A 50,042-nucleotide genomic window follows, 5' to 3' on the forward strand; every position below is an offset into this window, starting at 1 on the left:
AACCCGCTCGGCGGGAAGAACATCCACCGGATGTTCTTCTCCTTCCGCCTCGCCCATGGCAATAACCCTCGCTACGCCTTGTCCCCGGCGCTCATCTCGTCGCGCAGGCCGAGTCAAAGGGAGGTGAAGATGCTCAGGCCGCCGGGGCCACGAAGCGCCGGCAGCGCGGATCCTGGCTCTCCTCGAAGACCCGGCGCGGCGTGCCGGCCTCGCCGACGAAGCCGCGGTCGAGGAACACCACCTGGTCGGAGACCTCGCGGGCGAAAGCCATCTCGTGGGTGACCAGCACCATGGTGCGGCCCTCGTCGGCCAGGTCGCGGATGACGCCGAGCACCTCGCTGACGCGTTCCGGGTCGAGCGCCGAGGTGGGCTCGTCGAACAGCAGCAGGCGCGGCTCCATGGCCAGCGCGCGGGCGATGGCCACGCGCTGCTGCTGCCCGCCGGACAGGAAGGCCGGATAGCCGTCGCGCTTGTCGGCCATGCCGACGCGCTCCAGGTAGTGCTCGGCGCGCTCGATGGCCCGGCGCCTGGACAGGCCCTGGACGCGCATCGGCGCCTCACAGACGTTGCCCAGCACCGTGAAGTGGGGCCAGAGGTTGAACTGCTGGAAGACCATGCTGACCTTGGCGCGCAGCCGACGTAGCTGGCGCCGGTCGAGGCCGACGATGTCGCCCTGGGGATTGCGGTCGAAGCGAATCGCTTCATCCGCAATCGCCAGGTCGCCCTGGTCGGGGCGTTCCAGCAGGTTGAGACAGCGCAGCAGCGTGCTCTTGCCGGAGCCGCTGGCGCCGATGATCGAGGTGACGCTGCCCTCGGGAACCTCGAGGGAGACGTCGCGCAGCACCTCGAGCTCGCCGTAGCGCTTGACGAGGTGCTGGACCTCCACCGCCAGGCGGTCGGAGGCGTCGGGGGAGGGGGCTTGGCTCGATGATGTCATAGGCGACTCATGCGATGGTGGAAAGGGAATCGGCGCGGGCGCGCTCGGCGACCCGTGCCAGGCGCCGGCAGGCATCGCGCAGGCGGGCCTCGTCGACGGTCAGGCTCAGGCGCACGAAGCCGGCGGCGGAGGGGCCGAAGGCCTCGCCGGACAGCACCGAGACGCCCTGCTCGTCGAGCAGGCGGTCGGCGAAGGCCTGGGAGGAGAGCCCGGTGGCGCGGATATCGATCATCAGGAACATCCCGGCCGCGGGCTTGACGACCTTCACCCCCGGGCAGTCGGCGAGCGCGGTAACCACGGCGTCGCGGCGGCCGCGGTAGGTCTCGCGCATGGCGTCGAGCTCGGGCAGCGAAAGGCGCAGGGCGTCACGAGCGGCGTCCTGGACGAAGTCCGGGCAGCCGTAGAGCATGCACAGCGCCAGGTTGCCGAGATGCTCGATCAACGCCTCTGGGCCGAGCACCCAGCCCAGCCGCCAGCCGGTCATGGCGTGGGACTTGGAGAGGCTGTCGACCACCACGGTGCGCTCGGCCATGTCGGGCAGCCCGGCGGCGCAGACGTGCTCGCCCTCGAAGATCAGCTCGGCGTAGACCTCGTCGGAGATCAGCCACAGGTCGTGACGCTGGCACAGCGCGGCGATGGCGGCCCAGGCCTTGGCGTCGATCAGCTGGCCGGTGGGATTGTGAGGGCTGTTGAGCATGATCGCCCGAGTGCGCGGGGTGATCGCCGCCTCGAGGTCGGCCACGTCCAGGCGGAAGCCGGCGTCGCCGCGCAGCGGTATGCGCACCATGTCGGCGCCGGTGGACTGCAACACCGCCTCGTAGGTGACGTAGCTCGGCTCGGGGACGATCACCTCGTCGCCCGGGTCGAGCAGGCACTGGGCCGCGGCGTAGAGGCCGCACTGGGCGCCGGCCATGACGATCAGCCGCTCCGGCGTGACCTCAAGACCGCGAGCCCGGTAGCGATCGGCGATGGCCTCGCGCAGGGCGCGCTTGCCTTGGACGTCGGGGTAGTGGGTGGCGCCGCCGCGCAGGCTGGCCACGGCCCCCTCGACGATCGGCGCCGGGGTGTCGAAGTCCGGATCGCCCACCGACAGCACGGTGATGTCCTCGCCGGCGGCCTGGCGCGCCAGGGCGCGGTTGTGGATGTCCCAGGCCGCGGCGCCCTCGCCGGCGATGCGCTCGGTCAGTTTGGAGAATCGCATTTAGCTCTCGCTCTGTCAGGGAAGTAGGGGCATCAGCACAGGTCGGGGCCGTCGGGCAGTCGGCGACGCTCGGCCTGCCAGGCCCGCTCGGTGCCCGCCGGGCTCTCGGCCCAGGCCTCGTACTGGCGCGCCACGTGCTCGGCCATCGCCGGGGATGCCAGACGCAGCGGGCGGCCGGTGGCCTGGGCGGCCAGCTGTGCCTGGCAGCTGCGTTCCAGATCGCGCATGTGCAGGAAGGCCTCGCCGACGCTGCGCCCACAGGTCAAGAGGCCGTGCTGGCGCAGGATCATCGCCGAGTGCTCGCCGAGGTCGACGGCAAGCCGCGCCCGCTCATCGTGGTCCAGGGCGATGCCTTCGTAGTCGTGGTAGGCCAGCCGCTCGTGGAACTGCAGCGCCCACTGGTTGAGCGGCAGCAGGCCTTCCTCGAGGCAGGACAGCGCGACGCCGGCCACGGTGTGGGTGTGCAGCACGCAGGCCACCTCGGGGCGCGCGGCGTGCAGCGCGCTGTGGATGGTGAAGCCCGCCGGGTTGATGCCGAGCCCCGTGGGGTCGTCGAGCACCTCGCCGTCGGCGTCCACGGTCACCAGATTGTCGGCCCTGACCTCCTCGAAGCGCAGCCCGAAGGCGTTGAGCAGGAAACGCTCGCCGGGCAGGCGCGCGGAAATATGGGTGGAGACGCCGTCGTCCATGCCGTCCAGGGCGATCAGCCGATAGGCGGCAGCCAGGTCGCGACGGATCTCATTCTCGCTATCCTCGCAAACGGCATCGCTCACAGGCTGGCCTCCACGGCGACTCGGGCGTCATCGCCGTCGCGGGTCTCGACGCCCTCGAGGAACTCGGCGACGCGCTCGGGGTGCGCGGCCAGCCAGTCGTGGGCGACCTCCTCGAGGTCACGCTCCTTGAGGCTGTATTCGAGGATGAATTCGCTCTGTTCGTCGGCGGATAGCACGAACTGGTCGAGCAGCCGGGTCAGGTTGGGGTTGGCCTCGGCATAGTCCTTGGCGACGATGGTCTTGACGTCGCTGTGGCCGCTGTCGGCGCCGAAGACATCGGCCGAGTCCTCGAGGATGTGCACGTCGTATTCCGGCACCATCCAGTGCGGGGTCCAGCCGTAGAAGAGGATCCAACGCTCCTGCTCGACGGCGCCGTCCACTTCGCTGAGCATGCCGGGCGTCGAGGAGGCCATGAGCTCCCAGTCCCCGAGGCCGTGGGTATCGGCCTCGATGGCGCCGTTGATCATGTCGGTGACCGTGGAGCCGCTCTCGATGCTGTAGATGGTCCGCTCGAAGCGTTCGGCGATCTCCGGGTCGGCGAGCTGCTCGGCGCGGGTGATGCCAGCGTCATAGACGTAGTCGGGGACCGCGAAGCCCATGCGGGCGCCGTTGACGTTGTTGCCCAGGTCGACGATGGCATCGGCTTCGATGGCGGCGTCGTAGCTTTCCTGCTGGGCGGGCATCCAGCCGGCGAGGAAGGCGTCGCTGTCACCACTCTGCAGGGTGCTGTAGCCCACCGTGGAGCTTACCTCCAGGGTCTCGGCGGTATAGCCCAGCGGCTCGATGAGCTGGGAGAAGATCTCGCTCTTCACGGTCACTCCGGGCCAGGGCGGCACCACCAGGCGCAGGCGGTCGTCGCGGTCGGCGGCAAGGGCCGGGCCGGCCAGGGTCAGGCCGGCGATCAGGGTCAGGGTCGTATAGTGCGTCCTCATTCAGACGTCTCCTTATCGAAGCCGGTCCAGGCCGGCTCGTGTTGGTGTGTGGAGGCTTTTCCGATGCTGCGGCAACTTGCCTCGGCGTACTTCTCCTTCTGCGGCCGGGGCAGAAGGCCGATCTTCAGAGCGAGGCGGCCCAGGCGGCGGCATCGACCTCGATGATCAGCGGGGAATCCGCATCAGAGAGGCGGCCCAGGGCGTCGTGCAGGCTCGCCGGGTCGCTCACGCCGAGGTGGCGGCAGGCGTAGGCCTTGGCCAAGGCGCCGAAGTCCGGGGCGTCCAGGTCGACGCCCAGGTGCGGCACCTCGCTCATCGACATGTAGCGGCGGATCTCGTCGTAGCCATCGTTGTTCCAGATCACCAGTGCCACCGGCCGGCCCAGGTCGCGGGCGGTGCCGAGCTCGCCGAGCACGAACTGCAGGCCGCCATCGCCGACCAGGGCGACCACCGGCTGCTCGGGTCGGGCAAGCGCAGCGCCCAGGGCGGCGGGCAGGCCGTAGCCGAGGGTGCCGAAGCCGGTGGCGGCGTTGAACCAGCGCTGCGGGGCCGGCATCGCGGCCAGGAAGTTGCCGGCGTAGACCGGCCCGGTGGAGTCGCCGACCACGATGGCCTCGGGCAGTGCCTCGCGCAGGGTGGCGTAGAGCGGCACATAGGGGGCGAGCTCCGGGTCGGCGGCCAGCGCGAGCTCGCCGCGTACCTCGGCGGCGCGGTCTGCGCCGCCGCGTTCGGACGCGTTGGGCAACTGTTGGAGCAGGCCCTGCATGGCCTGGCCGGCCTCGGCGAGGATGGCGAGATCCGCAGCCTGGTTGCGGCCCAACTGCTGGGGGTCGATGTCCACGCGGATCAGCCGACCGTCGAGCCGGAAGCCCTCGTCGAACACCAGGTCATAGTCGGTTTCGCCGAGTTCGGTGCCGAGCGCGAGCACCACGTCGGCCTCGGCGGCCAGCCGGCGCGCGGCGGGCAGGCTCTGGGTGGCGCCGAGATCCAGCGGGTGGTCGAGGCCCAGCACGCCCTTGGCGTTGATGGTGGTGAAGGCCGGGGCGTCCAGGCGTTCGACCAGCGCTCGGGCGGCGTCCGGGGCGGCGGCGGTGCCGCCGCCGAGCAGCACCAGCGGGCGTTCGGCTTGGATAAGCCATTCGCCGGCCAGGGCCAGCGCCTCGGGGGCCGGGGCCGGCGGAAAGACCCGCGCCGGGGCGACGGCCGGCGCCTCGGGCGCCGGCGCGGCCATCACGTCCAGCGGAATCTCGATGTGCACCGGGCCGGGACGAGCGCTGGAGAACACCGCGAAGGCGCGAGCCAGCACCTCGGGCAGCGCCGCCGGGTCCTGCAGGGTGTGGTTGAACACGCTGACGCCGGCGAGCGTCTCGCCCTGGTGGGGCATCTCGTGCAGCCGGCCCTGGCCGCGGCCGAGGGTGGCGCGCTGGTTGACGCTGGAGATCACCAGCATCGGCACCGAGTCGGCCAGCGCCTGGCCCATCGCAGTGGCGATGTTGGTCATGCCGGGGCCGGAGATGATGAAGCAGGCCGCGGGCTTGCCGCTGGCCCGGGCGTAGCCGTCGGCCATGAAGCCGGCGCCCTGCTCATGGCGCGGCGTGACGTGGGTCAGGCGGCTGTCGCCCAGGGCGCGATACAGCTCGATGGTATGCACGCCGGGAATGCCGAAGGCGGTGTCGACGCCGTGGGCCTCGAGCAGGGCGATGAGATGCTGGGCGCAGTTCATGAGCGGGATTCCTCTTCGACGATGGGCGGCAGGCCGCCGTAGGGGGCGCGACCCAGTACGCGTTCCACCATGGGCACGAAGTGCTGGAGCGGGAGGGTGTCGTAGTCGGGGTCGAAGCTGGCCTGGTCCCAGTCGTCGCAGAAGCGCACCGTGCGTTCATAGGCCGGATGGTCGCGGAACTGCTCCCGGGCGTGGGGGTCCAGGCCGAAATAGTGGCGGTAGTGGTAGCCCTGGAACAGTTCGTGGTGGCGGATCATCCAGGCGTTGAGCGGATCGATGAACGGCTCGAGGATGCCCGCGGCGATCTCGGCATGGTTGGCCGGAGACAGATCGTCGCCGATGTCGTGGAGCAGGGCGCAGACCACCATCTCCTCGTCGGCGCCGTCGCGCAGCGCCCGGGTGGCGGTTTGCAGGCAGTGTTCGAAGCGATCCACCGGATAGCCGTGGGTGTCGCCGGCCAGCCGGTGCAGGTGTTCGAGCACGCGGCGTGGGGCGTCGGCGACGTAGTCGCGGAAGCGCTGGTCGATCAGCGCCCATTCATCGCGCCGGGCCTCGCCGAAGTGGCGGAAGCGAGCCTGGTTCATGCCGTCTCCTCCATGCGCGATGCGGCCTGCTGGTGGCGCAGCTCTCGGCGCAGGACCAGGCGGCGGCTGGCGGTGCTGTCGCGATCGACGTAACCCTGGCGCAGGTGGCGCACGCCCCCGGCCAGCTCATAGGCGCGACGGCCGTGGAACAGGCGGTAGTTGTCCATGATCAGCATTTGGCCCGGCTCGAGCTTGAGATGCACGGTGAGCTCGTCTGAGGTGATCAGCGCATAGAAGGCGCGGCGGGCGGCGTAGTAGCGGGCCAGTTCCTCGGGAGGCAGGGCGTCGACCCGTTCGGTGCGGTTGTTGTAGCGCACCCGGCTCACCCGGCCCTGGCTGTCCAGCTCGATCAGCGGCCCCTCGCTCTCCAGCCAGGTGGTTTCGTCGCGGTAGCGGAACCCCGGCGAGACCCGGGTCAGGCAATCGAAGGCCGCCGGGTCGCGCTCGCGCAGCACTTCGGCGGCGTGATAGCCGTCGACCAGGGTGTTGTCGCCGCCGTCGGCGGCGTTGGTCAGGCAGTGCAGCCAGATGTAGCCGGGGATCGGGTCACGATAGGGATTGTCGGTGTGCGGCTCCAGGCCGCGCTGGGTCATGGTCAGGTCGTAGGCGTTGGCCACCGACTTGACGTCGGCGATGCCGCCCCAGTTGGTGCGACGCAGCGGCCCGATGCGCTCGATCAGTGCCTGCATGCCGTCTTCGTTGGCGGGCACGCCGGAGACCAGCACGAAGCCGACGCGGTGCAGCCCTTCCAGCATTGCCAGCAGGGCCGCATCGTCCTCGAGGGCGGCGGCGAAATCGGCGCGGGGCGGCTCGGTCAGGCCGGCGTCCCACAGCTCACGCTCCGGGGCGACCGACTCGCGGGGCTTGTCTTCGGCGAGCAGGTCGGCCACCGGGAAGCGCACGGCATGACCGTCGCTGAAGCGCAGCGCCAGCGATTCACCGTCGAGCTCGGCGTGTTCCACGGCCAGGTCCAGGGGCAGCTCGGCGGCCTCGATCAGGCGCTGGCCGGTGCGTGGGTCCAGGGTTTCGGCGTCGGGCGCCCGCTCGCGCAGCCACAGGGCCGCGAACTCGCGGGGCCGGGCATCGAGGTCGAGGGTCAGGCGCTGCCCGTCGGGGGACAGCGTTACCTTGGCGCTTGCGGTCATGGCGATGAATCTCCGGTGATGCAGGGGCGGTGTGTCGGTCGTGGTCAGCGGCGCCGATGACCCGACCGGCTTTACCCTAGCGTCACCTCGCCGTTAGGATTTGTATAAATTCGCCATAAACTTGATCTTTTTTGCCATGATCGATACCTATCCCGAGGCCTGGCCCTATCCACGACCGGATTCGCCGCCGCTGCTGTCCCCCGAGCAGGCAGAGCACACCCTGGACGTGTGGCTGGTCCCCAAGTTCTCGATGCTGACGCTGTTCTGCATGCTCGAGCCGCTACGGGTCGCCAACCGCTTCGGGCGCGACCTGTTCGCGTGGCGGCTGCGCTCGGCACATGGCGATGACGTGGTCGCCAGCAACGGTGTGCGCATCGAGGTGGATGGCGACCTGGTCTCGGTGCCGGATGCCGCCCACCTGATGGTGGTGTCGTCCTACGAGGCGGAGGCCACGGTCACCGCCCAGGAGCGTGCGGTGCTACGACGCGTGGCGGCGCATGGGGGCTGGCTTGGGGGCCTGGACACCGCGCCTTTCATCCTGGCTCGGGCCGGGGTGCTGGAGGGGCATCGGGTGGCGTTGCACTGGGAGAGCGTGCCTGCCTTCCGTCGCGAGTTTCCTGGCCTGCGGGTCAGCCGCGAGCGCTTCGAGGCCGACGCCACGCGCCAGACTGGCGCTGGGGGGATCACCGGCATCGACATGATGCTGGATCGCATCGAGCGCGACTATGGTCCGGCGCTGGCCGACGCGGTGGGTCGTCAGCTGGTCCACGACCGCCACGACGAGCCTTCCCGGGAGGTACCGGAGGTGCGTTATCCGGGACTGCCGCGCAGCGTGGTCAGGAGCCTGGCGGTGATGGAGGCCAACCTGACCCAGGCGCTGCCGATTCCCGAGATCTGCCGGCTGGTGGGCCAGTCGCAGCGCCAGTTGACCCGGCTGTTCCTGGCGCACTTCGGCGAGACGCCCAAGCAGTGTTATCTGGGCATGCGCCTGGATCGGGCCCAGCGGCTGCTCGCCGGCAGTCACTGCCGGGTCACCGAGGCGGCTCTGGCCACCGGCTTCGCGCACCTGGCGCACTTCTCCCGGGCCTATCGAGCGCGCTTCTCGGAGTCGCCCCGCGAGACCGCGGCGCGCGGCCCGGGGTGAATGCTCAGCAAGTCGAGTGCTCTGGGTCGGGAGAGGTGTCGCTCAGCTCCAGTTCGAGCTGGGCCGGCTCGCTGGCCGCCTCCTCGACCCAGGTGGTACCCAGCGGCGCAGTGCCGGCGGGCACCGCCACGTAGTGGCCATGCTCCTCGAGATCGGTGGCGGGGTGGCGAATCAGGCAATAGCCACCGAAGGCGACCATAGCGGCATGGATCAGCGCCAGGTCCCACAGGAAACCGTCGGGCCCGATGGCATCCATCAGCAGCCCGGTGGTCAGCGGGCCAAGGATGGCACCGATGCCGAGTGCCAGCACCAGGCTGCTGCTCGCGGCCACGGTCTGCGACGGGGTGAGGGCGTCGTTGGCACAGGCCAGCAGCAGGGAATAGAGGGTCAGGGTGGTGCCGCCAAGCAGCACCCCGAGCAACGTCAATGGCAGGGTGTCGCCCTGTTCCAGCAGCAGGCCAGCCAGCGACAGGGCCGTGGCCAGGGTGGCCACCGCCACGATCACCCGCCGACGGTCGGTCTTGTCGGAGAGCTTGCCCAGCGGCCACTGCAGCAGGGCGCCACCGAGGATGAAGGCGCCCATGAAGGCGGCGACCTGTTCCACCGCCATGCCGCTGCCGGTGGCGAAGACCGCCCCCATACCCAAGACGCTGCCGTTGGCGATGCCGGTCAGCAGGCAGCCCAGGGTGCCCAGCGGTGCCAGGCGGTACAGGCGACGCAGGCTCATGGCCTCTGGCGTGCCGGTGTCCGGTTGCGGCGTGTAGCTGAGCAGGATCGGCACCAGCGCCAGCGACATCAGGATCGAGACGATCAGGAACAGCACCACGCCGCTCGGATCGGCAACGTTGAGCAGCAGCTGACCGCCGCCCATCCCCAAGTAGCTGATCACCATGTAGAAGGCCAGCAGTCGCCCGCGCAGGTGGTTGCCGGCGTGGCCGTTGAGCCAGCTCTCGGTGACCACGTAGAGCCCGGCATAGGCGAAACCGGTGACCAGGCGCATCGCCGCCCAGACCCAGGGGTCGATGAACATCACATGCACCAGGATGGCGACAGAGGTGATCGAGGCGAGTGCCGCGAAGACCCGCACATGGCCGACCTGGCGCAGCTTGCGCGGCGTCAGGGTTGAACCGACCAGAAAGCCGACGAAGTAGGCCGACATCACCAGGCCGGTCACGGTGTTGCCGAAGGCCTCCTCGGCGGCGCGCACGCCCAGCAGGCTGCCCTGCAGGCCATTGCCCAGCATCAGCAGGCCGACCCCGAGCAGCAGCGCCCAGAGGCTCCAGGCCGCCGAGATGGTGGTGGTGGTGGTGGGCGTCGGCTCGCGGGCGCTCATGTCGGTCTCCTGCGGCGAGGGGGGAGCTTAGGGAAGCGCTGATTTATGTCGCGAGCGAAGAGAGGCTGGCCGTCGCCGGAACGCAGAAACCGCAGTTTACACGACAGTAAATGAGGATTTTGAGTACCGCCGACGGCCAGGATATCGAGCGCAGCAATAAATCAGTGTTTACTCATGCCTCGGTGGCGAGTCTGCGCTGTCGCCGCGCCCGCTGGACCATGCGGTAGCGCGAGCGGATCTCGTCGCGTTCCATGTAGCAGCCCTGCAGCCAGCGATGGCCGCTGGCGCCTTCGAAGGCGTCACGGGCGTGCAGCAGGCGACGGTTGTCGAAGATCACCAGGTCGCCGGGCTCGTAGGTGAAGCGGATGGCGAAGGCCGGATCGCGCAGCAGCCGCTGCAGCGTCATCAGTGCCTCATAGGCCGGCTCGACGTCCTCGAAGGCGGTCTGGAGCGGGCCGCGAAGGAAGTCGGCGATGCGCACTTCGAGCAGTTCGCCCCGGGCGTCGAGGCGGATCATCGGCTCGAACCACACGTAGTCGGTGGTCCTGGCGGTGTTGGCGTAGCACCAGCGCACCCGGGTCAGGGTCGCCCAGGCCGCGGGATGGTGGTCGCGCAGCGCCTCGGCAACGGCAAAGCCGTCGAGCATCACCGCCTGGCCGCCTGCCACGCTGTTTTCCAGGCAGTGCAGCATCTGCAGGCCGGGGTGGTACTCGCGGGTCGGCAGGTCGACGTGGGGCGGCAGGGCGATAGAGGTGTAGGCGTTGGAGTCCGGGTCCGGCTTGGCCTTGACGTCGAACAGCTGCCCGAAGTTGGTGGGTCGCACCGGGCCGATGCGTCGGGCGATGGCGTCCAGAGAGCCGGGCTCGGTGGGCAGGTTGCGCAGCCGCACCAGTCCCTTGCCGAGCACACTTTCCAGGGCCGGGGCGAGGATTGCCTCCTCGTCCTTGCCATCGGGCGTGGTGTGGAGCAGGCCCGCGGCGTCGAGGGTATCGGGGCCGGCCTCCGGGCCGCCCTGCCAGGTCGTCACCGGCACCAGCGGTGCTTCGGGATCGACGGCGTTGTCGTAGTCGTGGGCGCGCAGCCAGCCGGGATGAAAGCGCAGGCGGCGATCCTCGGGGGCGAAGTCCACGCATAGCGCACCGCTGGCGTCGATCTCGGCGCCCTCGATCTCCGGCCAGGCGGGCAGGGTGGAGAGGTCCAGGATGCGCTCGCGGGTCGCCGGGTTGATGGTGGTGTCGTCGGCGGCGTTCTCGCGCAGCCAGATGCCGTGGTAGCGGCTGACCCGGCCGTCGCTCCAGCGTACCGTCACCAGCCTGGCGGTGAAGGAGACGGCGTCGAGATCGGCGTCGATCGGCCAGGCGTCGTAATCCGGGGTGCGCGGCAGTTCGGTGTCGGTCATGGGGCATCTCCTGAGATGAGCAGCGTGAGGATGCGGCTCAGGATGCCAGCGCATGGCGGCGGGCTCGCGGCAGGATTCGACGCCGACTGTGCACGATTCGACAGTCAGGGCTTCATTTGTCGATGATCAGCCAGCCGTCTTCCAGTCGAACGGGGACGGCGTCCAGGGCGCAGCCCAGCCCCAGGCCGCTCACCCCCTCGCCGCTGCGCGTGGCGAAGGCGGCGTCGTGGTTGGTGCAGCGCAGCGTCTCGCCGTCCTCGCTCAGCAGGCGGTCGCCGCGCTGGTCGAGGGGCAGGAACTGGTGGGGGCAGGCGTTGACGTAGGCCAGCGGCGCACCGTCCGCGAGGCATACCACCAACAGCGGGAAGCGGCCGCGCTCGCTCTCCAGGGTCAGGCTCAGATGGCCGCGTTCGGGAACGGCGTCGGCCGCCACCACGCGGGTGCCGGGGTCGGGGGCGCTGCGGTATTGCTGCCAGGCCGCGGTCATGGGGACTCCTGTCGGCGGTTATTTGGTTTCAAATGAAACCAGTTGGCCGAGGGGCTGTCAACGCGCGCCGTGTCGGACGGGGCCTGGCTCAGTGGCGTTGTCGCAGTTCGCTCGGGGTCATGCCATGGCGGCGGCGGAAGGCGCGGGTGAAGCTCGAGGCCGAGGCGAAGCCGCAGGCCAGGGCGATGTCCATGATGCTGTGGCGGGTCTCGCGGAGCAGGCGATAGGCGTGGTCCAGGCGTCGCGCCAGATAGGCGCGCTGTGGCGAGGTGCCGAGATGGCGAGCGAACAGTCGGTCCAGGCGTCGCCAGGTGAGCCCCAGCTCGTCGGCCAGCTCGCGGATCCCCAGCGGTGCCTCCAGATTGGCCTCCATCAGGGCGATGGCGCGATTCAGCGTCGGGTCGTCGGGGGCGGCCGGGTCGCGCTGGCGGCTGGCCGGTCGGCGCCCCTGGTCATGGAGGAGCTGGTCGCGCACCCGGCCGGCCAGGTCATCGCCGTGCCGGCGGCGAATCAGGTCGAGGCTCATGTCGATGGCCGAGCTGCCGCCGGCGCAGGAGAAGCCCTCGGGCGTCACCTCATAGAGCGACTCCACCGCGTCGACCCGCGGGTAGCGGGCGCGGAACTCGGGCAGCGATTCCCAGTGCAGGGTCACCGTCTGGTCGTCGAGCAGGCCGGCCGCGGCCAGCGCGAAGCAGCCGGTGTCCATGCCGCCCAGCAGACAGCCCTGTGCCGCGAGCTCGCGAAGCCAGGCGATCAGCGTCGCGTCGACGGCGGCCTCGGGCTCGAAGCTGGCGCAGACCGCCAGGCTGGGGGAGGATGGCGCCTCGGCCAGGGCATGGTCGACGGCCAGCGTCATGCCGTTGGAGGCGACCACCGGCTCGCCGTCGCGGCTGATCAGGTGCCAGGCGAACAGCGTCTCGCCGCTGATGCGGTTGGCGATGCGCAGCGGCTCGATGGCCGAGAAGAAGGCGACCATGGCGAAGCGGGGCAGTAACAGGAAGCCGATGCACTCCGGGGCGGGCACGGGGGGCGTTAGTCTCATGGGCCTCGGGTCGGCAGCGGGGGAAGCGCGACGGCGCGTGTCGAGGTCCCGATTGTAGAGGCTGTGGGGCCCGTTGCAACGTCGCCCACTTTGCCTGCTCATCGAGAGAGGCGGCCAAGAAGTGGCTCCTTCGAGGATGCCTTGGTGAGGACGGCTTGCTCCACTCACACGGGCCGGTCATCATGGCGGCCCGCAGCTTTTCCATCACCAGGTGCCATGCGTCTCGACTACACCGGACCCACTCCCGAGCCGATCGGTTTCTTGCTGCTGCCGCGCTTCTCGATGATGGCGTTCTTCTCGGCGGTGGAGCCGCTGCGCATTGCCAACCGCATCAGCGGTCGCCCGCTCTTCGAGTGGACCCTGATCAGCGAGGACGGTGGCCCGGTGACGGCCTCCAACGGCATGACCCTGCTCGCCGACCAGGCCATCGAGGCGGTGCACCATCTGCCGTCGCTGGCGGTGTGCAGCGGCTTCGATCCCGAACGTCACCTGAGCCGCGCGCTGAAGCGCTGGCTGCACCGGCTGGACGCCGCCGGCTGCGTGCTGGGCGGGCTCGACACCGGCTGTTTCCTGCTGGCCGCGGCGGGGCTGCTGAAGGGCGAGCGGGTCACCCTGCACTGGGAGAGCCTGCCGGCCTTCCAGGAACGGTTTCCGGCCATCGCCACCTCCGACGAGCTGTTCGAGCTCGGGGCGCGGCGCTTCTCCTGTGCGGGAGGTGCGGCGGCCATGGACATGGCGCTGGACGTGATCGCCCGCCGCCACGGACAGCGCCTGGCCATCGACGTCTCCGAGCAGCTTGTCCACGAGCGCATGCGCACCCGCCACGACCAGCAGCGCATGAGCCTGGCGCGTCGGCTCGATACCCACAATGCCCGGCTGGTGGGGGCCGTTGACCTGATGGAGCGCCACCTGGAGGCCCCGTTGGCGCTGGCCGAGGTGGCCCGGCGCAGCGGCGTCTCGCTGCGCCAGCTGCAGCGCCTGTTCGAGCGCGAGCTGGGCCGCTCGCCCCGGGACTGGTACCTGGCGCTGCGCCTGGAGCGGGCGCGTCACCTGCTCGAGGAGACCGATCTCGACGTGCTGGCGGTGGGCCTGGCCTGCGGCTTCGCCTCGAGTTCCAGCTTCTCCCGGGCCTTCCGCCAGCATCACGGGGCCTCCCCGCGGCAGATTCGCCAGGGCTGATTGCCCGCCCTCAGATATCGGCCCACATCCGCAGCAGATTCGCCAGGCTCTTCGACAGCATGTCGAAGGTGCGGGTCTTGCCGTTGGCGTCGAATTCCTGGCGCCGGGTGGTATCCAGGTCGAAGAGGATCTCGCGCTGCTGCGGGTCGCGGACCTGGCTCTGCACCCAGCCCACCGCCGCCAGACGCTCGCCGCGGGTGACCGGCTCGACCCGGTGCAGGGTCGAGGAAGGATAGAGGATCAGCGCGCCGGCGGGCAGCTTGTAGGTCTGCTCGCCGGCGGTGGAATCCACCAGCAGCTCGCCGCCGTCGTACTCCTCCGGGGCGTTGAGAAACAGCGTGAACGACAGGTCGGTGCGCATGGCGCCCTGGGGCGTGGCCATCACCGCGTCGTCGACATGGTTGCCGTAGCTCATGCCCTCCCGATAGCGGCTGAACATCAGGGGTTTCATACGCTTCGGCCGGGCGGCCATCTGGAACAGCGGGTTGGCCTGCAGGGCCTTGGCGAGTGCCTGGCGCCGCTCGGCGATCTCGGGCCGCCGGCCGTCGGCCTGCTCGTTCTGCTTGACCGTGCGGGCGTGCCAGCCGGCCGTCTCGCGGCCGTCGCGAAAATCGCTCTCGGCCAGGGTGGCGCGGACGCGGGTCAAGAGTTCGGGGGGGATGGCCTGGTCGATGCAGAGGATCACGAGCGGCACTCCTGGCGAGCGAGAATGAAGCGTCGATTATAGAGGACTGTGAATCGTTTGCATTGATCCGCCGGCGCCGGCAATCTACCCGGGCGAAGACAGCGGCCGAGCGGCCGCGTGTCCTGGTCATGGCTATCACAAGAAGGAAGTCAGCATGTCCCATTCCACTCGTACCAAGCTCTGGGTCGGCGTCGGTACCAGCGTGCTGCTGGGCACCGGCTCGGCCGCGTTCGCCGACGGCGAGACAACCGCCGAATTCACCCAGGGGCCCACCAGCCCGATGCTGGCTCACGCCGATCACGGCGGTGAGGGCGGCGAAGGCGCCCATCACCACGACGATGTCGGTGAAGGCGGTGAAGGTAGCGAGGGCGGCGAAGCCGGTCACCACCACGACGGCGGCGGCGAAGGCGGTGAAGGTAGCGAGGGTGGTGAAGCCGGTCACCACCACGACGGCGGCGGCGAAGGCGGTGAAGGTAGCGAGGGTGGTGAAGCCGGTCACCACCACGACGGCGGCGGCGAAGGTGGTGAAGGTGGTGAAGGTGGCGAGGGTGGTGAAGCCGGTCACCACCACGACGACGGCGGCGAAGGTGGTGAAGGTGGTGAAGGTGGTGAAGGTGGTGAAGGTGGCGAGGGTGGCGAGGGTGGTGAAGCCGGCGCCGCGGCAGATCCTTATGCCGTGTTCGCTTACCTGAATGCGTCGGCCGGTGGCGAAGGCGGTGAAGGCGGTGAAGGCGGTGAAGGCGGTGAAGGCGGTGAAGGTGGAGAAGGTGGAGAAGGTGGAGAAGGTGGAGAAGGTGGCGAAGGCGGCCATGGCGTCGATGCCAGCAACCCCGGCGTCTACACCACGAATCTGGCCATGATGCAGGGCCATCTGGTCGTTGCCCGTGCGCTCTACCAGGCCGGCGAACAGACTGCCGCCCAGCCGCACTTCGGTCACCCCATCCACGAGCACTACGAGGCCCTGGAACTGGCCTTCGAGGCGCGCGGTGTCGAGGACTTCGAGGGCATCCTGGAAGCGCTGATCGACGAGACCCGCGAGGGCGGCGATTGGGACGGCCATGCCGAGGCCTATGGTGCCGCCATGGCCGCCATCGACACCGCCATGCAGGATGTCGACGCCGAGCTGCGCGACGACGTGGCCTTCCAGAGCCGGGTGCAGCTGGCGCTGCTGCGTCAGGCGATGCACGAGTACGACGAATCGATCGACGACGGCCAGTTCGTCAACGTGGTCGAGTATCAGGACAGCCTGGGCTTCGTGATGACCGCCAAGGCCACCCTCGAACGCCATGCCGAACTGTACGACGACGAGAGCTACGGCGAGCTGCTGGCGGCCTACGAGTCGCTGCTCGAGGCCTGGCCTTCGCCGGTGGCGCCCGAGACCCCGGTGGCCACGCCGGGCGAGCTCTCCGCCGGGCTGTTCAAGCTCGAGGCCGGGCTCGGCCAGTACTGAGCGACGCCCACCGGGCGACGTTCTGCCCATGAAGAGGCCCGATCCGGCATGGCCGGATCGGGCCTCGTCGTGCGTGGGCCGGGACGGCGGGCTGTCAGCCCGGCCGTCCCCGCGCCGAGCGATGGCGCGTCGCCCCTATCATCCTCCGCGAGGAGCCGTCGACGTCGAGTGACGCGATTCCCGCAGCAGCGAGACCAGAACCCCGGCGGTCATGATCAGGATCACCCCGCTGAGCGGCAGGGCGGCGGCGATCAGCGCGGTCTGCAGAGCCTTGAGGCCACCGGCGACCAGCAGCACCGCGGCCACCAGGCCGATCACCACGCCCCAGAAAACCCGGAAGCGCTGCGGCGGCTCGTCGTTGCCCAGCGACAGGATGGTGGTCAGCACCAGGGTGCCGGAGTCCGAGGAGGTCACGAACCAGCTCATCAGCAGGAACACCATCATCGCCGACAGCAGCCAGCCCAGGGCCCCGGTGCCGGCGATGCCGTCGGCGCTGGCGAACAGCGCGGCCGGCAGGTTCCAGGCGTTGACCAGTTCGATGATGCCGGCGCTGCCGGGGCCGCCCGCGGCATGCAGCTCCTGGTAGAGGGCGCTGCCGCCGAAGATGACCAGCCACACGAAGATGATCAGCGTCGGCACCAGCAGCACGCCGAGCACGAACTCGCGCAGGGTACGGCCGCGGGAGATGCGGGCGATGAACAGCCCGACGAACGGCGCCCAGGCCAGCCACCAGCCCCAGTAGAAGATGGTCCAGGCCTGCTGCCAGGCGGCCGGCCCCGGTTCATCGGCGTACCACAGGCCCATGGGGATAAAGTTGGCTGCATAGTCGACCAGGGTCTCGCCGAAGGCGCTGATCAGCCATAGGGTAGGCCCGCCCAGCAGGAAGGCGCCGACCACCAGCACCGAGACCCAGATGTTGAGCTCGGAGATGAGCTTGATGCCGCGCTGAACGCCGGACACCACCGAGAGGATGGAGACCAGCGAGATCACGGCGATCAGCACCAGTTGGGTGTCGAGGCCGGCGCTGATGCCCGCCAGGCGCTCCAGGCCCACGGCCATCTGGCTGACGCCGAGCCCGAGCGAGGTGGCGACCCCGAATACGCAGCCGAGCACGCCGAGGATGTCGACCAGGTGGCCGATGGGCCCGTAGATGCGCTCGCCGATGAACGGATAAAGGGCGGAGCGCAGGGCCAGCGGTAGCCCCTTGCGATAGGCGAAGTAGGCCAGCGACATGCCGACGATCACGTAGATGGCCCAGCCGTGCAGGCCCCAGTGGAAGACCGAGACCCGCAAGGCATCGATGGCGCGCTCGTGGCCCAGGGCGGTGGCGCCGGCCATGTCCGCGTGTGGGTTGTTGGGGTAGCCGAAGGCCCCGCTGTTGTCCAGGTAGAACACCGGTTCGGCGACGCCGAAGAACAGGATGCCGATGCCGATGCCGGCGGAGAACAGCATCGAGAACCAGGCGAAGTTGCTGAACTCGGGGCGGCTGTCGTCGTCGCCGAGGCGGATGCTGCCGTGGCGGCTGACCACGATGAAGGCGCACACCGCGATCAGCAGCATCACGGTCACCAGGTAGTAGCCGCTGAAGGTGCTCTCGATCCAGGCGCGCACCGCGCCGAACAGCTCGCCGGCCAGGCCGGGGCCGAGGCCGGTGAACAGCACGAAGGCCAGCACCAGGCCGGCGGAGGTGAGGGTCATGCCCTTGTGCATGCCGCGGAAGAACCCGGCCTGGGACAGCTCGGTCACCGTGTAGTCGGTGCTTTCGGTGTCGCGGGCTGCGGTGTCGCCGGGTGGAGTGTCGGGGGGCGTGGGGGAAGCGATAAGCCGTATCCTCTTGGGCCGGTCCTCGGGCCGGCGATCCCGTGCCCGCCCGGCAACGGCCGGGCGGGATGGCGTGGCAGGGCGATGGCGCGTCAGCGCTTGGCGGGCAGGCCGATGCGGCGGCTGGCCAGTTCCGGCCAGGCCTCGTCGGCGACCCTCGGCAGCTCGCCGATGGCTGCCTCGACGGCCTCGGGGAAGGGCGCCGGCCGGCCGGCCTCGCTGTCGATGCCCATCAGCATCTGCTCGCTGGTGGCCAGCAGGGTGCCCTCGGCGTCATGCATCGCGAAGAACACGTGCAGGCGCTTGGCGTCGCGGTCGAGCAGCGTGACCTCTACCCGCAGCGGCTGCCCCTCGTGGGCCTCGCGGCGGTAGCAGAGGTGGGTCTCGAGGGTGTAGACCGTGTAGCCGTGGCGGCGCCGGCCGGCTTCGTCGAGGCCGATGGCGTCCATCAGCGCTTCCACGCCCAGCGAGAACACCCGGGCGTACTCGGCGTCATTCATGTGGCCGTTGTAGTCGACCCATTGGCTGTCGACGCGGAGCTCGAGCAGGGCCATCAGATGCGTCCTTCGAGGCCTTCGGCCTCGGGCCAGTACTTCTGCACCAGGTCGAGCAGCTCGACCAAGAAGTCATCGCGGCGACGGTCCAGCTCGGCGACCGGACGCTCGGCGGCCTGGAACTCGCAGCCTTCGACCACCTTGTCGATGAGCTCGTCGGTGAGCTCGGGAGCCTCCAGCTTGGTCCACGGCAGCTTCAGCGCCGGGCCGAACTGCTCCAGCATGTGGCGCATGCCCTGTTCGCCGCCGGCCAGGTGGAAGGTCAGGAAGGTGCCCATCAGCGACCAGCGCAGGCCGCAGCCGTAGACCACCGCGGCGTCGACTTCTTCGGTGGTCGCCACGCCGTCGTTGACCAGGTGCAGCGCCTCGCGCCACAGCGCCTCCATCAGGCGGTCGGCGATATGGCCCTCGATCTCGCGGCGCACGACCAGCGGGCGCATGGCCAGTTCCTGGTAGAGCGCCTGGGCCTGTTCGATCTGGCGGGGCTCGGTGGCCTCGCCGCCGACCAGTTCCACCAGCGGCAGCAGGTAGACCGGGTTGAAGGGGTGGGCGACGATCACCCGGCCCGGCACCCAGGCGCAGTCGCGCTGCAGGTCGCTGGGCTTGAAGCCCGAGGTGGAGGAGCCGACGATCGCGCCGGGCGCCGCCGCGGCGTCGATGGCGGCGAGGATCTCGCGCTTGAGCTCGAGGCGCTCGGGCACGTTCTCCTGGATCAAGTCGGCGCCTGCCACGGCCTCTTCGAGGCTGTCGACGAAGGTCAGCCGGGTAGGGGCAGCGCCCTCGGCCAGCCCCAGTTTCTCGAGCGACGGCCAGGCGTTGTCGACGAAGGCGCGGGTACGCTCGGCGGCGTCCGGGGCCGGATCGAAGGCAACTACGTCCCAGCCCTGTGCCAGGGCGCGGGCGATCCAGCCGTTGCCGATCACCCCGGTGCCGATGACGGAGAGTTGGCGGCTCATGCGTCACCTCCGGCGGTCACGGTCTGGCCGGTGCGCGGGTCGCGCAGTGACAGGTGCGCGCGGGTCTCGGCCGGGCTCATGACGCGGCCACCGAGGTTCTCGATGATGGTGCCGGCCTTCTCGACCAACTGGGCGTTGGTCGCCTTCACGCCCTTGCTCAGGTAGAGGTTGTCTTCCAGGCCGACCCGGGCGTGGCCGCCGAGCAGCATCGCCTGGGCGACCATGGGCATCTGCTGGCGGCCGATGCCGAAGGCCGCCCAGTTGGCGCCCGCCGGCAGCTTGTTGCGCATCGCCAGCATGGTCTCGGGGTCGGCCTCGGCGCCCCAGGGAATACCCAGGCACAGCTGGAACAGCGGGTCGCCGTCGAGCAGGCCTTCCTGCTGGAGCTGGCGGGCGAACCAGACGTGGCCCAGGTCGAAGCACTCGAGCTCGGGCTTGACGCCGGCGGCCTGTACCAGGCGGGCGTGCTCGCGCAGCCAGTCGGCGGTGTTGACGTAGACCATGTCGCCGAAGTTGAGGCTGCCGCAGTCCAGGGTGCACAGCTCGGGCAACAGTTCGCCCACCGGGGCGTGGCGCTCGGCCGGGGTCTGGATGTCGGTGCCCGGGCCGCCGCGGGTCGGGTCCTCGGCGTCGGGGATCCAGTCGCCGCCGCCGCCGGCGGTGATGTTCATGACGATGTCGGTGTCCGCCTCGCGGACGCGATCCATCACCTCGCGGAAGTGCTCGGTGGAGTGGCTGATGCCGCCGGTCTCCGGGTCGCGCACGTGAATGTGGGCGACGCTGGCGCCGGCCTTGGCGGCGGCGATGCAGTCGTCGGCGATCTGCTTGGGCGTGACCGGCACGTTGGGGTTCTTGCCGGCGGTGTCGCCAGCGCCGGTGATGGCACAGGTGAGAATGACGTTGCGGTTCATGGGGACCTCCTTGCAAAACCTGCAGGGAGTGTCCGTCATGGCGGCGGGGAGAAATGTGCCAAAGGCGACGTCGAGTTGACGCAAGTCGCCAGAATGGCGAAAGGGAAGGGCGCCGAGATCAGGCGATATCGGCGGCGCCCTCGCCAAACATCTCGAACAGCAGCTCGCGCCCCAGGTCGGTCAGCACGAAGCGTCGCTGGATGTTGTAGGTGGCGGCCTTGCTTTGCTCCAGGGTGCGCTGGTGGCCTGGCCAGTTGCGCTCGGCCTCGGCGAGTCGGCGCAGGGCGCCGGCGTCCAGGCCGCGGTGGGGGCTGGAGACGGTCTCCAGGACGTGGCCCTGGCGATAGAGCAGGGCGGCCATGTTGCACAGGCACTGGCGCAGGCTGCGCTGGGCGATGTTGCCGGGGTCCGGGGCGGTCATGGGCGGGCAGCCTTCCTCGCGGTGGCGGATGTTGCGCTGCATTATAGCGAGGACGGGGTGTTAGACCAAGGTCGTAGTGTGCGGGTGTAGGAGCTGTTTAGGGGGAAGGCGCCGCACAAGCGACGACGCCCCGCTCATGATGAGCGGGGCGTCGCGGAACTGGCCGTTGGTGCGGGGCGCTCAGCTCTCGACGCGGCCCAGCAGCAGGAACTCGATCAGCGCCTTCTGGGCGTGCAGGCGGTTGCCGGCTTCCTGCCAGACCACGGCGCGAGGATCGTCGAGCAGGGTCTCGCTGATCTCCTCGCCGCGATGGGCCGGCAGGCAGTGCAGGAACAGCACGTCGTCGGCGGCGCGGTCCAGCATCGCCTCGTTGACCTGGAAGCCGGCGAAGTCGGCCTCGCGCTTGGCCTGCTCCTCTTCCTGACCCATGGAGGCCCAGACGTCGGTGGTCACCAGGTCGGCGCCTTCCACGGCGGCCATGGGGTCGCGGTGAATGGTCACCCGGTCGCCGGCCGCGTCGAGAATGTCCTGGCGCGGCTCGTAGCCCTCGGGGCAGACCACGCGCAGCTGGAAGTCGAACTGGCGGGCGGCGTTGATCCAGGAGTGGCACATGTTGTTGCCGTCGCCGATCCACACCGCGGTGCGGCCGCGCACGCTGCCGCGCAGCTCGGTCCAGGTCATGACGTCGGCCAGCAGCTGGCAGGGGTGATAGTCGTCGGTCAGCGCGTTGATCACCGGCACCTCGCTGGCGGCGGCGAACTCCTCGAGCCCGGCGTGGGAGAAGGTGCGGATCATCACCGCATCGACCATCTCCGAGAGCACTCGGGCGGTGTCGCCGATCGGCTCGCCGCGGCCCAGCTGGGTGTCGCGGGGGGAGAGGAACAGGGCGTGGCCGCCGAACTGGGCCATGGCGGTCTCGAACGACACCCGGGTACGGGTCGATGACTTCTCGAAGATCATCGCCAGGGTCCGGTTGGCGAACGGCGTGTAGGTCGGGCCGTGGGTCTTCAGGCCGTTCTTGATCGAGATGCCGCGCTGGATCAGGTAGCGCAGCTCTTCCGGACTCAGGTCGAGCAGGGTCAGGAAATGGCGGGTGGCCATGGCGTCACTCCACGGGGAAAAAACGACCATCCTAGCCAGCCGGCGGGGGATGCGCAACGCGCCTGGCATCCGTACAATGTGCCCATCGAAGGCCGACCGGCGTGCTCGGGTATTGCCCGCGAGGCGGCGGCCACCACCGATCCAGAGGGAATGCAGATGAGTACCACCGTCGAGAACATTCAGCGCCAGATCAGCGAGAACCCGATCCTGATCTACATGAAGGGCACCCCCCAGCTGCCGCAGTGCGGCTTCTCCGCCCAGACCGTCCAGGCTCTGATGGCCTGCGGTGAGCGCTTCGCCTTCGTCAACGTGCTGGACAACCCGGACATCCGCGCCGAGCTGCCCAAGGTCGCCAACTGGCCGACGTTCCCGCAGCTGTGGGTCGAGGGCGAGCTGGTCGGCGGCTGCGACATCGTCGTCGAGATGTACCAGAACGGTGAGCTGGAGACCCTGATCAAGGAAACCGCCGCCAAGCACCAGGACGACGAGTCCCAAGCTTGAAGAGCGGCGCTTCGCGCCTGGAAGCTTGAAGCTGGAAGAATAACACCCCCGCAGCATGGCTGCGGGGGTGTTTGCTATAGGGCCTGGCAAGATTAGGCTGCTTTCCAGCTTCCAGCTTCCAGCTTCCAGCTTCCAGCTTCCAGCTTCCAGCTTCCAGCTTCCAGCTTACTGCGCGTCTTCCATTCCCTGCTCGCGCAGCGCCAGCTGCCAGCCGCCCAGGTCCTTGTAGCGATTGACCATGGCACAGAATAGTTCGGCGGTGCGTTCGGTATCGTAGCGTGCCGAGTGGGCCTCGCCGTTGTCGAACTCGATGCCGGCGGCGCGACAGGCGCGGGCCAGTACGGTCTGGCCGTAGACCAGGCCTGCCAGCGAGGCGGTGTCGAAGCTTGAGAAGGGGTGGAAGGGGTTGCGCTTGATCCCGCAGCGCTCCACGGCAGCATTCAGGAAACCATGGTCGAAGGCGGCGTTGTGGCCCACCAGCACGGCGCGGGTGCAGTTATTGGCCTTGATCGCCTTGCGCACGGGACGGAAGACCTCGCCCAGTGCCTCGGACTCGTTCACCGCCACCTGCTGGCGAAGCGGGTCGTCGAGGCGGATGCCGGTGAAGTCCAGGGCGGACTGCTCGACGTTGGCCCCCTCGAAGGGAGTGACGTGGCAGGCGTAGGTGGCGTCGGGCATCAGGTTGCCCTCGGGGTCCATGGTCAGGGTCACGGCGGCGATCTCCAGGATCGCGTCGGTCTTGGCATTGAAGCCGCCGGTCTCCAGGTCCACCACCACGGGCAGGAAACTGCGGAAGCGTTGTGCCATGAGTTCGCGGGCGGCCACCTCGCTCATGCACCTCTCCTTGATCGGGGTACGGGTTGTCTCGAAACGCGAGAGTCTAGCAGTTCAGGGCCGATGCGTCCCGTCGGGCCGGTATTCGTGCAAGGCTCGGCGCGCTATAATCCCCCTTTTACGTCGATCATCGAGAGGAGCCCCCAGCATGTCCGATGTCAAGAAGGTCGTACTCGCCTATTCCGGCGGCCTGGATACGTCTGTCATCGTCAAGTGGTTGCAGGAAACCTACGACTGCGAAGTGGTGACCTTCACTGCCGACATCGGCCAGGGCGAGGAGGTCGAGCCGGCCCGCGCCAAGGCGGAAGCGCTGGGCGTCAAGGAGATCTACATCGAGGACCTGCGTGAGGAATTCGCTCGCGACTACGTCTTCCCGATGTTCCGTGCCAACACCATCTACGAGGGTGAGTACCTGCTCGGCACCTCCATCGCGCGCCCGCTGATCGCCAAGCGCCTGATCGAGATCGCCAACCAGACCGGCGCCGACGCCATCTCCCACGGCGCCACCGGCAAGGGCAACGACCAGGTGCGCTTCGAGCTCGGCGCCTACGCGCTGAAGCCGGGCGTCAAGGTGATCGCTCCGTGGCGCGAGTGGGACCTCAACTCCCGCGAGAAGCTGATGGGCTACTGCCAGCAGCACGACATCCCGGTGGACTTCACCAGCCAGAAGAAGAAGTCGCCGTACTCCATGGATGCCAACCTGCTGCACATCTCCTATGAGGGCGGCAATCTCGAGGATCCGTGGACCGAGGCCGAGGAAGACATGTGGCGCTGGAGCGTTTCCCCGGAGGCCGCGCCGGACACCCCGACCTACGTCGAGCTGACCTATGAGAACGGCGACATCGTGGCCATCGACGGCGAGCCGATGCGTCCCCACGAGGTCATCTCCAAGCTCAACCAGTTGGGTGGCGACAACGGCATCGGCCGTCTCGACATCGTCGAGAACCGCTACGTGGGCATGAAGTCCCGCGGCTGCTACGAGACCCCGGGGGGCACCATCATGCTGCGCGCCCACCGTGCCATCGAGTCGCTGACCCTGGACCGCGAGGAAGCGCACCTCAAGGACCAATTGATGCCGAAGTACGCCGAGGTGATCTACAACGGCTACTGGTGGAGCCCGGAGCGTCGCGCCCTGCAGGCAGCCATCGACGAGACCCAGAAGAACGTCTCCGGCGTGGTGCGCATGAAGCTCTACAAGGGCAACGCCACTGTGGCCGGTCGCAAGTCCGACGCCTCGCTGTTCGACGAGTCCATCGCCACCTTCGAGGACGATGCCGGCGCCTACGATCAGAAGGATGCCGAAGGCTTCATCAAGCTCAACGCCCTGCGGCTGCGGATCGCCGCCGGTAAGGGCCGCCAGCAGGACTAAGACTTGTCTGAAAAGTGCCTGCGCTCGGCTATACGGCGTTAAAAATCCGGTCAAACTGCTCATTTACGACCAGTAAACTCCGCGTTTCCCGGATTTTTGCCTTGTCTAGCCTTCGCTCGTCTACTTTTCAAACAGTCTAAGGAAACGCTGATTTATTGCTGCGGATCGCGACATAAATCAGCCGTTTCCTGGAAATCTGCATGAGTCGGCGCTGGTCTGGCCGGCGCTCTTGATCCAGGAGGCTTCGATGCTGAAGAAACTGCTATCCGGCCTGTTCGGCCAAGGCGAGACGACGCCTGCCGCCGCCCCCGAGGGCGAGCCGGTGAACTACCAGGGTTACCTGATCGTGCCCCAGGCCGAGAACATGGGCGGCCAGTTTCGCGTCAGCGGCTGGATTCGCAAGCCCCGCGGTGAAGGCGAGGAGATGCTCGAGCATCGCTTTGAGCGCTCCGACGTGGTGCCCGGTCGCGAGGCCTGCGATGCGCTGATGGTCAGCAAGGCCGAGCGTCTGATCGACGAGCTGGGCGACGACCTGTTCGATCCGCGCTGAGCCACTGTTCGACGCCTCCAGAACGGCGCCTCCGGGCGCCGTTTTTTGTGCCTGGCTGTTCGATATCAAGTTCTCGGAATGCCGATATTGCTAGGCTGGAAGCGACCCAGCAAACGGAATGCCGATGCGCCTACTCCATCGTGCCTCGCCCTGGCGGACTCTGTTCGCCGACGGCGCCGTACCCGACCGGGAACGGCTGTCAACGCTGCTTGCCCCGCTATGCGAGGCCGTCGACCGGCTGGGCCAGTCGCCGAGCCTGGCCGAGCTCCATGCCTGGCAACGAGAACTGGTGGCGGTCCTGGCACGTCTCGAGCTGCCCGCCTGGCGCATCAGCCAGTTGATCAGCGATCACAACGACGCCCTTTATCGCCGTGCCATCGAGGCGTCGCTTGCCGAGATGCTCGGTCAGGGCTGGGGCGAACCTCCGGTGGCGTTCTGCGTGCTGACGCTGGGCTCGGCGGCCCGACACGAGAGCCTGCTGGCACCGGACCAGGACAATGCCATGATCATCGCCAACTATACGGATGCTCGACATGGCGAGATCGATGGTTTCTTCCAGGCCTTGGGCGAGCGCTTCACCGAGCGACTGGATGCCGCCGGCATCCCGTTGTGCCGTGGCCATGTCATGGCGCGTTGGCCGATGTGGCGCAAGCGTATCGGCGAGTGGCAGCGGCAGCTGGAGATCTGGACCGCCGAACGACGGGTCAAGCGGGCACAACAGGCCAGCATCCTGCTCGATTTTGCGCCGGTCTACGGCAGCGTCGACCTGGCCGAGGCCCTGCGGGCGCATGTCTCGGCGCTGCTGCCCCGCGCCGGACTGTTCGTCGACGAGCTGGCCGCCTTGCTGGAGGAGACGCCGGCGGCGGCGGAGCGCTTCGGTCGGCTGGTGGTGGCCCGGCGGGATGATCGTCCGCATCGGCGGGCCCTGAACCTCAAGCATCAGGGGCTCCTGCCGCTGGTCAATGCCGTGCGCCTGCTGGCCTGGTGCCATGGTGTCCAGAGCGTGGAAACCCGCACCCGGCTGGTCGAGCTGGTAGCGTCGGGAGTGCTGGATGGTGACCGAGCGGAGGCGTTACAGCGGGCCCACGGTCGTATGCAGGCGCTGTTGCTGGATGCTCAGCGGGCCGATCTCGAAGCGGGCAAGGCGGCGGGAGACTGGGTCGATCTGGCGGCCCTGGACGAGCCGGCATACTGGCTGTTGCGCCATGACATGCGCCTCGTGAGACGGCTGAGTGATTTCGCGGCCAGCGCCGCCCGGCAGGGGCGGCACTAGTGCTTCACCAGTGAGGATGGCCATCTCTCGGACCAGCGGTGACTCGGCCTTCGGGCTGAACCAGGCACGCGTGGTGCTTCAACGAGCCTCCGGGGCAGGACGCCAGCCCCGACATGGCGGTCGATGGTGGCATGCCGTAAAAGCCCAATGGCTTGGCGCCCAGGAGCGTGAAAACGCCGGGGTCAGAATGCCTCCCACTCGGGTTCGGGCTCCTCGCGGCGGGCAGGGCTACGGGATGCAGGGAGTGTCGTTGCGGGCCGGGAGGCGGGCAATGGCTCGTGGTGTGGCGCGGCCAAGGATGCGTCGGCGGCGTCGTCGCCGAGGATGAACTCGGCCATCAGGGCATCGAGGCGCTGGGCATTATCCCGCATGGTCTCGGCCAGGCCGGCGTTCTGGCTAACCATGCCGGCATTTCGCTGGGTGACGGTATCCATCTCCGCCACGGCGGTGTTGACCTGCTCGATACCGGTGGTCTGCTCGCGGGTGCCCGCAGTGATCTCGCCGATCACGTCGGCGACCTGGGTGATGCCTCGATGAATCGCCTGCATCTGCTCGGCGGCGTCCTTGACCAGGTGGTTTCCCTCTTGGGTGTGGCGCGCCGAGGTGTCGATCAATTCACGAATGTCGCGGGCGGCCTCGGCGGAACGGCTGGCCAGGTGACGGACCTCGCCGGCCACGACCGCGAATCCACGCCCCTGTTCGCCGGCCCGTGCCGCTTCCACCGAGGCATTGAGCGCCAGGATGTTGGTCTGGAAGGCGATGGAGTCGATCAGGCCGATGATCTCTCCGATCTTGGCGGCGGAGTCGGTGATGGCGGCCATCTTGGCCTCGACTTCGCTCATCGCTCGGCTGCCGCGCTCGGTGGTTTCGGCGGCGTTTCGCGTCAGGCCATTGGCCTGCTCGGCGGCCTGGGAGGTGTGGGCCACCGTGGAATGGATCTGCTCCATGGAAGCGGAGGTTTCCTGCAGGTTGGCGGCGGCCTGCTCGGTACGCGATGACAGCTCGTGGGTGCCTTCCGCCATTTCGTTGGCCCCGCCCAGCACCTGGCGGGCGTTGCCGCGCACCTGCCGCAGGGTGTTCTGCATGCGTTCCACGAAGGCATTGAACTGCACTGCCAGCTCGCCCACTTCATCGCGGCTACGTACGTCCAGGCGACGGGTCAGGTCGCCCTTGCCCTCGGCGATATCGGCCATGGCCAGGGCGGTCTGGCGGATCGGCGACAGGGCGCGGTGAGCGGTGAATCCGAGGATCGCCAGCAGCACCACCAGGATCACGATGCCGGCGAGCAGCAGCGAGCCGAGCAGTTCCCGGCTCACCGCGGTGAAGATGCGATCCGGCACCATCATCGCCAGGGTCCAGCCAGTGCCTGGCACGGCGGTCCAGAATACGGTGCTGGACTGACCATCCGGGGTGACGATGCTGCCGTTTCCGCTGGGCTCATCGAGCATGCTGCGGCCCACGATGTCGCCGTTCTCGAAGCCGTAGCGCCCCATGTCGGTCACCTTGACGTTCATGACAAGCTCCGGGTTGGGATGGGCCACGATAGTGCCGTCCCCATCCAGCAGGTAGCCATAGCTGCCGTCTCCCATGGAGATGCGCGAGGTGATGTCGGTCACCGACTTCATGGTCAAGGGCGCCCCCAGCACGCCCACCCGCTGGCCGTCCTCGTCGAACAGCGCCTGTGCGAAGATGGCGATCGGCTCTCCGCTGACCTTGGACATCATCGGCTCGGTGAGCACCTGGTCGGCGGTGCCGTCGGTGACCAGGGTGCGGAAGTAGTCACGCTGGCGAACGTTGACGGTATCGCCGTCGTTGGTCACGACGTTGCCTTCCCGGTCGGCCAGGAAGATGCTTTCCAGTCCCGCTTCTCCGGTGTGGCGGTTCGCCAGCCAGCGTTGCCTGTCGGCCAGGGACGTCATGTCCGGCAGCCGTTCGTCGCGCACCAGGCCATTGAGCCATTTGTGATAGCCGCCGATCCATTGGCCGATCTCGCTGGCGCGCGCTTCGAGCTGTCGGTCCCCGGCGCTCTTCATCAGCGCCGGCACCTGGGCGTTGAGCTGGGTACTGATGATCAGCCCCAAAGCCATGCAGGCCACCAGCAGCGGAATGATGAGAGCGACGAGGAGTTTCTGTGTCAGGGAGAGTCGGGAGAGCCAGTTCATAGTATGCCTTCGATAAGCCGACGATCGGGTGCCGTCGACACCCTTCCGATTCTCCTGGCGTCAGCGTGTCCTGGCAGGCGAGGGAAGGGCGCTTGGACCCTGATGGGAGAGGCGGAAGCCCATGCTGGTGGCTTCGGCCACAGTTTCCTATCGGCCGAGCCGGCAGGGACTTGAGCCGCGCTGGGTCAGGTAGCGGCGTGCGGGGCTTCCGGCAGCTCCATCACCAGGCAGGCGCCGCCCAGCGTCTGGGCGTCTTCGACCCACAGTCGGCCGCCCAGGTGGGCGACGATGCCGCGCGAGATCGGTAGTCCCAGCCCGCTGCCCCGAGGACGACCGCGTTGTGCGGCGTCATCCTGGCGCTGGATCTGGTGGAATTTCTCGAACACCCGCTCGCGCTCGTCCTCGGCAATGCCGGGACCGTTGTCCTCCACGGCCAGCCGATAGTTGTGCTTGTGACGCGCCAGCGTCAGGCGCACCCGGGGCGTGGTCGCGTCGGCGAACTTGCCGGCGTTGTCGAGCAGGTTGATGATGACCTGCTCCAGTCGGTCGGGATCGCCGATCACCGGCGCCTCGCCGACCTCGATGGCCACCTCCAGCACGATGCCGCGCTCTTCCAGTGGGTGCTGGATAGCCTCGACGCCGTGCCGGGCCAGGGTGGCAAGGTCGAGCCGCTCGGGATGCAGCGTGAGTCTGCCGCTCTCCAGGCGAGCCAGGTCCAGCATTTCCTCGATCAGTCGCGACAGCCGCTGGCTTTCGCGCACCACTACTTCGAGAAAGTGCTCGCGCTTGTCGTCGGGCAGATCGCGATGGTCGCGCAGGATCTCGGCGAAGGCACGGATCGAGGTCAGCGGCGTTCGTAGCTCGTGACTGACCATGGCCACGAACTCGTCCTTGAGTCGATCGAGTTCGCGAAGCCGCGTATTGGCCTGGCGCAGCTCCGAGCCGATGCGTTCGAGCTCGCGGGACTTCTGCGCCAGGCGTCGGTTCATCTCCAGGGTTTCGGAGGTGGTGTCGAGGATGCTCAGCAGCGCCGGCAGGTCCAGTGCCTCCCCGCGCACCACCGAGTCGATCAGCACCCGGGCCGAGGCGCTGCCCAGGGCCCCGGCCAGGGCCTGCTCGGCGCGGGCCACCAGCGCCGCTGGGGCCGGCTGATCGGCATCTTGTTCCGGTTCGCCAGCGAATACCCGGGCGCTGGTGGCGGCGCCCAGATAGCGATCGAGCAATGCGCGCAGCTCGCCGCGAGGAGTCTGCCCATGATGCAGCGAGGCCTGGTCGAGCCGCGGATGCAGCGCCTCGGTGAACAGTGCGGCCTGGGTCTGCTCCAGGGGCGACTGACGAGTGAAGAGCGAGACGCCGACCAGCAGTCCGACGTTGGCGACCAGGCTCCACAGCAGCGAGTGGGTGTAGATGTCCCAGTCTTCCAGCCCGAACAGCGCATAGGGTCTGAGCCAGTCGATGCCAAAGGGGCCGTGGGCCAGGAAGCCGGCGTCGAGCCAGCCGGACTGGGCGAAGCCCGGGATCAGCAGCGTCCAGGCCCAGACCACGAAGCCGCCGGCGAGCCCCAGGCCGGCGCCCAGCCGATTTGCGCCACGCCAGTAGAGGCCGATCAGCAGCGCCGGGGTGAATTGGGCGGCGGCGGCGAAGGACACCAGGCCGATGGTGACCAGGCTGTAGGCATCGCCAACGAGGGCGTGATAGCCGTAGCCCAGCAGCAGGATGGCCAGGATCGCCAGGCGCCTGACGCCGAGCACCCAGCCGGCCAGTGCTCCCTGGCCGCCGCGTGACAGCCGGCGCGAGCGCAGCAGCAGCGGCATGACCAGCTGATTGCTGACCATGGTGGACAGCGCGATGGTCTCGACGATCATCATGCCGGTCGCTGCGGACATGCCGCCGATGAACACCAGCAGCGGCAGACCTTCGGCGCCGGCGGCCAGCGGCAACGTCAGCACCACGCTGTCCGGATCGCCGCCAGCGTCGCCCAGTAAGCCGGCCAGCGCAATGGGAATCACGAACAGGTTGATGGCCAGCAGATAAAGCGGGAACAGCCAGGCCGCACGGGTGATGTGTCGCTCGTCGACGTTCTCCACCACCATTACCTGAAACTGGCGGGGTAACCCCAGGAAGGCCAGGAAGGCCAGCACCAGGGTTCCGACCCAGCCCAGCGCGCCTCCGGGTACTGCCGAGAGGCCCAGAATGTCGGTCAGCGCTGGGGTTTCGGCGACCCGCGCGAAAAGCTCGGCCGGACTGCGGTAGAGCACGAAGACGGTGAAAACGCCCACCGCCAGGAAGGCGGCCAGCTTGACCAGCGACTCGAAGGCGATGGCCGCGACCATGCCCTCGTGGCGCTCGCTGGCGTCCAGGTGCCGAGTGCCGAACAGGATGATGAATACCGCCAGCACCAGGGCGACCCACAGCGACTTGTCAGCCCAGAAAGGGGCGCTGTCGAGGCGCTCGCCGACGGCCAAGGGATAGTCGACCAGTACCGCATAGCTCAGGGTGATCGCCTTGAGCTGCAGCGCGATATAGGGCGTGACGCCGATCAGCGCGATCAGTGCCACCAAGGCGCCGAGTCCGGCGCTCTTGCCGTAGCGGGCGCTGATGAAGTCGGCGATCGAGGTAATGCGCTGGGCGGCGGCGATACGCACCATCTTGCGGGTCACGAACGGTGCCAGCAGCATGGCAAGCGTCGGTCCCAGATAGATCAGCAGGAAGCTGGGGCCGCTCTCGGCCGCCCGCCCGACGCTGCCGTAGAAGGTCCAGGCGGTGCAATAGACGGCGATCGACAGCGCGTAGATGGTGGGCGAGCCGATGACCGAACGGCCCTGTTCGGCGCGGCGGTCGCCCCAGGCGGCGATCACGAACAGCAGCGCCAGGTAGCCGAAGGCGACCGCCAGTATCGTGAGTTCGTTACGCATGATCGCTCACTCCCCGCGTCTGCCTTCCAGCAGCCAGCCGGCTAGCGCGATCACGCCGCCCCAGGCGAGGAAGACATACAGCGGCAGGGCGCCCGGCCCTATTCGTTCGGCCACCAGCAGCAGCGGCGGGGTGAACAGCACTACGGCCATCACGATCAGGGCGACCAGGCGTTCCTTGCGGCGTGGCGACATCATGAGGCGCTGGCGTCCTCCCGGTCGAAGGCGCTGGCCTGCAGGGCCAGTAGCTCGCCCAGGGTGGCGATGCCGCGAGCCTCTAGCCGCGGCAGCAGGGCCAACCACAGTTCGGCGGTGACGCGGGCATCGCCGAGCGCTGTGTGACGGCTGCCGGGAGGGAAGCGCAGCCCGTAGCGTTCGGCCAGCGAGTCCAGGTCGTGGCCGTCGAGGCTTGGGTCCAGCCCGCGCGAGATCAGCAGGGTATCGAGCACCGGCATATCGAAGCGCACTCCGCTGTCCAGCGGCTGCAGGGCCAGCAGGTCGAAGGCGGCGTTGTGGGCGAGCAGCATGGCGTCGCCCAGATAGTCGCGAAAGCGCGGCAGCACCACGCTGGCGGGTGGCGCACCGGCCACGTCGGCGTCGGTGAGGCCATGGATGGCGGTGCTGGATGGGGGAATCGAACGGCCGGGGTCGACGCGCAGGTCAAAGGTTTCGCTGGCCAGCAGCCTGGTATTGACGATGCGGCAGGCGCCGATGCTGATCAGCCTGTCGCCGCGGCGCAGCTCAAGGCCGGTGGTCTCGGTATCGCAGGCTACGACCTCGAGGGCGCGCAGCGGCCGGGCGGCGAGCTCGGCGTCCGGTGGTGGCAGCTCGGCGATGCCGAAGTCATGGAACTCCGGGCGTGGCGACGTGCGCGGACCGGGCGCTCCGACCCGCTCCAGCGCCGGCAGCGGCAGGCGCAGCCTCGCCTGGTGCCCGTCGACATCGGCCAGGCCCCAGGCGTCGCTGGCATGCTGGCGCAGCACCTCGCCGAGGGTCGGAGCGAGCGGCAGGGCCTCGAGGCGCTCGCCCCGCCAGGCCGACAGATCGCCTTCGGAGAGCGGGGCCCCTTGCCAGCAGAGATCGAGGTAGACCCGCTTGTTGCCGAGGCAGGCCTCGGCGTCGAACTGGTCGGCGCCGGTATGGGCGGCGAGGCGCTCCAGCAGACGCGCGAGCACCTCGAGCAGCGCAGGGGCGTCCCCCTTGAGCCAGGCCGGCATGCCGACCGGGGTCAGCTGCAGGCCGCCAGCGGATAGCCGCTCGGCGAGTGCCGCCCAGAGATCGTTGGACCACAGCGGGGTCAGCCGCTCGGCCTGGTGCTGCAGGGCGTCCAGCGTTTCTCCCAGTCGCTCCAGTCGCTCGGCGAGCCCGCGGCCTTCTTCCTCGACCACGTGTGCCAGGCGGCGACGCAGCTCGTCGTTGTCGGTGCCGGACAGATGGCTCAGTGCATCGGCGGCGCTGGTCAGGCCGGCGCCGTGACGACGCAGCGCGGGCAGCAGCCCGGTCAGGGTTGCGCCGGCACTCAGCTCGGTGGTCCAGGCGGCGGTGGCATCCACCAGCGTCAGCAGTGTCTCGCCCTGGCTGTCGGGGATGCGGCGCAGCGCGGCGCGCAGCCAGTGCTCGCCGCAGGGCACCAGCACCTCTCGCGGGCTGCCATCCTCGGGCAGCTGGCGCAGAGCGTCGTGCAGGCTGGCAGCGGGCAGCAGTGCTTCCAGCCGCTTGCCGAGGCCGAGCCCGGGGGCATCGCCGAACAGTGACTCGGCGGCGGGGTTGAACAGCAGTAGCCGTCGATGGCGGTCGCAGAGCAGCAGCGGGGTGTCGAGTACCTGCAGCAGGGCCTCGAGCTCCTGTCGAATGCGCGCCGCGCTGCGGGCTCCTTCGGTGCGGGCGGTAGCCAGGCGGGTGCGATCGTCGCGCCAGGCCTCACGGATGCGCACCAGATCGGGGCCCAGTCCTTGCAGCCACCCCTTTGGCGGGCTGTCGTCCCGGGCGTCAGGATTGGCCACCAGGCGTGCCAGCTGAGCCTGCAGGTGACGCAGGGGGGCGAACAGCCGCTGCTCGAGGAGCCAGCCGACCAGCAGGATGGTGCCACCGCCGGAGAGGCTGCCCAGCCATAGCGCCCAGCGTGCCGGTCCCCGGGGCTCGAGCAGACCATCGAGCCACAAGGCAAAGAGGGCGCCACCCAGCAGGCTCACGCCACTGAGCAGCAGCCACAGGCCAACCAGGGTCTGGCGGCGCGGCGGCCCGCCTCGGCGTGTGCTCATCGCTCGCCCTCGTCGAGCAAGGCCTTGACCTTGTCGACCAGCGTGCGAGTCGAGAAGGGCTTGGTGACGTAGTCATCGGCGCCGAGCGCTAGCCCCTTTTCGCGTTCCACTTCGCGGCCGTGGGCGGTGAGCATGATGATCGGCAGTCGGGCTAGTGCGGGATCGGCGCGCAACCGTTCCAGCACGTCGAACCCGCCGATGCCCGGCAGGCTGATGTCGAGCAGCACCAGGTCGGGAGGCTCTTCGGCGACGCGGGCCAGTGCCGTCTCGCCATCCTCGGCGGTCATTACCTCGAAGCCGGCTTCCTGCATCAGGAACTCCAGCGACAGGACGATGTTGGGCTCGTCGTCCACCACCAGCACCTTCGTCATTTTGCTTCCCTCCTGGCGGTTGGGCGGTCTTAGTGCAGCGTGATGTCTCCGAGTCTAGTGAGCCCTCCCGGAGCGGCAAAGACGACCTTGGCCCAAGCCGTTACACTGGACGTCCATCGTCAGGGAGGCCGATTCATGATCCGCGTGCATCATCTTGAACATTCCCGCTCCCAGCGGGTGCTGTGGTTGCTCGAGGAGCTCGGCGTCGATTACGACGTGGTCGTTTACCGGCGCGATCCCGAGACCTGGCTGGCGCCGGCGTCGCTGAGGGCCGTGCATCCGCTCGGCAAGTCGCCGGTGATCACCGACGAGGCGCGAGACGGGCGGGCCATCGCCGAGTCCGGGGCGATCATCGAGTATCTGCTCGAGCATCACGATGCCGATGGGCGCCTCGCGCCGCCGGTCGGCAGCGATGCCCGGGAGCGCTATCGGTTCTGGCTGCACCATGCCGAGGGCTCGGCGATGCCGCCGCTGGTCATGCGTCTGGTGTTCTCGCGGCTCGGCAAGCCGCCGGTGCCGGCCCTGGTGAGACCGCTGGGGCGCCAGTTCGCGCAAGGCGTCGAGAAGAACTTCCTCGGGCCGCGCATCACCGAGCTCAGAGACTTCTGGGAGGCCGAGCTGGGCGCGTCTGACTGGTTCGCCGGCGAGGCCTTCTCGGCGGCGGATATCCAGATGAGCTTCCCGGTGCTGGCGCTGGAGAGCCGCGGCGGGCTCGATGCGGCACCGCGGCTGCGCGACTTCCTGGCCCGCTGTCGCGAGCGGACGGCGTATCAGAGGGCCATCGAGAGGGGCGGGAAATTTTCCCTCGCCGCCAGCGATTAGCGGAGTCGCCGGTCCTTGAGCCACGATTCGGCGAGCCCCAGCCATTCGTGCAGGGCCCGGCTGCTCTGGTGCAGGTGGTAGGCGCTGGGGCGCCAGGCGGCGAACCCGTTGGGCGGTGGGCTGGCGAATCCGGTGGGCGCCGGCGTGACCGTCAGGCCGACGCGTTCGAAGTCAGCGCTTGCCCGAGCCAGATGCCAGGCCTGGGAGACCAGGGCGACACGCTCGATCCCCTCGGCGGCGAGTATCTCGGCGCTGTAGCGGGCATTCTCCGCGGTGTCCGTGCTCCTGTCCTCCGTCCAGCGCACCGGGACGTCGAAGACATCACGCAGGGCGGCAGCCATCAGGCCGGCTTCGGAGCCATGCTCGTCGGCGTGGATGCGTCCGCCGCTGACCAGGATCGGCAGCCCGCTCCGGCGTTGCAGGTAGGCACCATAGGCCAGGCGACGCCAGCTGGCGTTTGACGGGGCGTCGCTCCAGCCGAACTCCGGGGCTCCCACGTCTCGGCCGCCGCCCAGGATGACAATGACCTGGGCGTCAGAGAGTCGGGGAGCGTTGCCCCTTGATGCCTCGGGGCGGGGGCCTTCCAGCCCCGAGTCGACGGTCAGCGGCGGCGGCTCCAGGCCCACGCGCAGGTCATGGCTGATCGTCGGCGTGGCCAGCAGTACCAGGCCGCCGAGGCCGAGTACCACCAGCAGTCCGCCGATCAGGTGCAGGCGCATCCACAGCAGGCCGCCGACCAGGATCAGCCAGGCGTTGAGCAGCGGGGGCAGCAGCAGGGATTCGAGGAGTGCCATGGCGTGTCATCTCGTGTTGGCGGCAAGCCGGCGGTCTGACCCGCCCAGGCCCTTGGCACAACCGCGCTATGTGCCGGACAGACGTTGAAACGAATGCCGGCTCGCCCGGTGAGCGCCTGGTGTCGTGTGGCCTACAGCCTAGCGGCTCACCGAGCATGGCCATGGCCTCAACAGCGCCTCAGATCTCCACCTTATCGGGATATTCGCAGAGATCCTCGATCACGCAGCTGCCGCAGCGCGGCTTGCGGGCCACGCAGGTGTAGCGACCGTGCAGGATCAGCCAGTGGTGGGCGTCCTGGCGGAATTCCCTGGGCACGTGGCGCAGCAGCTTGTTTTCCACCTCGATCACGTCCTTGCCCTTGGCGATTCCGGTGCGGTTTGAGACCCGGAAGATATGGGTGTCCACGGCGATGGTCGGCTCGCCGAAGGCGGTATTGAGAATGACGTTGGCGGTCTTGCGTCCGACGCCGGGCAGGGCTTCCAGCGCCTTGCGGCGGCGCGGCACCTCACCGTCGTGCTGCTCGAGCAGGATGCGGCAGGTCTTGATCAGATTCTCGGCCTTGGTGTTGTACAGGCCGATGGTCTTGATGTGCTCCTTGAGGCCGTCGAGGCCCAGCGCCAGGATGGCCGCCGGTGTGTTGGCGACCGGGAAGAGGCGGTCGGTGGCCTTGTTGACGCCCACGTCGGTAGCCTGGGCCGACAGCAGGACCGCGGTAAGCAGTTCGAAGGGCGTCGACCAGTTGAGCTCGGTGGTCGGCTCGGGATTGTGCTCGCGCAGGCGGGCGAAGATCTCGTGGCGTTTGTGGGCGTTCATGGCGGTGTCGGACGTTTCAGTGGTCGGCGGGGCCGGGGGCGGCCTGGGCCTCGGAGAGCATGCGTTCGGCGCCGGCAAGCTGGTCGCGGGCCGCCTCGATGGCGTCGTCGTCGCCTTGGCGTTCGGCATGGGCCAGCTGCTGGCGGGCGCGACGCCTGGCCTGTTCGGCGGCGTTGATCGCGAAGCGGCGCTGTCGCTCGCTCTGGCTTGGGGCCTTAGCGCCGCCGGCGCCTTGCAGCTGGCGATCGAGCTTGGCCAGGCGCTCGCGGAGTTCGGTGTCGCGTCGCTCGAGCTCGGCTCGCTGGGCGGGAGCGAGATCGCTCGCCTGGCGCTGGCGCTCCAGGCGCTTGAGGCTTGCGCTGAGGCTGATCCGGCTGGCGCGCAGGGCGCTCGATGAGGCCGCTGGCGCTTGCCGGGAGGCCGCCGCCGGGGAGGCGGATGACCTGGCCCGTCGCTCGGCCCGACGCAGGCGCTTCTCCTCCGCCTCGCGGTCGAGCCTGGCCCGGCGGGCCTCGAAGCGCTGTCGGCCGCGTGCGGCGCGTCGGGCCAGGTAGGCGTCCTGCTCTTTCTCGGTGCGGGCGTCCTGCCAGGCTGGATGCGGCAGCAGATCGATGCAGTCGACCGGGCAGGGGGGCACGCACAGCTCGCAGCCGGTGCACTCGGCTTCGATCACCGTATGCATGTGCTTGGCGGCGCCGAGGATGGCATCCACCGGACAGGCCTGTATGCACTTGGTACAGCCGATGCACTCATCCTCGCGAATCCGCGCCACCAGGGGCGACTGCGCCGGTTGCTCCAGCGGCACCGCGGCACGGCCGGTCAGCTCGGCCAGCCGCGCGACGGTAACCTCGCCGCCGGGGGGGCAGCGGTTGATCGCTTCCCCTTCGGCGATCGCCTCGGCGTAGGGCCGACAGCCGTCATGGCCACACTTGCCGCACTGGGTCTGGGGCAGTGTGGCGTCGACGGCCTCGATCAGCGTGGGCTGGTCCATCCCTGACTCAGCTCACTCGCTGGCCGGGCTGGGCGCCGGAATGGGGCTCCAGCAGGTAGATGCCGTCGTCGTCGCCGGCGGCCAGTACCATGCCTTCGGAGACACCGAAGCGCATCTTGCGCGGCGCCAGGTTGGCGACCATCACCGTCAGGTGGCCCTCCAGGGCCTCCGGCGCATAGGCCTTGCGGATGCCGGCGAAGACGTTGCGGGTCTCGCCGCCCAGATCCAGCGTCAACTGGAGCAGCTTGTCGGCGCCCTCGACGTATTCCGCCTTGGCGATGCGGGCGATGCGCAGGTCTACCTTGGCGAAGTCGTCGAAGGCGATCTCGTCGGCGATGGGCTCGTCGGCCAGCGGGCCCTTGGGGGTTTCCTTGAGCTTCTGTTCTTCCACCAGATCCTCCTTCGATGCCTCGATCATGGCATCGATGCGGTCGCGCTCGACGCGGGTCATCAGCGGCTTGAACTTGGCGATCTCGTGATCGAGCAGCAGTTCCTGCCGGCTGTCCCAGTCCAGCGAATCGAGCTTCATGAAGGTGCGGGCGCCCTCGGCCATGGCGGGCACCACCGGGGCCAGGTAGACCATCAGCTGACGGAACAGGTTGATGCCCACCGAGCAGATGTCGAGAACCTCCTGCTCTCGACCTTCCTGCTTGGCCAGCACCCAGGGTTCGGCCTCGGCGATATAGGTGTTGGCGTCGTCGGCCAGCTCCATCACTCGGCGCATGGCGCGGCCGAACTCGCGGGCCTCGAAGTATTCGGCGATCTCGTCGCCGGCGGCCACGAAGCGGGCGACCAGCGCCGGCTCGGCGCAGTGGGCCGAGAGCCGCCCCCCGCCGAGCTTCTTGACGAAGCCCGCGCAGCGGCTGGCGATGTTGACCACCTTGCCGACCAGGTCGGCATTGACGCGCTGAGCGAAGTCCTCGAGGTTGAGATCCAGGTCGTCGACGCCGGCGGTCAGCTTGGCGGCGAAGTAGTAGCGCAGGTACTCGGGATTCAACTGCTCGGCGTAGGTCGCGGCCTTGATGAAGGTCCCGCGGGACTTGGACATCTTGGCGCCGTTGACGGTGACGAAACCGTGGCAGTTCACCGCGGTGGGCGTGCGCAGCTCGGCGCCGTGCAGCATGGCCGGCCAGAACAGCGCGTGGAAGTAGACGATGTCCTTGCCGATGAAGTGGTAGACCTCGGCGTCCGAGCCTTCGCGCCAGTAGGCGTCGAAGTCGATGCCTTCGCGGTCGCAGAGGTTCTTGAAACTGGCCAGGTAGCCGATCGGCGCGTCCAGCCAGACGTAGAAGTACTTGCCCGGGGCATCGGGAATCTCGAAGCCGAAGTAGGGCGCGTCACGGGAGATGTCCCACTCGTTGAAGCCGGACTCGAACCACTCCATCAGCTTGTTGCGGATCTGGGGCTGGACATGGTCGTCGTCGATCCAGCCCTGCAGGAAGCGCGCGAAGTCGGGCAGCTTGAAGAAGTAGTGAGTGGAAGTCCGGACCTCGGGAGTCGCCCCGGAGATGGCCGAAACGGGGTCGATCAGCTCGGCCGGCGTGTAGGTGGCGCCACAGGCTTCGCAGTTATCGCCGTACTGGTCGTCGGTCTTGCACTTCGGACAGGTGCCCTTGATGAAACGATCGGCCAGGAACAGGCCCTTGACCGGATCGTACATCTGTTCGATGTCGCGGGTGGCGATATGGCCCTTGTCGCGTAGCCGGGTATAGATCAGCTCGCTGAAGTGGCGATTTTCCTCGGAGTGGGTCGAATGGTAGTTGTCGAAGGCCACGCCGAAGCGCGCGAAGTCTTGCTGGTGCTCCTGGCTGACGCGGTCGATCAGCGCCTGTGAGGTGATTCCCTCCTGTTCGGCGCGAAGCATGATGGCGGTGCCGTGGGCATCGTCGGCGCAGACGTAGTGGCAATCGTGGCCACGGCTCTTCTGGAAGCGCACCCAGATGTCGGTCTGGATGTACTCCAGTAGATGGCCCAGGTGGATGGCGCCATTGGCATAGGGCAGGGCGCTGGTGACCAGGATCTTGCGCGGGGCGGTGTTCGACATGGTGGCTCTGGGGTTCCCGTAAGCGTGGAACACGGCGGCCGACTCGACGCCTGGGCGAAGTCGAGGCCGCCATGCGAAATGTCCGTGAAATCAGGCACCAGATTGTAGCATCTTCGGCGTGGGCTGCACCCGTCCGGCCTCGCCCGGTCGTCGTGCGGCGACTAAGCTGGCAATAGCGGCCCGCGAGCCGCGCATCCCGTCACGGCCCGGGCACGGGGCCTCGCCTCGCGGTGGCTGGCGATCCTCCCGGCACCCGGCGTTCCATGGAGACAAGACGCCATGTCCCGTTATCGCATTCCCCTCTCGATGGGGCTCATTGCGCTGCTGGCCGGCTGCAGCGGCGGCGCCATCGCCCCGAACTATACCAGCGAGAACCCTGACATCATGCGGATCGGCAACCAGCGCCCGGCCGATCCCCAGGTCACCGTCGAGAGCCTGGGTTCCTACTGTCTCGAGATCACCGAGACCTGGAGCGAACAGGGCGACACGCCCGACGGCCAGAAACTCTGGGCCCTGAGCACCCAGCGCAAGGTGGTGCCTTGTCAGTAGGGGGCGTGCCCGTTGGTTTTTTTCGATCAGCGCCGGATGGGAAGAGGAGAGCGGTGATCAACCTGTTGCGCTTCCTTCCCGCGGACATGGGGCGAGAGCACTTCGAGACCCTGCTGGAGGCGGACCGCCTGCGGGTCGAACTCATCGTGTCCCGGGGGCAGGCCTCGCCGGAGCAGGGCTGGTATGACCAGGCCCTCGATGAGTGGGTGGTGGTGCTGACGGGACAGGCGAGGCTGGCCTTCGAGGATGATGCGAGGGAAGTGTCGCTGGGGCCCGGTGACCATCTGATCATTGCAGCCCATCGGCGCCACCGGGTGACCTGGACGGCCCCGGACATCGAGACCCGCTGGCTGGCGATCCACTTCACGGCGAGCGGTGATGTCTCACCCCTCGACTAGTGCCGCGTATCTAAAGAGCCTGGCCATGACGCCCTGGCGGCCCCACGGCCGCCAGGGCCGTGGGTCGTCGATCGGCCAGCAGGACGACGCTTTAGAGCGCCGGCGAATGCCGGTAGACGCCGAAGTGGCGCAGGCCTCGGTCGGCCAGGTGCAAGGCCTGCATGCGGCTCATCACGCCCTGGTCGCAGTACAGTAGGTACTGCTTGTCGGCGGGAAGGTCGGCCGCCTGGTCCTGCAGTTCGTAGAAGGGGATATGGATCAGCGGGATGCGTTGCAGCTCCAGGGGAGCCGCTTCCTGCTCGTCGGCGCGGCGGATGTCGATCACGCAGGGAGCATCCAGGTGTCCCAGCGCTTCCGGCGAATCTACCGTCATTACCTCGGGAAGTGGGGCCTCTCGCTCGAGCACCTGGTCGATGCGCATGACCTCGGTGGCCTGGATGGCATCTTCCAGCACTCGCTCGTCGAACTCGGCCTCGGCGGCATGCACGTCACCCAGCGGAGCCTTGTTGTGCGGGCGACGCGAAATGACCCCGCAGTACTCGGGCATGGACTCGGCGAATCTGGCCGTGCCGATCATCCTCGCCCGGTCGATGATGTCCTGCTTGTCGTCGGTCAGCACCGGCCTGAGGATCGGCAGGGTGCTGGCGTCGTCGATCACCGCCAGGTTACTGAGGGTCTGGCTGGACACCTGGGCGATGGCGTCCCCGGTGACCAGCGCCGGTATCCGCAGGCGTTCTGCCATCCGCCCGGCGACACGCATCATCATGCGCTTGAGCACCACCCCCATCAGGCCGTCGGGGATCGAGCGCAGGATCTCGGCGACCACGCCCTCGAAGGGCACCGAGACGAACTTGACCTTGTGTGACACGCCGTAGCGTTCCCACACGTGGTGGCTGACTTCGCGCACCCCGGCCTCGTGGGCCGGACCGCCCAGGTTGAAGAACAGGAAGTGCGTCTTGACGCCCCGCCGGATCATCTTCCAGGTCGCTACCGGCGAGTCGAAGCCGCCCGAGATCAGCGACAGCGCCTGGCCCTGCACGCCCAGCGGGTAGCCACCGAGCCCCTTCCAGCGAGCCCTGATCACCTGAAGGCGACGATCATTGAGCTCCACCGGCACCACGACCTCGGCGTGCTTGAGATTGACGCGAGCCGTCGGCGACGCCTCGAGCAGCTTGCCGCCCAGATAGCGCTCGATGTCCGCCGAGGTGAAGTCGTGCTCGCCGCGGCGCTTGGCCTGGACGCGAAAGCTGCGACCGGCAATCGCTGGGCTCCACAGCGGCACGATGTGCTCGGCGGCCTGCTCCAGCGAGTCGAAACGGACTTCCTCGGTAGCGAGGATCTGCTGGATGCCGGGGATGCGCGTCAGGCCGTCCTCGATGGCGGCCGTGGTCTCGTCGGCGAGCCCCTCGGGCAGGCGAACACGGATGGCGTCCCATTGATCCTTGACCCTCACGCCCTGATCGAGGCGGCGCAGGGTGTTGCGGATATTGGCCGTCAGGCAGCGAGTCATCTGCTGACGCACCGAACGGGACTTAATGGTAATTTCGGGATGGAGTTTGAGCAGGTAGAGCATGCGGGGCGGCGTTGAAAAAGTGTCGCGGCATTATATCAGCTGCCGAGGCCGGGCGCAGTCGATGGGGAGGCGGCGATGCCGCGAGGCGGTCCGCCTCCCTGAGTGGTTCGAGAGAGGATGAGAGGAGCCTGGAGTCAGTAGAGGGCCTGCTCTTCCCTGACCACTTCCTTGAGCAATTCCAGGAACAGGCGATCGGCCTCCGAATGTTCCTTGGGGTCTTCCGGGATATGCACGCTGGTGGTATCGGATATCTCGTTGGCGATGCGCGCCATGACGTCCGATTGATCGCCCTCGCCGAGGCGTTGCCGGGCGATCGTCAGGGACTGTTCCAGGATCTTGGGATCTTGCAGCAATTTCTTGATGAAGCTGCGTAGCTCATTGATGACGCGAGTCTTTTGGATTTCCGATGAGGACATGCCATTCTCCTTGATACTGGACGGTACTCGTTACGGCGACGATATCACGTTTGTATCGTGTCCTGAGAGCGATACCTTGGGCGTCTCTGTAGGCAATGGCTTACAATGGGGATCGTGAATCGCTCACATAAGAATTATTTTATGTAGGTGCCTAAATCACTGCATTCTGTTACCTTCTGTAACAGCCTTTACTGATGTTCATATTCCGGCTGATACCCTCTGGGTGGGAAGCGCCCGCGGCGGGCATGACCACTGTTGCTGCGTCTACGGCCATCGTGGCGCCGCCAGAGGCCCAGCGAGCGAAGAAAAGAAAAAGAAAGACAATACGATCCTCAATGCCACAGCCTATGTCGATCAAGGGAGTTGATATGAAGTGCCCTAGCTATCCAGTGACATCGCGTCGCGCGCAAGGCCGTCTGATGCGCGACCTGATGGTCGGCGCCAGCCTTGTCCTGCTGCCGCTTGCTTCGGCGGTTGCCCAGTCTTTGCCGGAGGGGCTGATGTCACCTGGGTCTTCCGATCTACAGGGCGTGGTTCAGCGGTCGATCTCGACCAATCCCGAAGTGCAGGCGGCTTGGCAGGCTTTCCAGGCCGCGGGCTACGATCGTCGGGCGGCCTGGGGGAACTACCTCCCGAGTCTCGACGCCAGCGCCGGGGTGGGGCGGGAAGACCGCGAGCGCGACGGACGTGGTAGCTACGATACCGACTACGCCGAGCTGACTCTGAGCCAGATGATCTACGATGGGTTCGCCACCAGCAGCGAGGTGGAACGTCTCGATCGTGCTGAGCTGGTGCGTTACTACGAGCTGCTCGATGCCAGTGAGACGACCTCACTGGAGGCGGTGCGTGCCTATCTCGACGTTCAGCGCTATCGCGAGCTTGTGCGCCTGGCCCAGGAGAGCTATCGCAAGCATCTGGAGGTGTTCAACCAGATCGAGGCCAGGGCGCTATCGGGGGCCGGGCGCGGCGTCGACCTCGAGCAGATCAGCGGGCGCCTGGCGCTGGCCGAGTCCAACCTCATGACCGAGGCCTCGAACCTGCATGATGTGACGGCTCGCTACCAGCGTATCATCGGAGAGCTGCCATCGACGTCGCTGGCGCCGGCTCCCGCTTTCGGTGATCGCCTGCCCGGTGATGTCTCCGAGGCGCTGAACCTGGCGTTCCAGGGGAATCCCGAGTTTCACGCCGCGATCGAGAACATTGCTGCCACGCGTGCCGAACGTCGTGCCTCACAGGCGGCGTTTCATCCCCAGCTGGACCTGGTCGCGCGTACCGGCACTTACCAGGACAGCGATAGTGGCACGGCGTTGAATTCGGATTCGCGACAGGATCGCAGCAGCATCGAGTTGGTGGCGAGCATGAATCTGTATCGCGGGGGCAGTGATCTTGCCAGCTTCCGCGCCGCCAGCGAGCGGGTCGAGCAGTCCATCGATCTGCGTGAAAAGGCCTGTGTCGACGTTCGTCAGACGACTCAGATCGCGTACAACGACAGTCAACGCCTTCGTGAGCAGCTCGCCTATCTCAACCAGCATCGGCTTTCCACCAATCGCGTGCGGGGTGCCTACCAGCAGCAGTTTGACATCGGCCAGCGCAGCCTGCTGGATGTTCTGGATACCGAGAATGAATACTTTGAATCCAGTCGTGCCTATGTCAACGCTCAATTCGACGTGGCGCTGGCCGACGCCCGCACGCTGGCGGCCACAGGGCGCCTGATGCAGGTGCTGGACGTGCGTCGCAGCGATATGCCGACCCTGGCGGAGCTGGGCAGTGATGGCGTGAGCCTCGATCCCGAGACGATCTGCCCGGCGCCCGGTCCTGGCGGCTACACGCTGTCTGACTTCACGCGTGGCATCACGGCGTCCTCCAGCCAATCGTCGGATGCCACCATGCAGTGAGCCGATGAGCCTCACGGCTGGCAAGCCATCGAGCCAGCCGTAGGGGGCGCGTTGCCTGAACCGGTTCTATCTCCTGGTTGAACGGACATCTGAGGTGTGTGTTGACACAACGTGAAGCTCTCGAGGAAAACGAAGCCGCCGGGTCCGCCGTCAAGGACGAGCTGCTCGAGTGCCTGCTGACCATTTCCCTCGTGCACGGGCATGAGGTCAGTGCCGATTCCCTGACCGCGGGCCTGCCGTTGGAGCAGGGGTGTCTTACGCCAGGCGTGTTTCCACGTTCGGCGTCGAGGGCCGGCCTGTCGGCGCGCATCGTCAAGACCCGTCTCGTGCAGCTCAACCCCGCCCTGTTTCCCGTGGTGCTGTTGCTCGAGCCGGGGCGTGCATGCGTACTGCTGGCACTGGATCTCGAAGCTCGGCGTGCACGGGTCGTGTTCCCAGAGCTCGGCGAGGCGGATACCGAGGTCGACCTGGATGGTCTCCAGGCGAGCTACAGCGGCCAGGCGATCTATGTCAGGCCCAGGTTTCGCTTCGACTCCCGGGGGCCGGAGGTCAATCGAACGCGTGGTCGTCACTGGTTCTGGAGCGTGATCCGCGAGAATCGGCGCCTGTATCGCGATGTCATTGCCGGTTCGGTGGTGATCAATATCTTTGCGTTGGGCATGCCGATCTTCGTGCTCAACGTCTATGACCGTGTGGTGCCCAATCACGCCACCGAGACGTTGTGGGTGCTGGCGGTGGGGATCTTCATCGTACTGTGCTTCGATCTAGCGCTGCGCCTGATGCGTGGTGCCTTTGTCGATCTGGCGGCCAGTCGGGCGGATGTCAAGCTGTCCTCGAAGCTGATGTCGCAAGTGCTGGGCCTGCGTCTGTCGGCCCGTCCTTCTTCGACGGGTACTCTCGCCTCCACTATGCAGTCTTTCGAGTCGGTGAGGGCCTTCATCGGTTCTGCGACGGTCGTTGGGGTGGTCGATCTGCCTTTCGTGATGCTGTTCGCCGCCATCATTGCGCTAATTGGCCCGCCGCTGGTGATTCCGGTATTGGTGGGCATCGCCTTCGTGTTGCTCTACGCGCTGGCCGCCCAGGGCAAGCTTCACGAGCTGTCGGAGACGACCTGGCGAGCGAGTGCCCAGCGCAACGCCACGCTGATCGAATCGATTTCTCAGCTCGAGACGCTCAAATCCCTGCGAGGCGAGAGTCGCGTCCAGGGTGGGTGGGAAAGAGCGTCGGCGTTTCTGTCGCGCACGGCTGCGCAGTTGAAGATGGTCAGCTCATCGGTGGGCAATGTCGCGCTATGGGCACAGCACAGCGTGTCCGTGGCGGTCGTCATCACGGGCGTCTACTTGATTATCGAAGGCGAGCTGACACAGGGCGGCTTGATCGCGGCTTACCTGCTGTCGTCCCGCGCCATGGCGCCGGTCAGCCAGGCGGCGGCATTGCTGGCCCAGTATCATCAGGCCTCCACCGCCATGCAGTCGTTGAATGGCCTGATGGACTTGCCGGTGGAGCGCTCCGAGGCGAAGCCTTTCATCGACCGGCCCGTGGTGCGTGGCGAGTTGCGTTTCGACAATGTGACGTTTCGCTACCCGGATGAGCAGCGTGAGGCCTTGAGAGGCGTATCGCTGTCCCTGGCCGCCGGCGAAAAAGTCGCGGTGCTGGGTCGCGTGGGCTGTGGCAAGACGACGCTTCACAAGCTGCTGCTGGGCTTGTACGAACCCTCCGCTGGCGCCGTCAGCCTGGATGGCGTGGATGTTCGCCAGTTCGACCCCGTTCAGCTGCGGCGCCACTTCGGTTATGTGCCCCAGGACGTCACGCTTTTCCACGGTTCGCTGAGGGACAACATTCTGGCCGGATCTGGTAGCGACGCGGTAGACGACGAGTCGCTGCTGCGTGCCATTCGGTTCAGTGGGCTCAACGCGCTCGTCGATGGGCATCCCGACGGTATCGATCTTGAGGTCGGGGAGCGGGGGCAGCGACTGTCGGGCGGCCAGCGTCAACAGGTTGCCATTGCCAGGGCGCTCGTGCACGAGCCCAGGATCCTGCTGCTCGACGAGCCGACCAGTGCCATGGATCACTCTTCAGAGGAATCGCTCAAGGCTCGCTTGAAGGAGGTCGGGGAGGACAAGACGATGTTGATCATCACCCACCGTACCTCACTGCTGTCGCTGGTGGATCGCATCATTGTCATCGATGCGGGGACGGTGATGGCAGATGGTCCCAGGGATCAGGTGATCGAGGCCCTGCGCAAGGGGCAGATCGGGAGGGCCGCATGACCCAGGACTCTCGTACCAGCGAGCAGCGCGGTTTCGAAGCGATTGGGCGTTTCTCCAATGTGGGGGGGAAAGCGTTTCGGCCCTTCATCGACCGCTTGTTCGCGCGACGCGTCACCTCCGCACACATGGATCGTGACTGGGCCAGCGATGCCGACTGGGCGCGGCTCCAGCAGGAACCGCTACGGGCCAGGCTGCTGCTCTATACCGTTTTGGTGGCGGTGGTGGTGCTGATTGTCTGGTCGATTTTCGCCCCTCTGGATGAGGTGACGCGAGGCACGGGGAGAGTGATTCCCTCCAGCCAGCTGCAGAAGATTCAGTCCTTCGATGGCGGGGTGGTCCAGGAGATCCTGGTCTCTGAGGGGGAGCGCGTCGAGAAGGGACAGTTGTTGATGCGTATCGACCCGACGCGCTTTCTTGCCAACTTCCGCGAGAACAGGGCCAAGGCCGAATCGCTGGAGGCGCGTGCCGAACGGCTGCGCGCGCTGGTGTCCGATGCGGCATTTTCACCCTCGTCGTCCCTGGTGGAGCGGGCGCCGGATATCGTGGCCCAGGAGCGTGAGTTCTATCAGAGCAACCTCGATTCACTGGACGAGCAGAAGAAAATCCTCCAGGAGCAGTTGGCTCAGCGCCGGGCAGAGCTGGACGAGGCCCAGTCGCGTCGTGATACCGCCGAGCGTGAGCTGGGCATGGCCGGTCGGGAGCTGAGTCTGACGCGTCCCCTGCTGGATTCCGGGGCGGTCTCCGAAGTCGAGGTGCTACGTCTGCAGCGTGAGGTGACCCAGGCCCGTGGCCAGCGCGACCAGGCGGCCGCCCAGGTGGATCGCTTGCAGTCGGCCATCGAGGAGGCCCAGTCGAAATTGCGCGAGGTCGATCTCGAGGCACGCAACGAGTGGCGCAACGAGCTGTCGAGCACTCTGGCCGATCTCGGCGCGCTCGACGAGTCGAGTGCTGGCCTCCAGGATCGCGTGCGGCTGGCGGAGATACGCTCCCCGGTGGACGGCATCGTGCAGCGGTTGGGCATCAACACCCTTGGCGGTGTGGCCCAGCCCGGACAGGAAGTCGTCGAAGTGGTGCCGACCGACGACGCTCTGCTGGTCGAGGCGCGCATCGCTCCGCAGGACATCGCTTTCCTGCGTCCCGGGCAGCCTGCCACCATCAAGCTCACGGCTTACGATTTTGCGATCTATGGCGGGCTGGAAGCGGAGTTGGTGCATATCAGCCCTGACACCATCACCGATGACGAGGGTAATACCTTCTATTTGGTCAAGGTCCGTACCATGGAGGGTGAAGGCGAGCACCAGGCTCTGGATGTGATACCGGGGATGACGGCGCAAGTGGACATTCTGACAGGAAAACGCACGGTGATGCAGTATCTGCTCAAGCCGGTCCTCAGGGCCTGGCAAGAGGCTCTGGGAGAACGATGATGGAGCAGCATTTCGTATGCCGAGAGTCGGTGCTGATGGCGAGATGGCGTGAGGCCTTTCCCGAGGCCCGATGCGTGGACGAGCCGGCCGCGATTGCCGCTGCCTCGACCGAGATGCAGGCCTGGGTAGTGACCCATATCGAGGAGTGGCCTGCGCTGGTGAGTGACCTCTCTCGCCGGGGTGCCATCGTCACCGTGCTCAGCCCGGCTCCGGAGTCGCGGCAGGCGCGGCGCGCTCTTGAGGCGGGAGCGCGGGGCTATGCGCACCTGCTGTCGCCCCCGGAGGCGCTGCGCCAGATTGCCCTGGTCACCGCCAATCAGGGGATCTGGGTCCTGCCGGAGCTCATGGCCCAGGTTGTGGGCGGCGCCTACCGCGCGCTTGGCGGTGCGGCTCGGCTCTCCAATGGCGCCTTGGAGCCCTTGACCGAGCGCGAGCGCGCCGTGGCCCTGGCCGTGGCGGAGGGTAACAGTAACAAGGCCGTGGGACGCCTGTTAGGCATCACTGAGCGGACCGTCAAGGCCCACCTGGGAGCCAGCTTTCGAAAGCTGGGTATTCGAGATCGCATGCAGCTGATTCTCAAGCTATCTGAGCAGTAGGCAGCGTCGCTACACCAGGCGCGCTGACTCGATGAGCGTTGCGAAGGGATCGCCTGTCGGCGTAGCGGTTAGTCTCTTGTCGCCTGGGGCTGTGGCCCGCCGGGCGTATGGTGCGTCGGGCTTCACTTGGGGGTAGTGGCCTGACCAAGGCACGCCCTTTGTTCGGCGTGGACCACGCGCCTGGGCGCGGCAGGCGCAGAGTTTCTCCCCTCGGTATGACGAGGCCGGCTCCGACTCTTCCGGAGCGTCATCGGCCATCTGTCTGGTAAGAATTCGCTATCGCTGGCGGATCGTTCTCTGTAGTGCTTCCTTGTCCATCGGTACAATGTCGATGAGAGAAATGCTGATTTAGCATTAAGCCTCTGGCTAGACCGTCTTTAGTGATCGCGCCGGTCTACGCATCCGTACACAAGGAGTCATGCCATGGCCATCGCCACCGTCGTTTCCGTTTCAGGTCAAGCTTGGGCAAAGGACAGCCAAGGCAACCTGCGAGAGCTACACGCGGGCGATACCCTGAGAGAGGGCGAGACGCTCGTCACCGGGGATAACGCCAGCGTCGAGCTCGATTTTGGCGACGCCTTCGGACCCACCACTATCGGTGGCGGAGAAGAAGTGGCGATGACTCCCGAGCTGGATGTCGATGTATCGATTCCCGTCGAGGAAGCCAGCGTTCAGGACGGTGACCTCGAAGCCCTGCTGACCGCCATCGAGCAGGGCAGTGGTGATCTCCTGGACGAACTCGAGGATCCCGCCGCCGGTGGTGGTGGCGCCCAGGGCGGCGCCGGCCATGACTTCGTTCGCCTGGCGCGCATCACTGAGCAGGTCGATCCGCTCTCCTTCGATTTTTCAGGTGTGCAGGCATCGGGTGTTGAGGTGCGTGAGGGTGAGACCTTCACGCCCTCTGATGCCGAACCGCTGAATGGTGAGGTCGAAGCCGTCGACGACGCCTTCGTGACGAACGAAACGGCCCCTCTGGACGGTGCCAATGTACTGCTCAATGACAGCGATCCGGATGGCGATGTCCTGAGCGTGTCGGACCCGGGGCCCCGCGATGTCGTCTTTACCATGCCGGATGGCACGACGGTATCCGTGATCGTCGAAGTGTCGGCCGATGGCTCCGTAAGCTTCGATCCGGGCGACGTTTTTCGACCGCTCGATGACGGTGAAGTCGCCACCGGGACCTTGTCCTATCAGGTCACGGATGGCAATGGCAGCAGTGACGCTGGTCAGGTAACCGTTACCGTTTCGGGCGCCACCGACGCGCCGCCGACGGTCGACATCGACGACAATGCCCCGGACGCCGACGGCGCCGAGCAGCGCGTGGTCGAGGCCAGCGGCGACACCGTCACCGGTACCGCCACCGTGGGCGCCCAGGCCGGCATCGCCGGCGTGACCGTCAACGGCAGCGATATCACCGATGCCAGCAACAGCCCGGTGACCATCGT

The 50,042-nt window shown here is 67.6% G+C and carries 45 protein-coding genes; 15 read left to right on the forward strand and 30 right to left on the reverse strand.

What is annotated here, in order from left to right; translation table 11 throughout:
• Window positions 1–133: 133 nt before the first annotated feature.
• The 7 genes from ACGTN6_RS11090 to tmpA all read right to left on the reverse strand — a co-directional run bounded on the left by ACGTN6_RS11090 (window position 134) and on the right by tmpA (window position 7,295).
• Window positions 134–937, reverse strand: coding sequence for an amino acid ABC transporter ATP-binding protein (locus ACGTN6_RS11090; RefSeq protein ID WP_394591577.1), 804 nt, complete (start codon window positions 935–937; stop codon window positions 134–136).
• 7 nt (window positions 938–944) lie between these two features.
• Window positions 945–2,138 (reverse strand): pyridoxal phosphate-dependent aminotransferase, encoded by a 1,194-nt coding sequence (locus ACGTN6_RS11095; protein ID WP_394591578.1) that lies wholly within the window; start codon window positions 2,136–2,138, stop codon window positions 945–947.
• Between the two features lie 32 nt (window positions 2,139–2,170).
• Window positions 2,171–2,911 (reverse strand): class II aldolase/adducin family protein, encoded by a 741-nt coding sequence (locus tag ACGTN6_RS11100; RefSeq protein ID WP_394591579.1) that lies wholly within the window; start codon window positions 2,909–2,911, stop codon window positions 2,171–2,173.
• Window positions 2,908–3,843, reverse strand: coding sequence for an ABC transporter substrate-binding protein (locus ACGTN6_RS11105; protein ID WP_394591580.1), 936 nt, complete (start codon window positions 3,841–3,843; stop codon window positions 2,908–2,910). Before ACGTN6_RS11105 ends, ACGTN6_RS11100 begins: the two co-directional genes overlap by 4 nt.
• A 124-nt stretch (window positions 3,844–3,967) precedes the next feature.
• Window positions 3,968–5,566: a 5-guanidino-2-oxopentanoate decarboxylase gene (locus tag ACGTN6_RS11110; RefSeq protein ID WP_394591581.1), complete on the reverse strand. Its 1,599-nt coding sequence runs from the start codon at window positions 5,564–5,566 to the stop codon at window positions 3,968–3,970.
• Window positions 5,563–6,150, reverse strand: coding sequence for an HD domain-containing protein (locus ACGTN6_RS11115; RefSeq protein ID WP_394591582.1), 588 nt, complete (start codon window positions 6,148–6,150; stop codon window positions 5,563–5,565). The genes ACGTN6_RS11110 and ACGTN6_RS11115 overlap by 4 nt, the downstream gene beginning before the upstream one ends.
• Window positions 6,147–7,295: a 2-trimethylaminoethylphosphonate dioxygenase gene (gene tmpA, locus ACGTN6_RS11120; RefSeq protein ID WP_394591583.1), complete on the reverse strand. Its 1,149-nt coding sequence runs from the start codon at window positions 7,293–7,295 to the stop codon at window positions 6,147–6,149. Before tmpA ends, ACGTN6_RS11115 begins: the two co-directional genes overlap by 4 nt.
• 136 nt (window positions 7,296–7,431) lie before the next feature.
• Between tmpA and ACGTN6_RS11125 the strand changes: the two genes are divergently transcribed.
• Entirely contained in the window at window positions 7,432–8,439 is a 1,008-nt protein-coding gene (locus tag ACGTN6_RS11125) for a GlxA family transcriptional regulator (RefSeq protein ID WP_394591584.1), read from the forward strand.
• 4 nt (window positions 8,440–8,443) lie between these two features.
• Here ACGTN6_RS11125 and ACGTN6_RS11130 read toward each other — a convergent pair whose 3' ends face one another.
• The 4 genes from ACGTN6_RS11130 to ACGTN6_RS11145 form a co-directional block, all read right to left on the reverse strand.
• Entirely contained in the window at window positions 8,444–9,772 is a 1,329-nt protein-coding gene (locus tag ACGTN6_RS11130) for an MFS transporter (RefSeq protein ID WP_394591585.1), read from the reverse strand.
• Between the two features lie 172 nt (window positions 9,773–9,944).
• Window positions 9,945–11,171 carry a TauD/TfdA family dioxygenase gene (locus tag ACGTN6_RS11135; RefSeq protein WP_394591586.1) on the reverse strand — a complete coding sequence of 409 codons (1,227 nt, stop codon included), beginning with the start codon at window positions 11,169–11,171 and terminating at the stop codon, window positions 9,945–9,947.
• 112 nt (window positions 11,172–11,283) lie between these two features.
• Complete coding sequence (locus ACGTN6_RS11140; RefSeq protein ID WP_394591587.1) at window positions 11,284–11,658, reverse strand: Rieske (2Fe-2S) protein; 375 nt, start codon at window positions 11,656–11,658, stop codon at window positions 11,284–11,286.
• 88 nt (window positions 11,659–11,746) lie between these two features.
• Window positions 11,747–12,700, reverse strand: coding sequence for a GlxA family transcriptional regulator (locus ACGTN6_RS11145; RefSeq protein WP_394591589.1), 954 nt, complete (start codon window positions 12,698–12,700; stop codon window positions 11,747–11,749).
• A gap of 216 nt (window positions 12,701–12,916) precedes the next feature.
• Between ACGTN6_RS11145 and ACGTN6_RS11150 the strand changes: the two genes are divergently transcribed.
• Window positions 12,917–13,879, forward strand: a complete 963-nt coding sequence (locus ACGTN6_RS11150; RefSeq protein ID WP_394591590.1) for a GlxA family transcriptional regulator — start codon at window positions 12,917–12,919, stop codon at window positions 13,877–13,879.
• A gap of 10 nt (window positions 13,880–13,889) precedes the next feature.
• On the opposite strand, the gene ACGTN6_RS11155 is transcribed toward ACGTN6_RS11150, so the two are convergent.
• On the reverse strand, window positions 13,890–14,564 hold the full coding sequence (locus tag ACGTN6_RS11155) for a Fe2+-dependent dioxygenase (protein ID WP_394591592.1): 675 nt from the start codon (window positions 14,562–14,564) through the stop codon (window positions 13,890–13,892).
• Window positions 14,565–14,718: 154 nt separating this feature from the next.
• On the opposite strand from ACGTN6_RS11155, the gene ACGTN6_RS11160 reads away from it, so the two are divergent.
• Window positions 14,719–16,014, forward strand: coding sequence for a hypothetical protein (locus ACGTN6_RS11160; RefSeq protein ID WP_394591594.1), 1,296 nt, complete (start codon window positions 14,719–14,721; stop codon window positions 16,012–16,014).
• Window positions 16,015–16,152: 138 nt separating this feature from the next.
• On the opposite strand, the gene ACGTN6_RS11165 is transcribed toward ACGTN6_RS11160, so the two are convergent.
• The 6 genes from ACGTN6_RS11165 to argF form a co-directional block, all read right to left on the reverse strand.
• Window positions 16,153–17,724 (reverse strand): BCCT family transporter, encoded by a 1,572-nt coding sequence (locus ACGTN6_RS11165; RefSeq protein WP_394591629.1) that lies wholly within the window; start codon window positions 17,722–17,724, stop codon window positions 16,153–16,155.
• A gap of 203 nt (window positions 17,725–17,927) precedes the next feature.
• Window positions 17,928–18,389: a thioesterase family protein gene (locus ACGTN6_RS11170; protein ID WP_394591596.1), complete on the reverse strand. Its 462-nt coding sequence runs from the start codon at window positions 18,387–18,389 to the stop codon at window positions 17,928–17,930.
• Window positions 18,389–19,345, reverse strand: coding sequence for an L-carnitine dehydrogenase (locus tag ACGTN6_RS11175; RefSeq protein ID WP_394591597.1), 957 nt, complete (start codon window positions 19,343–19,345; stop codon window positions 18,389–18,391). Before ACGTN6_RS11175 ends, ACGTN6_RS11170 begins: the two co-directional genes overlap by 1 nt.
• Entirely contained in the window at window positions 19,342–20,256 is a 915-nt protein-coding gene (locus tag ACGTN6_RS11180; protein ID WP_394591598.1) for a beta-keto acid cleavage family enzyme, read from the reverse strand. The genes ACGTN6_RS11175 and ACGTN6_RS11180 overlap by 4 nt, the downstream gene beginning before the upstream one ends.
• A gap of 118 nt (window positions 20,257–20,374) precedes the next feature.
• Window positions 20,375–20,677 carry a hypothetical protein gene (locus ACGTN6_RS11185; RefSeq protein ID WP_394591599.1) on the reverse strand — a complete coding sequence of 101 codons (303 nt, stop codon included), beginning with the start codon at window positions 20,675–20,677 and terminating at the stop codon, window positions 20,375–20,377.
• A gap of 180 nt (window positions 20,678–20,857) precedes the next feature.
• Window positions 20,858–21,778: an ornithine carbamoyltransferase gene (gene argF, locus ACGTN6_RS11190; protein ID WP_394591601.1), complete on the reverse strand. Its 921-nt coding sequence runs from the start codon at window positions 21,776–21,778 to the stop codon at window positions 20,858–20,860.
• 156 nt (window positions 21,779–21,934) lie between these two features.
• On the opposite strand from argF, the gene ACGTN6_RS11195 reads away from it, so the two are divergent.
• Complete coding sequence (locus ACGTN6_RS11195; protein WP_183389570.1) at window positions 21,935–22,279, forward strand: Grx4 family monothiol glutaredoxin; 345 nt, start codon at window positions 21,935–21,937, stop codon at window positions 22,277–22,279.
• Window positions 22,280–22,444: 165 nt separating this feature from the next.
• Here the strand turns inward: ACGTN6_RS11195 and rnt are convergent, their stop codons facing one another.
• On the reverse strand, window positions 22,445–23,113 hold the full coding sequence (rnt, locus tag ACGTN6_RS11200) for a ribonuclease T (protein WP_394591603.1): 669 nt from the start codon (window positions 23,111–23,113) through the stop codon (window positions 22,445–22,447).
• A 148-nt stretch (window positions 23,114–23,261) separates the two neighbouring features.
• On the opposite strand from rnt, the gene ACGTN6_RS11205 reads away from it, so the two are divergent.
• The 3 genes from ACGTN6_RS11205 to ACGTN6_RS11215 all read left to right on the forward strand — a co-directional run bounded on the left by ACGTN6_RS11205 (window position 23,262) and on the right by ACGTN6_RS11215 (window position 26,305).
• Window positions 23,262–24,482, forward strand: coding sequence for an argininosuccinate synthase (locus ACGTN6_RS11205; protein ID WP_394591604.1), 1,221 nt, complete (start codon window positions 23,262–23,264; stop codon window positions 24,480–24,482).
• Between the two features lie 247 nt (window positions 24,483–24,729).
• Window positions 24,730–25,032, forward strand: coding sequence for an HlyU family transcriptional regulator (locus ACGTN6_RS11210; RefSeq protein WP_183388434.1), 303 nt, complete (start codon window positions 24,730–24,732; stop codon window positions 25,030–25,032).
• Between the two features lie 124 nt (window positions 25,033–25,156).
• Entirely contained in the window at window positions 25,157–26,305 is a 1,149-nt protein-coding gene (locus ACGTN6_RS11215) for a DUF294 nucleotidyltransferase-like domain-containing protein (RefSeq protein ID WP_394591605.1), read from the forward strand.
• A 182-nt stretch (window positions 26,306–26,487) separates the two neighbouring features.
• On the opposite strand, the gene ACGTN6_RS11220 is transcribed toward ACGTN6_RS11215, so the two are convergent.
• From ACGTN6_RS11220 to ACGTN6_RS11240, 5 genes are all read right to left on the reverse strand, one after another.
• Complete coding sequence (locus ACGTN6_RS11220) at window positions 26,488–28,467, reverse strand: methyl-accepting chemotaxis protein (protein ID WP_394591607.1); 1,980 nt, start codon at window positions 28,465–28,467, stop codon at window positions 26,488–26,490.
• 185 nt (window positions 28,468–28,652) lie between these two features.
• Window positions 28,653–31,382 carry an ATP-binding protein gene (locus ACGTN6_RS11225; RefSeq protein WP_394591608.1) on the reverse strand — a complete coding sequence of 910 codons (2,730 nt, stop codon included), beginning with the start codon at window positions 31,380–31,382 and terminating at the stop codon, window positions 28,653–28,655.
• A 6-nt stretch (window positions 31,383–31,388) separates the two neighbouring features.
• Window positions 31,389–31,577, reverse strand: coding sequence for a hypothetical protein (locus ACGTN6_RS11230; protein WP_394591609.1), 189 nt, complete (start codon window positions 31,575–31,577; stop codon window positions 31,389–31,391).
• Window positions 31,574–33,640 carry an exonuclease domain-containing protein gene (locus ACGTN6_RS11235; protein ID WP_394591610.1) on the reverse strand — a complete coding sequence of 689 codons (2,067 nt, stop codon included), beginning with the start codon at window positions 33,638–33,640 and terminating at the stop codon, window positions 31,574–31,576. Before ACGTN6_RS11235 ends, ACGTN6_RS11230 begins: the two co-directional genes overlap by 4 nt.
• Window positions 33,637–34,011, reverse strand: coding sequence for a response regulator transcription factor (locus tag ACGTN6_RS11240; RefSeq protein WP_394591611.1), 375 nt, complete (start codon window positions 34,009–34,011; stop codon window positions 33,637–33,639). The genes ACGTN6_RS11235 and ACGTN6_RS11240 overlap by 4 nt, the downstream gene beginning before the upstream one ends.
• Before the next feature lie 135 nt (window positions 34,012–34,146).
• On the opposite strand from ACGTN6_RS11240, the gene ACGTN6_RS11245 reads away from it, so the two are divergent.
• Window positions 34,147–34,833, forward strand: a complete 687-nt coding sequence (locus ACGTN6_RS11245) for a glutathione S-transferase family protein (protein ID WP_394591612.1) — start codon at window positions 34,147–34,149, stop codon at window positions 34,831–34,833.
• Here ACGTN6_RS11245 and ACGTN6_RS11250 read toward each other — a convergent pair.
• The 4 genes from ACGTN6_RS11250 to metG form a co-directional block, all read right to left on the reverse strand.
• On the reverse strand, window positions 34,830–35,627 hold the full coding sequence (locus tag ACGTN6_RS11250) for a YdcF family protein (protein ID WP_394591614.1): 798 nt from the start codon (window positions 35,625–35,627) through the stop codon (window positions 34,830–34,832). The two genes, ACGTN6_RS11245 and ACGTN6_RS11250, sit on opposite strands and share 4 nt — an antisense overlap.
• A 178-nt stretch (window positions 35,628–35,805) precedes the next feature.
• The gene (gene nth, locus ACGTN6_RS11255) at window positions 35,806–36,441 is read right to left on the reverse strand and encodes an endonuclease III (protein ID WP_394591615.1); all 636 of its coding nucleotides are present in this window, start codon (window positions 36,439–36,441) and stop codon (window positions 35,806–35,808) included.
• A 16-nt stretch (window positions 36,442–36,457) separates the two neighbouring features.
• Entirely contained in the window at window positions 36,458–37,432 is a 975-nt protein-coding gene (locus ACGTN6_RS11260) for an RnfABCDGE type electron transport complex subunit B (protein WP_394591616.1), read from the reverse strand.
• A 7-nt stretch (window positions 37,433–37,439) separates the two neighbouring features.
• Entirely contained in the window at window positions 37,440–39,476 is a 2,037-nt protein-coding gene (metG, locus tag ACGTN6_RS11265; protein WP_394591617.1) for a methionine--tRNA ligase, read from the reverse strand.
• 279 nt (window positions 39,477–39,755) lie between these two features.
• Here metG and ACGTN6_RS11270 point away from each other — a divergent pair, with 279 nt between their 5' ends.
• Window positions 39,756–40,025 carry a hypothetical protein gene (locus ACGTN6_RS11270; protein WP_394591618.1) on the forward strand — a complete coding sequence of 90 codons (270 nt, stop codon included), beginning with the start codon at window positions 39,756–39,758 and terminating at the stop codon, window positions 40,023–40,025.
• Window positions 40,026–40,078: 53 nt separating this feature from the next.
• The gene (locus ACGTN6_RS11275) at window positions 40,079–40,423 is read left to right on the forward strand and encodes a cupin domain-containing protein (RefSeq protein WP_394591619.1); all 345 of its coding nucleotides are present in this window, start codon (window positions 40,079–40,081) and stop codon (window positions 40,421–40,423) included.
• Between the two features lie 91 nt (window positions 40,424–40,514).
• Here ACGTN6_RS11275 and thiI read toward each other — a convergent pair whose 3' ends face one another.
• Window positions 40,515–41,996, reverse strand: coding sequence for a tRNA uracil 4-sulfurtransferase ThiI (gene thiI / locus ACGTN6_RS11280; RefSeq protein ID WP_394591620.1), 1,482 nt, complete (start codon window positions 41,994–41,996; stop codon window positions 40,515–40,517).
• 134 nt (window positions 41,997–42,130) lie between these two features.
• Window positions 42,131–42,412 carry a hypothetical protein gene (locus ACGTN6_RS11285; protein WP_394591621.1) on the reverse strand — a complete coding sequence of 94 codons (282 nt, stop codon included), beginning with the start codon at window positions 42,410–42,412 and terminating at the stop codon, window positions 42,131–42,133.
• A gap of 419 nt (window positions 42,413–42,831) precedes the next feature.
• On the opposite strand from ACGTN6_RS11285, the gene ACGTN6_RS11290 reads away from it, so the two are divergent.
• From ACGTN6_RS11290 to ACGTN6_RS11310, 5 genes are all read left to right on the forward strand, one after another.
• A complete protein-coding gene (locus ACGTN6_RS11290; RefSeq protein WP_394591622.1) occupies window positions 42,832–44,307 on the forward strand; it encodes a TolC family outer membrane protein in 1,476 nt (491 codons plus the stop codon).
• Between the two features lie 101 nt (window positions 44,308–44,408).
• Entirely contained in the window at window positions 44,409–46,577 is a 2,169-nt protein-coding gene (locus ACGTN6_RS11295; protein WP_394591623.1) for a type I secretion system permease/ATPase, read from the forward strand.
• Window positions 46,574–48,001, forward strand: coding sequence for an HlyD family type I secretion periplasmic adaptor subunit (locus tag ACGTN6_RS11300; protein WP_394591624.1), 1,428 nt, complete (start codon window positions 46,574–46,576; stop codon window positions 47,999–48,001). The genes ACGTN6_RS11295 and ACGTN6_RS11300 overlap by 4 nt, the downstream gene beginning before the upstream one ends.
• Window positions 47,998–48,597 (forward strand): response regulator transcription factor, encoded by a 600-nt coding sequence (locus ACGTN6_RS11305; protein WP_394591625.1) that lies wholly within the window; start codon window positions 47,998–48,000, stop codon window positions 48,595–48,597. The genes ACGTN6_RS11300 and ACGTN6_RS11305 overlap by 4 nt, the downstream gene beginning before the upstream one ends.
• A 423-nt stretch (window positions 48,598–49,020) precedes the next feature.
• The coding region (locus ACGTN6_RS11310; protein WP_394591626.1) for a retention module-containing protein at window positions 49,021–50,042 on the forward strand (1,022 nt) is incomplete at its 3' end.

This window comes from Halomonas sp. B23F22_20 (genome assembly GCF_043496985.1).
GTDB lineage: Bacteria > Pseudomonadota > Gammaproteobacteria > Pseudomonadales > Halomonadaceae > Halomonas.

Coding starts and splice junctions, on each gene's coding strand:
- ACGTN6_RS11125 (WP_394591584.1), top strand. CDS start 7,432: ATGATCGATACCTATCCCGAGGCCTGGCCCTATCCACGACCGGATTCG.
- ACGTN6_RS11245 (WP_394591612.1), top strand. CDS start 34,147: ATGATCCGCGTGCATCATCTTGAACATTCCCGCTCCCAGCGGGTGCTG.
- thiI (WP_394591620.1), bottom strand. CDS start 41,996: ATGCTCTACCTGCTCAAACTCCATCCCGAAATTACCATTAAGTCCCGT.
- rnt (WP_394591603.1), bottom strand. CDS start 23,113: ATGAGCGAGGTGGCCGCCCGCGAACTCATGGCACAACGCTTCCGCAGT.
- ACGTN6_RS11145 (WP_394591589.1), bottom strand. CDS start 12,700: ATGAGACTAACGCCCCCCGTGCCCGCCCCGGAGTGCATCGGCTTCCTG.
- ACGTN6_RS11205 (WP_394591604.1), top strand. CDS start 23,262: ATGTCCGATGTCAAGAAGGTCGTACTCGCCTATTCCGGCGGCCTGGAT.
- ACGTN6_RS11090 (WP_394591577.1), bottom strand. CDS start 937: ATGACATCATCGAGCCAAGCCCCCTCCCCCGACGCCTCCGACCGCCTG.
- ACGTN6_RS11135 (WP_394591586.1), bottom strand. CDS start 11,171: ATGACCGACACCGAACTGCCGCGCACCCCGGATTACGACGCCTGGCCG.
- argF (WP_394591601.1), bottom strand. CDS start 21,778: ATGGCCACCCGCCATTTCCTGACCCTGCTCGACCTGAGTCCGGAAGAG.
- ACGTN6_RS11270 (WP_394591618.1), top strand. CDS start 39,756: ATGTCCCGTTATCGCATTCCCCTCTCGATGGGGCTCATTGCGCTGCTG.
- ACGTN6_RS11215 (WP_394591605.1), top strand. CDS start 25,157: ATGCGCCTACTCCATCGTGCCTCGCCCTGGCGGACTCTGTTCGCCGAC.
- ACGTN6_RS11180 (WP_394591598.1), bottom strand. CDS start 20,256: ATGAACCGCAACGTCATTCTCACCTGTGCCATCACCGGCGCTGGCGAC.
- ACGTN6_RS11290 (WP_394591622.1), top strand. CDS start 42,832: ATGCGCGACCTGATGGTCGGCGCCAGCCTTGTCCTGCTGCCGCTTGCT.
- ACGTN6_RS11195 (WP_183389570.1), top strand. CDS start 21,935: ATGAGTACCACCGTCGAGAACATTCAGCGCCAGATCAGCGAGAACCCG.
- ACGTN6_RS11165 (WP_394591629.1), bottom strand. CDS start 17,724: ATGCACAAGGGCATGACCCTCACCTCCGCCGGCCTGGTGCTGGCCTTC.
- ACGTN6_RS11220 (WP_394591607.1), bottom strand. CDS start 28,467: ATGAACTGGCTCTCCCGACTCTCCCTGACACAGAAACTCCTCGTCGCT.
- ACGTN6_RS11230 (WP_394591609.1), bottom strand. CDS start 31,577: ATGATGTCGCCACGCCGCAAGGAACGCCTGGTCGCCCTGATCGTGATG.
- ACGTN6_RS11300 (WP_394591624.1), top strand. CDS start 46,574: ATGACCCAGGACTCTCGTACCAGCGAGCAGCGCGGTTTCGAAGCGATT.
- ACGTN6_RS11225 (WP_394591608.1), bottom strand. CDS start 31,382: ATGCGTAACGAACTCACGATACTGGCGGTCGCCTTCGGCTACCTGGCG.
- ACGTN6_RS11175 (WP_394591597.1), bottom strand. CDS start 19,345: ATGAGCCGCCAACTCTCCGTCATCGGCACCGGGGTGATCGGCAACGGC.
- ACGTN6_RS11130 (WP_394591585.1), bottom strand. CDS start 9,772: ATGAGCGCCCGCGAGCCGACGCCCACCACCACCACCACCATCTCGGCG.
- ACGTN6_RS11160 (WP_394591594.1), top strand. CDS start 14,719: ATGTCCCATTCCACTCGTACCAAGCTCTGGGTCGGCGTCGGTACCAGC.
- ACGTN6_RS11210 (WP_183388434.1), top strand. CDS start 24,730: ATGCTGAAGAAACTGCTATCCGGCCTGTTCGGCCAAGGCGAGACGACG.
- tmpA (WP_394591583.1), bottom strand. CDS start 7,295: ATGACCGCAAGCGCCAAGGTAACGCTGTCCCCCGACGGGCAGCGCCTG.
- ACGTN6_RS11305 (WP_394591625.1), top strand. CDS start 47,998: ATGATGGAGCAGCATTTCGTATGCCGAGAGTCGGTGCTGATGGCGAGA.
- ACGTN6_RS11235 (WP_394591610.1), bottom strand. CDS start 33,640: ATGAGCACACGCCGAGGCGGGCCGCCGCGCCGCCAGACCCTGGTTGGC.
- ACGTN6_RS11260 (WP_394591616.1), bottom strand. CDS start 37,432: ATGGACCAGCCCACGCTGATCGAGGCCGTCGACGCCACACTGCCCCAG.
- nth (WP_394591615.1), bottom strand. CDS start 36,441: ATGAACGCCCACAAACGCCACGAGATCTTCGCCCGCCTGCGCGAGCAC.
- ACGTN6_RS11105 (WP_394591580.1), bottom strand. CDS start 3,843: ATGAGGACGCACTATACGACCCTGACCCTGATCGCCGGCCTGACCCTG.
- ACGTN6_RS11170 (WP_394591596.1), bottom strand. CDS start 18,389: ATGGCCCTGCTCGAGCTCCGCGTCGACAGCCAATGGGTCGACTACAAC.
- ACGTN6_RS11240 (WP_394591611.1), bottom strand. CDS start 34,011: ATGACGAAGGTGCTGGTGGTGGACGACGAGCCCAACATCGTCCTGTCG.
- ACGTN6_RS11250 (WP_394591614.1), bottom strand. CDS start 35,627: ATGGCACTCCTCGAATCCCTGCTGCTGCCCCCGCTGCTCAACGCCTGG.
- ACGTN6_RS11185 (WP_394591599.1), bottom strand. CDS start 20,677: ATGACCGCCCCGGACCCCGGCAACATCGCCCAGCGCAGCCTGCGCCAG.
- ACGTN6_RS11095 (WP_394591578.1), bottom strand. CDS start 2,138: ATGCGATTCTCCAAACTGACCGAGCGCATCGCCGGCGAGGGCGCCGCG.
- ACGTN6_RS11150 (WP_394591590.1), top strand. CDS start 12,917: ATGCGTCTCGACTACACCGGACCCACTCCCGAGCCGATCGGTTTCTTG.
- ACGTN6_RS11285 (WP_394591621.1), bottom strand. CDS start 42,412: ATGTCCTCATCGGAAATCCAAAAGACTCGCGTCATCAATGAGCTACGC.
- ACGTN6_RS11140 (WP_394591587.1), bottom strand. CDS start 11,658: ATGACCGCGGCCTGGCAGCAATACCGCAGCGCCCCCGACCCCGGCACC.
- ACGTN6_RS11110 (WP_394591581.1), bottom strand. CDS start 5,566: ATGAACTGCGCCCAGCATCTCATCGCCCTGCTCGAGGCCCACGGCGTC.
- metG (WP_394591617.1), bottom strand. CDS start 39,476: ATGTCGAACACCGCCCCGCGCAAGATCCTGGTCACCAGCGCCCTGCCC.
- ACGTN6_RS11115 (WP_394591582.1), bottom strand. CDS start 6,150: ATGAACCAGGCTCGCTTCCGCCACTTCGGCGAGGCCCGGCGCGATGAA.